The 57313-nt window shown below is 43.3% G+C and carries 63 protein-coding genes, 1 pseudogene and 2 riboswitches; of the genes and pseudogenes, 17 read left to right on the plus strand and 47 right to left on the minus strand.

Annotated features, from left to right (window positions below):
• Together BUB92_RS11985 and BUB92_RS00015 are read left to right on the plus strand one after the other, a co-directional pair.
• Positions 1 to 224, plus strand: a pseudogene (locus tag BUB92_RS11985) (transposase); the annotation flags it as partial.
• Between the two features lie 500 nt (positions 225 to 724).
• Positions 725 to 946: a transposase family protein gene (locus tag BUB92_RS00015; protein ID WP_278280482.1), complete on the plus strand. Its 222-nt coding sequence runs from the start codon at positions 725 to 727 to the stop codon at positions 944 to 946.
• Between the two features lie 266 nt (positions 947 to 1212).
• Here BUB92_RS00015 and BUB92_RS00020 read toward each other — a convergent pair whose 3' ends face one another.
• From BUB92_RS00020 to BUB92_RS00040, 5 genes are all read right to left on the minus strand, one after another.
• On the minus strand, positions 1213 to 3132 hold the full coding sequence (locus BUB92_RS00020) for an AMP-dependent synthetase/ligase (RefSeq protein WP_073088719.1): 1920 nt from the start codon (positions 3130 to 3132) through the stop codon (positions 1213 to 1215).
• A gap of 170 nt (positions 3133 to 3302) precedes the next feature.
• Positions 3303 to 4655, minus strand: a complete 1353-nt coding sequence (locus tag BUB92_RS00025; protein ID WP_073088721.1) for a putative manganese-dependent inorganic diphosphatase — start codon at positions 4653 to 4655, stop codon at positions 3303 to 3305.
• A gap of 31 nt (positions 4656 to 4686) precedes the next feature.
• Positions 4687 to 5361: a hypothetical protein gene (locus tag BUB92_RS00030; protein ID WP_073088722.1), complete on the minus strand. Its 675-nt coding sequence runs from the start codon at positions 5359 to 5361 to the stop codon at positions 4687 to 4689.
• Entirely contained in the window at positions 5327 to 6505 is a 1179-nt protein-coding gene (locus tag BUB92_RS00035; RefSeq protein ID WP_073088724.1) for an endonuclease Q family protein, read from the minus strand. The genes BUB92_RS00030 and BUB92_RS00035 overlap by 35 nt, the downstream gene beginning before the upstream one ends.
• A gap of 20 nt (positions 6506 to 6525) precedes the next feature.
• Positions 6526 to 7059: an NUDIX domain-containing protein gene (locus tag BUB92_RS00040; protein ID WP_073088726.1), complete on the minus strand. Its 534-nt coding sequence runs from the start codon at positions 7057 to 7059 to the stop codon at positions 6526 to 6528.
• A 65-nt stretch (positions 7060 to 7124) separates the two neighbouring features.
• Between BUB92_RS00040 and BUB92_RS11900 the strand changes: the two genes are divergently transcribed.
• Positions 7125 to 7256, plus strand: a complete 132-nt coding sequence (locus BUB92_RS11900; protein WP_278280478.1) for a hypothetical protein — start codon at positions 7125 to 7127, stop codon at positions 7254 to 7256.
• On the opposite strand, the gene BUB92_RS00045 is transcribed toward BUB92_RS11900, so the two are convergent.
• The 31 genes from BUB92_RS00045 to BUB92_RS00195 all read right to left on the minus strand — a co-directional run bounded on the left by BUB92_RS00045 (position 7248) and on the right by BUB92_RS00195 (position 35976).
• Positions 7248 to 8345 (minus strand): DUF3866 family protein, encoded by a 1098-nt coding sequence (locus tag BUB92_RS00045; protein ID WP_073088727.1) that lies wholly within the window; start codon positions 8343 to 8345, stop codon positions 7248 to 7250. The genes BUB92_RS11900 and BUB92_RS00045 overlap by 9 nt on opposite strands.
• Before the next feature lies 1 nt (position 8346).
• The gene (locus tag BUB92_RS00050; RefSeq protein ID WP_073088919.1) at positions 8347 to 9480 is read right to left on the minus strand and encodes a M20/M25/M40 family metallo-hydrolase; all 1134 of its coding nucleotides are present in this window, start codon (positions 9478 to 9480) and stop codon (positions 8347 to 8349) included.
• Between the two features lie 21 nt (positions 9481 to 9501).
• Positions 9502 to 10323 (minus strand): MraY family glycosyltransferase, encoded by an 822-nt coding sequence (locus tag BUB92_RS00055; protein WP_242938958.1) that lies wholly within the window; start codon positions 10321 to 10323, stop codon positions 9502 to 9504.
• A 2-nt stretch (positions 10324 to 10325) separates the two neighbouring features.
• Positions 10326 to 10997, minus strand: coding sequence for a glycosyltransferase family 2 protein (locus BUB92_RS00060; RefSeq protein WP_073088729.1), 672 nt, complete (start codon positions 10995 to 10997; stop codon positions 10326 to 10328).
• Entirely contained in the window at positions 10994 to 11896 is a 903-nt protein-coding gene (locus BUB92_RS00065; RefSeq protein WP_073088730.1) for a copper transporter, read from the minus strand. The genes BUB92_RS00060 and BUB92_RS00065 overlap by 4 nt, the downstream gene beginning before the upstream one ends.
• 18 nt (positions 11897 to 11914) lie before the next feature.
• The gene (steA, locus tag BUB92_RS00070; RefSeq protein ID WP_073088922.1) at positions 11915 to 13036 is read right to left on the minus strand and encodes a putative cytokinetic ring protein SteA; all 1122 of its coding nucleotides are present in this window, start codon (positions 13034 to 13036) and stop codon (positions 11915 to 11917) included.
• A gap of 254 nt (positions 13037 to 13290) precedes the next feature.
• On the minus strand, positions 13291 to 14100 hold the full coding sequence (gene spo0A / locus BUB92_RS00075; protein ID WP_073088732.1) for a sporulation transcription factor Spo0A: 810 nt from the start codon (positions 14098 to 14100) through the stop codon (positions 13291 to 13293).
• Positions 14101 to 14327: 227 nt separating this feature from the next.
• Positions 14328 to 15665 carry a SpoIVB peptidase gene (gene spoIVB / locus BUB92_RS00080; protein ID WP_073088924.1) on the minus strand — a complete coding sequence of 446 codons (1338 nt, stop codon included), beginning with the start codon at positions 15663 to 15665 and terminating at the stop codon, positions 14328 to 14330.
• Positions 15666 to 15806: 141 nt separating this feature from the next.
• Entirely contained in the window at positions 15807 to 16457 is a 651-nt protein-coding gene (gene hisIE / locus BUB92_RS00085; protein ID WP_073088733.1) for a bifunctional phosphoribosyl-AMP cyclohydrolase/phosphoribosyl-ATP diphosphatase HisIE, read from the minus strand.
• Positions 16451 to 17212, minus strand: a complete 762-nt coding sequence (gene hisF / locus BUB92_RS00090; RefSeq protein ID WP_073088734.1) for an imidazole glycerol phosphate synthase subunit HisF — start codon at positions 17210 to 17212, stop codon at positions 16451 to 16453. Before hisF ends, hisIE begins: the two co-directional genes overlap by 7 nt.
• Positions 17213 to 17223: 11 nt before the next feature.
• A complete protein-coding gene (gene hisA, locus BUB92_RS00095; RefSeq protein ID WP_073088735.1) occupies positions 17224 to 17964 on the minus strand; it encodes a 1-(5-phosphoribosyl)-5-[(5-phosphoribosylamino)methylideneamino]imidazole-4-carboxamide isomerase in 741 nt (246 codons plus the stop codon).
• Between the two features lies 1 nt (position 17965).
• Positions 17966 to 18571 (minus strand): imidazole glycerol phosphate synthase subunit HisH, encoded by a 606-nt coding sequence (hisH, locus tag BUB92_RS00100; RefSeq protein ID WP_073088736.1) that lies wholly within the window; start codon positions 18569 to 18571, stop codon positions 17966 to 17968.
• A 25-nt stretch (positions 18572 to 18596) separates the two neighbouring features.
• Positions 18597 to 19190: an imidazoleglycerol-phosphate dehydratase HisB gene (gene hisB / locus BUB92_RS00105; RefSeq protein ID WP_479725426.1), complete on the minus strand. Its 594-nt coding sequence runs from the start codon at positions 19188 to 19190 to the stop codon at positions 18597 to 18599.
• Positions 19186 to 20481 carry a histidinol dehydrogenase gene (gene hisD / locus BUB92_RS00110; RefSeq protein WP_084728228.1) on the minus strand — a complete coding sequence of 432 codons (1296 nt, stop codon included), beginning with the start codon at positions 20479 to 20481 and terminating at the stop codon, positions 19186 to 19188. Before hisD ends, hisB begins: the two co-directional genes overlap by 5 nt.
• Positions 20481 to 21137, minus strand: a complete 657-nt coding sequence (gene hisG, locus BUB92_RS00115; protein ID WP_073088739.1) for an ATP phosphoribosyltransferase — start codon at positions 21135 to 21137, stop codon at positions 20481 to 20483. Before hisG ends, hisD begins: the two co-directional genes overlap by 1 nt.
• 21 nt (positions 21138 to 21158) lie before the next feature.
• Positions 21159 to 22310 (minus strand): ATP phosphoribosyltransferase regulatory subunit, encoded by a 1152-nt coding sequence (hisZ, locus tag BUB92_RS00120; protein ID WP_073088741.1) that lies wholly within the window; start codon positions 22308 to 22310, stop codon positions 21159 to 21161.
• Complete coding sequence (locus tag BUB92_RS00125; protein WP_073088742.1) at positions 22300 to 22611, minus strand: YerC/YecD family TrpR-related protein; 312 nt, start codon at positions 22609 to 22611, stop codon at positions 22300 to 22302. Before BUB92_RS00125 ends, hisZ begins: the two co-directional genes overlap by 11 nt.
• A gap of 26 nt (positions 22612 to 22637) precedes the next feature.
• Entirely contained in the window at positions 22638 to 23300 is a 663-nt protein-coding gene (locus tag BUB92_RS00130; RefSeq protein ID WP_073088744.1) for an HD domain-containing protein, read from the minus strand.
• Positions 23301 to 23336: 36 nt separating this feature from the next.
• Positions 23337 to 23876 (minus strand): hypothetical protein, encoded by a 540-nt coding sequence (locus BUB92_RS00135; RefSeq protein WP_073088745.1) that lies wholly within the window; start codon positions 23874 to 23876, stop codon positions 23337 to 23339.
• The gene (gene purD, locus BUB92_RS00140; RefSeq protein ID WP_073088747.1) at positions 23873 to 25168 is read right to left on the minus strand and encodes a phosphoribosylamine--glycine ligase; all 1296 of its coding nucleotides are present in this window, start codon (positions 25166 to 25168) and stop codon (positions 23873 to 23875) included. Before purD ends, BUB92_RS00135 begins: the two co-directional genes overlap by 4 nt.
• 11 nt (positions 25169 to 25179) lie before the next feature.
• Entirely contained in the window at positions 25180 to 26700 is a 1521-nt protein-coding gene (gene purH, locus BUB92_RS00145) for a bifunctional phosphoribosylaminoimidazolecarboxamide formyltransferase/IMP cyclohydrolase (protein WP_073088749.1), read from the minus strand.
• 18 nt (positions 26701 to 26718) lie between these two features.
• Positions 26719 to 27345, minus strand: a complete 627-nt coding sequence (gene purN, locus BUB92_RS00150; protein WP_073088750.1) for a phosphoribosylglycinamide formyltransferase — start codon at positions 27343 to 27345, stop codon at positions 26719 to 26721.
• A complete protein-coding gene (gene purM / locus BUB92_RS00155; protein WP_073088752.1) occupies positions 27342 to 28382 on the minus strand; it encodes a phosphoribosylformylglycinamidine cyclo-ligase in 1041 nt (346 codons plus the stop codon). Before purM ends, purN begins: the two co-directional genes overlap by 4 nt.
• A gap of 18 nt (positions 28383 to 28400) precedes the next feature.
• Positions 28401 to 29783, minus strand: a complete 1383-nt coding sequence (gene purF / locus BUB92_RS00160) for an amidophosphoribosyltransferase (RefSeq protein ID WP_073088754.1) — start codon at positions 29781 to 29783, stop codon at positions 28401 to 28403.
• Complete coding sequence (gene purL, locus BUB92_RS00165) at positions 29768 to 31951, minus strand: phosphoribosylformylglycinamidine synthase subunit PurL (RefSeq protein WP_073088755.1); 2184 nt, start codon at positions 31949 to 31951, stop codon at positions 29768 to 29770. The genes purF and purL overlap by 16 nt, the downstream gene beginning before the upstream one ends.
• Positions 31948 to 32649 (minus strand): phosphoribosylformylglycinamidine synthase subunit PurQ, encoded by a 702-nt coding sequence (gene purQ, locus BUB92_RS00170; protein WP_073088757.1) that lies wholly within the window; start codon positions 32647 to 32649, stop codon positions 31948 to 31950. Before purQ ends, purL begins: the two co-directional genes overlap by 4 nt.
• A 5-nt stretch (positions 32650 to 32654) precedes the next feature.
• On the minus strand, positions 32655 to 32906 hold the full coding sequence (gene purS / locus BUB92_RS00175) for a phosphoribosylformylglycinamidine synthase subunit PurS (RefSeq protein ID WP_073088759.1): 252 nt from the start codon (positions 32904 to 32906) through the stop codon (positions 32655 to 32657).
• Between the two features lie 26 nt (positions 32907 to 32932).
• The gene (purC, locus tag BUB92_RS00180) at positions 32933 to 33658 is read right to left on the minus strand and encodes a phosphoribosylaminoimidazolesuccinocarboxamide synthase (protein WP_073088760.1); all 726 of its coding nucleotides are present in this window, start codon (positions 33656 to 33658) and stop codon (positions 32933 to 32935) included.
• Between the two features lie 23 nt (positions 33659 to 33681).
• Complete coding sequence (gene purB / locus BUB92_RS00185; protein WP_073088762.1) at positions 33682 to 34977, minus strand: adenylosuccinate lyase; 1296 nt, start codon at positions 34975 to 34977, stop codon at positions 33682 to 33684.
• On the minus strand, positions 34978 to 35499 hold the full coding sequence (purE, locus tag BUB92_RS00190; RefSeq protein ID WP_073088764.1) for a 5-(carboxyamino)imidazole ribonucleotide mutase: 522 nt from the start codon (positions 35497 to 35499) through the stop codon (positions 34978 to 34980).
• Positions 35500 to 35563: 64 nt separating this feature from the next.
• A riboswitch (guanidine-I (ykkC/yxkD leader) is annotated at positions 35564 to 35676 on the minus strand.
• Between the two features lie 84 nt (positions 35677 to 35760).
• Positions 35761 to 35976 carry a hypothetical protein gene (locus tag BUB92_RS00195; RefSeq protein ID WP_073088766.1) on the minus strand — a complete coding sequence of 72 codons (216 nt, stop codon included), beginning with the start codon at positions 35974 to 35976 and terminating at the stop codon, positions 35761 to 35763.
• 132 nt (positions 35977 to 36108) lie between these two features.
• On the opposite strand from BUB92_RS00195, the gene BUB92_RS00200 reads away from it, so the two are divergent.
• Complete coding sequence (locus tag BUB92_RS00200) at positions 36109 to 36636, plus strand: GerMN domain-containing protein (protein ID WP_073088767.1); 528 nt, start codon at positions 36109 to 36111, stop codon at positions 36634 to 36636.
• Positions 36637 to 36754: 118 nt separating this feature from the next.
• A complete protein-coding gene (locus BUB92_RS00205) occupies positions 36755 to 37681 on the plus strand; it encodes a hypothetical protein (protein WP_073088769.1) in 927 nt (308 codons plus the stop codon).
• Positions 37682 to 37708: 27 nt separating this feature from the next.
• On the opposite strand, the gene BUB92_RS00210 is transcribed toward BUB92_RS00205, so the two are convergent.
• Both BUB92_RS00210 and BUB92_RS00215 read right to left on the minus strand, forming a co-directional pair.
• On the minus strand, positions 37709 to 38164 hold the full coding sequence (locus tag BUB92_RS00210) for a TspO/MBR family protein (RefSeq protein ID WP_073088771.1): 456 nt from the start codon (positions 38162 to 38164) through the stop codon (positions 37709 to 37711).
• A 539-nt stretch (positions 38165 to 38703) separates the two neighbouring features.
• Positions 38704 to 38964 carry a hypothetical protein gene (locus BUB92_RS00215; protein ID WP_073088773.1) on the minus strand — a complete coding sequence of 87 codons (261 nt, stop codon included), beginning with the start codon at positions 38962 to 38964 and terminating at the stop codon, positions 38704 to 38706.
• A gap of 225 nt (positions 38965 to 39189) precedes the next feature.
• Between BUB92_RS00215 and thiD the strand changes: the two genes are divergently transcribed.
• On the plus strand, positions 39190 to 39981 hold the full coding sequence (gene thiD / locus BUB92_RS00220; RefSeq protein ID WP_073088774.1) for a bifunctional hydroxymethylpyrimidine kinase/phosphomethylpyrimidine kinase: 792 nt from the start codon (positions 39190 to 39192) through the stop codon (positions 39979 to 39981).
• 4 nt (positions 39982 to 39985) lie between these two features.
• Positions 39986 to 40615: a thiamine phosphate synthase gene (thiE, locus tag BUB92_RS00225; protein WP_073088776.1), complete on the plus strand. Its 630-nt coding sequence runs from the start codon at positions 39986 to 39988 to the stop codon at positions 40613 to 40615.
• Here thiE and thiC read toward each other — a convergent pair.
• From thiC to BUB92_RS11905, 3 genes are all read right to left on the minus strand, one after another.
• Positions 40593 to 41888, minus strand: a complete 1296-nt coding sequence (gene thiC, locus BUB92_RS00230) for a phosphomethylpyrimidine synthase ThiC (RefSeq protein WP_073088778.1) — start codon at positions 41886 to 41888, stop codon at positions 40593 to 40595. The genes thiE and thiC overlap by 23 nt on opposite strands.
• Positions 41885 to 42673: a sulfide-dependent adenosine diphosphate thiazole synthase gene (locus BUB92_RS00235; protein ID WP_073088780.1), complete on the minus strand. Its 789-nt coding sequence runs from the start codon at positions 42671 to 42673 to the stop codon at positions 41885 to 41887. Before BUB92_RS00235 ends, thiC begins: the two co-directional genes overlap by 4 nt.
• Positions 42673 to 42807: a hypothetical protein gene (locus BUB92_RS11905; protein WP_278280479.1), complete on the minus strand. Its 135-nt coding sequence runs from the start codon at positions 42805 to 42807 to the stop codon at positions 42673 to 42675. The genes BUB92_RS00235 and BUB92_RS11905 overlap by 1 nt, the downstream gene beginning before the upstream one ends.
• Positions 42795 to 42885: riboswitch (TPP riboswitch) on the minus strand. It overlaps the preceding gene by 13 nt.
• A 212-nt stretch (positions 42886 to 43097) precedes the next feature.
• On the opposite strand from BUB92_RS11905, the gene BUB92_RS00240 reads away from it, so the two are divergent.
• From BUB92_RS00240 to BUB92_RS11990, 5 genes are all read left to right on the plus strand, one after another.
• Complete coding sequence (locus BUB92_RS00240) at positions 43098 to 44345, plus strand: acyl-CoA dehydrogenase family protein (RefSeq protein WP_073088781.1); 1248 nt, start codon at positions 43098 to 43100, stop codon at positions 44343 to 44345.
• 161 nt (positions 44346 to 44506) lie between these two features.
• Positions 44507 to 44863 (plus strand): helix-turn-helix domain-containing protein, encoded by a 357-nt coding sequence (locus tag BUB92_RS00245; RefSeq protein WP_073088783.1) that lies wholly within the window; start codon positions 44507 to 44509, stop codon positions 44861 to 44863.
• Positions 44864 to 44865: 2 nt separating this feature from the next.
• A complete protein-coding gene (locus BUB92_RS00250; protein ID WP_073088785.1) occupies positions 44866 to 46005 on the plus strand; it encodes an acyl-CoA dehydrogenase family protein in 1140 nt (379 codons plus the stop codon).
• Between the two features lie 18 nt (positions 46006 to 46023).
• Positions 46024 to 46248, plus strand: a complete 225-nt coding sequence (locus BUB92_RS11770) for a DUF362 domain-containing protein (RefSeq protein WP_073088786.1) — start codon at positions 46024 to 46026, stop codon at positions 46246 to 46248.
• Between the two features lie 23 nt (positions 46249 to 46271).
• Positions 46272 to 46337 carry a hypothetical protein gene (locus tag BUB92_RS11990; RefSeq protein WP_423230189.1) on the plus strand — a complete coding sequence of 22 codons (66 nt, stop codon included), beginning with the start codon at positions 46272 to 46274 and terminating at the stop codon, positions 46335 to 46337.
• 250 nt (positions 46338 to 46587) lie between these two features.
• On the opposite strand, the gene BUB92_RS00270 is transcribed toward BUB92_RS11990, so the two are convergent.
• The 4 genes from BUB92_RS00270 to hpt form a co-directional block, all read right to left on the minus strand.
• Positions 46588 to 46896 carry a type II toxin-antitoxin system RelE/ParE family toxin gene (locus BUB92_RS00270; RefSeq protein WP_073088790.1) on the minus strand — a complete coding sequence of 103 codons (309 nt, stop codon included), beginning with the start codon at positions 46894 to 46896 and terminating at the stop codon, positions 46588 to 46590.
• The gene (locus tag BUB92_RS00275) at positions 46886 to 47173 is read right to left on the minus strand and encodes a type II toxin-antitoxin system Phd/YefM family antitoxin (protein ID WP_073088792.1); all 288 of its coding nucleotides are present in this window, start codon (positions 47171 to 47173) and stop codon (positions 46886 to 46888) included. Before BUB92_RS00275 ends, BUB92_RS00270 begins: the two co-directional genes overlap by 11 nt.
• 242 nt (positions 47174 to 47415) lie before the next feature.
• Complete coding sequence (gene guaA, locus BUB92_RS00280) at positions 47416 to 48948, minus strand: glutamine-hydrolyzing GMP synthase (protein ID WP_073088793.1); 1533 nt, start codon at positions 48946 to 48948, stop codon at positions 47416 to 47418.
• Positions 48949 to 48958: 10 nt separating this feature from the next.
• Entirely contained in the window at positions 48959 to 49498 is a 540-nt protein-coding gene (gene hpt / locus BUB92_RS00285) for a hypoxanthine phosphoribosyltransferase (protein WP_073088795.1), read from the minus strand.
• A gap of 126 nt (positions 49499 to 49624) precedes the next feature.
• On the opposite strand from hpt, the gene BUB92_RS00290 reads away from it, so the two are divergent.
• Genes BUB92_RS00290 through BUB92_RS00300 form a run of 3 tightly spaced genes read left to right on the plus strand, consistent with a single transcriptional unit; the run spans position 49625 to position 53889 of the window.
• A complete protein-coding gene (locus tag BUB92_RS00290; protein WP_073088796.1) occupies positions 49625 to 50332 on the plus strand; it encodes an ABC transporter ATP-binding protein in 708 nt (235 codons plus the stop codon).
• A complete protein-coding gene (locus BUB92_RS00295; RefSeq protein ID WP_073088798.1) occupies positions 50332 to 52710 on the plus strand; it encodes an FtsX-like permease family protein in 2379 nt (792 codons plus the stop codon). The genes BUB92_RS00290 and BUB92_RS00295 overlap by 1 nt, the downstream gene beginning before the upstream one ends.
• Before the next feature lie 15 nt (positions 52711 to 52725).
• Positions 52726 to 53889: an efflux RND transporter periplasmic adaptor subunit gene (locus BUB92_RS00300; RefSeq protein ID WP_073088800.1), complete on the plus strand. Its 1164-nt coding sequence runs from the start codon at positions 52726 to 52728 to the stop codon at positions 53887 to 53889.
• Between the two features lie 49 nt (positions 53890 to 53938).
• Here the strand turns inward: BUB92_RS00300 and BUB92_RS00305 are convergent, their stop codons facing one another.
• A complete protein-coding gene (locus tag BUB92_RS00305; RefSeq protein ID WP_073088802.1) occupies positions 53939 to 54601 on the minus strand; it encodes a hypothetical protein in 663 nt (220 codons plus the stop codon).
• A gap of 243 nt (positions 54602 to 54844) precedes the next feature.
• Here BUB92_RS00305 and glnA point away from each other — a divergent pair, with 243 nt between their 5' ends.
• Entirely contained in the window at positions 54845 to 56278 is a 1434-nt protein-coding gene (gene glnA, locus BUB92_RS00310) for a type I glutamate--ammonia ligase (RefSeq protein ID WP_341372059.1), read from the plus strand.
• 57 nt (positions 56279 to 56335) lie between these two features.
• Here glnA and BUB92_RS00315 read toward each other — a convergent pair whose 3' ends face one another.
• On the minus strand, positions 56336 to 57049 hold the full coding sequence (locus BUB92_RS00315) for a hypothetical protein (protein ID WP_073088803.1): 714 nt from the start codon (positions 57047 to 57049) through the stop codon (positions 56336 to 56338).
• Positions 57050 to 57157: 108 nt separating this feature from the next.
• Between BUB92_RS00315 and BUB92_RS11475 the strand changes: the two genes are divergently transcribed.
• On the plus strand, positions 57158 to 57307 hold the full coding sequence (locus tag BUB92_RS11475) for a hypothetical protein (RefSeq protein ID WP_159432285.1): 150 nt from the start codon (positions 57158 to 57160) through the stop codon (positions 57305 to 57307).
• Positions 57308 to 57313 lie beyond the last annotated feature (6 nt).

Consider the following 57313-nt stretch of genomic DNA (forward strand, 5'->3'; position numbering starts at 1 on the left):
TGAGGCATATATGGGAAGAATACGTGGAAATAGCAGAAGATGTAAGGCATACCGAATACGGTAAAGAATTATACCAAAAACGCGGAGAAACCATCGAACGGGTATTTGCGGATGCCAAAGAGAAACATGGCATGAGATATACAAATTTAAGAGGCTTGAGGAAAGTAGGAGATTACCTCACGCTTCTGTTTGCCTGCATGAATTTAAAGAAGTTAGCCACCTGGAAAAGAAAACAGAAAGAACTCCCCCCGGCAACACCAGTATACGGTGTTTTTTTATTTTCAAATTTTGGCTTTTGGTATATTTTACATATTATCTCGCATGTAAAAAAGGGTTCTATAATAAATGTTGGGGTAGGAGAAGGAAAATAAAAAGCATTGGGTCGAATACCTGTTAATAAAAACAACCAAAACCACTCATAAAGGAAGTATTCTTCCCAATGCAATTTCAGTTTAACAAAAATTTGCTTTTTTTAAAAGATCTGACACTCTGTGCGACTAAAGTCGACAGGTTCTTGTGTAGGTAGACTTCTGCTTCTAGCAACTGATCTACTTCCACAAGACTTTCGCTATCTATACAACTGACGTTGTATTTGCGATAGCTTTAGGCTCGTGTCTAAACCTTTTAAGCCTTTCATCCCAGCGACTAAAGTCGTGGGCTTTCAGGCTTTTATTTTGTAAACATCGATGATGTCAAGCAGTACGATAACTATTATGAGATAAGTATTTCTAAACCAGTAAGTCCTCATAAGTGCCCGGTGTGTAAAACAGAGACTAAAAAAATTCATGATTACCGGTATCAACGCATAAAAGATATTCCTTATTTAAATAAACCCTTACATTTGTTATACCGCAAACGCCGCTATAAATGCATCAAATGTGACAAAAAATTTTATGAAACAGCCGATTTTATCGGCAAATATCAAAGGTCATTGCACCGGTTTTAAGTGGGTTAAAGGTTTATTTGCCTGTTTCAAAACCAGGCCGCAAAAATATAGTATCCAAAAATATAGTATCTATTGCTTGCTTCCGGGAAAGCATTTTACAAAGTGTTCCCTAATTGTATTTACGACATGGTAGAAAGTACAAAAAAGGTAGCAGGTATTTGACCACTAACACCTGCTACCCCAACTATTGACAAAGAACCAAAATAAAAAGACGGCCCGGTATTTTTAACCAGGCCGTCTTAAAAAAATCTGCCCTGATAATAACATCATTTTTTCTGCTTGTACATATTCTCAATCACATCTGCATAATGCTGGAGGATAACGCGCTTTTTAGTTTTCTGAGTAGGAGTAAGTTCTCCGTTTTCTTCGGTAAAACGCCTCCTGATTATAGTATACTGCTTGATAACCTCGAATTCTTCCAGCTGGCTGTTAACCTGTTTAACGGTTTTGTCTATCATATCCTGCAACAGGGGCTGATTTATGAAATCTTCTCCTACTTCTACACAGATCTGCGCTCCATTGATTTCAGAAAACACCACTTTTTCTTTGTCATAGCTTATACCCTCACGGTCAAACAGTTCCATAAAGTAAGCAAAATTAGGAACAATCAAGGCAGTTATATAATTGCGCTCATCTCCGACTATGAAAACCTGTTCTACAGCTATGCTGGTAGCAAACAGTCCTTCAATTTTGAGCGGAGCTACATTTTTGCCGATAGCCAGACATATAATAGATTTCTTGCGGTCCACAATCCGGTAATAGCCGTTCTCATCAATTACCCCAATATCCCCAGTTTTAAACCAGCCATCTTCAGTAAACGCTTCTTTCGTCTCTTCCGGTTTATTAAGATAGCCTACAAAAACACCTGCTCCACTGACTTCTATCTCCCCGTCCGGAGCCAGCCTTATCCGCGAACCACAGGCTTCCGGACCTACGGTACCTGGTTTGGCTGCCCGCATAGGATTATAAGCAACAGCCGAAGTAGTCTCCGTAAGCCCATACCCTTCCATAACCGGTACTCCTACCGTATAGAAAAACTTCAAAAGGTCTGGTGCAATACCGGCACTGGCAGAAAAAGCAAAACGCATCCGATTGCCAAAAAGTGCCCTCACCTTGGCAAAAAGCTTATCTGCTATACTATACTTTATCCTTAAACCGAAAGGAAGCCGGGATTTTAAGTCAAACTCCCAGGTCATATTATAGCGCCCATATTCATCCATACGGTATTTCAGCGCTTCTTCTCCTACTTTTAAGGCCCAATCAAAAAGCTTTTTCTTCACAGGACTTGCTGCCAGCTGCTGCTGAAACTGCATATATATGCGTTCATAAAGGCGGGGAACACAGCTGAACCAGGTAGGATTATACTTTTTCATATCTTCCAGCAGAGTAGCCGGACTGTCCGCATAAGCAATGGTAGCGCCAACCCATATAGCCGTCCACTGGGAACATCCCCGGTCAAAAATGTGGGATAAAGGCAGGAACGATAATACCGTATCATTTTCATCCAGAGGATGTCCGCTTTTATTAAAATAATCGTAAGTGCCGTCCATACGGGAAGAAAAGCTCCAGTGGCTTAATATAGCTCCTTTTCCCTGTCCGGTCGTCCCTGAAGTATAAAGAATAGTAGCCCAGTCCTCCATCTTGTTATTCTGCCAGCGCTCATCATATTCTTTTTTCTTAGCCTTAAAATTTTTCCGTCCCAGTTCCACCAGCTCACCCAGACTCATTACCATGGGATGACTGCTCTTATAATTCATCTGGAGCATGATTATCTTCTGCAAGGTAGGCATGGAAAAAAGGCCGGGAAGAATACGGTTTAGTATGTTTTCATCACCTACAAAAAGATACCTGCTCTCCGAGTCATTTACGATATATTCCACTTCCTGCCGGGAAAGGGTAGGATAAACAGTAACCAGTACTGCTCCGCAGTTTATGACTGCTACATCGGCATGAGTCCAGTACGGACTGTTTCGAGCCATCAAAGCTACCCGTTCACCTTTAGCCAGCCCCAGGCTCAATAAGCCGCAGCCGATAAGCTCTACCCTTTCCGCCATTTCCTTCCAGGTAAATTTACCTCCATTATCCCCTCCATACAAATCAGGATTAAACACTTGCGCCGTACGCTCCGGAAAACTGTTCACCGTGTTGTAAAAAGCCTGACTCATGGTAAGATTTTTTCGGTACATCACATTGCCCTCCCTTTTTACTCTCTTTAAAAATTACGCATCATATTACGATGCATAATTTTGTTTTTTAAAATATTTATTTATATAAATATTTTACTATGTTATTTTCTATATAGCAATAAAAAATATAACAGCTGTTCGGAGTCCAGCTGTTATACCATAAAATCATCTTAAATTATATTGGCCTTGCGCAAAGCTTCATATAAAACGGGAACTACCTGTTTTTTACGCGACATTACCCCTTTCAGGAATATACTCCCATCCTCCCTTTTATTGCCAAAAGCCTGTTCGACCAGAAAACTTTTCTCTCCGCTTATTATGAGCTCTGTCGCCTCTTCCATAATATCGGTAACCATTAAACACATAAAAGCATAGTTGCGCTTATGGCATATCTCCTGCATAGCCTTTATTAAACCTTTTTTGCGCTCAGCCAGCTTTTCTAAATCCAGAGTTTCTACCTGGGATATAGCAAAAACTGTATTCCCGCTTTTATACTCCTTTAAATCTTCATTCAGCAGTTCTTCATCACTCAAACGTTCCAGATGATCGCTGTTGTTAAATATCTTTTTTCCCCACTCCAGAAGGTCAAGCCCGGAAAATTCTCCCAGCTTTCTGGCTACCTGCCGGTCTTTTTCCGTAGTAGTAGGAGACTTGAAAATCATGGTATCAGATAAAATTCCTGACAGCATAAGCGCAGCCAGTTTATTCGTTATATGCATCCGGCTTTCCAAAAACATACTGCCAATTAAAGTACAGGTCGAGCCTACCGGTTCATTGCGGAAATAGATAGGGGAAATCGTCTCCACATCGCCAATCCGGTGATGGTCAACTATTTCCAGAACTTCGGCTTCTTCAATGCCGTTTACCGCCTGTTTACGTTCATTGTGGTCAACCAGAATAAGCTTTTTCCTTTTCATGGCCAGCAGATTATGCCTGGATACCATGCCCAAAAAATAGTTATTTTCATCAACTACCGGATAATTGCGGTAGCGGGTAGAAAGCATCATTTTTCGCACTTCGCCTACCGGTTCATCTTTTTCAAAAAGCACCAGATCCCTGGTTTTCATAATATCCGCCACTTTATAATTAAATATTTCCCTCAAAATACGGGGACTTTCCTCTATATCCCGGCCTCCACCTAAATTGTCCATAAAAATCATCGCCAGATCGCCAATAGTCAAAAGTCCCAAAAACTTGCGGTCTTCATCTAAAACCGGCATAGTCTTTATATTATACCGGCGCATGATATTGCCGAGTTCAATTATACTCATATCAGCCGTAGCATATATAATATCTTTATCTTCCAGCAAATCTTCAGCCGTAGTATAAACATTTTCCAAAACTAGAGGCATTTCAAATTCCAGTTCATGCAGTAAAGAAACTATATCCTCACTTAATTCACCAGCTGCCGCTGCTACATATATCCCTTCATCAGTAGCCTGTTTATAAACTTTATAGCTTATGGCAGCAGCTACGGAGTCTATATCCGGATTTTTATGCCCTATTACATATACCGGCTTCATCGCATGTCCCCTCCTTCAAGATAGTTTCTCCTTATCTCCATCTTTCTACCCCGGTAAGCAGAAGATTGACTATAAACTGGGCAGCCAGAACATCCTCCAGCGAATTTCTGCTGGCAGCAACTACCGCAATCCCTGTATGGCTGGGACGCAGATTATCCACCGCCCTTTTTACTGCGGATAAAGCAGGTTCGATACCTTTTTTATAAAGAGTGCGGGCTACCGTACCTGTTATTACCTGCCTGGTTTCCAGAAAAGCTGCATCATAAGCTACTCCACCTGTATCCGTAACTGCTACTACCACTCTGTCCTTCATGTCTGCCAGTTTGGGAGTTTCCGCTCCTATATTGGGGATTACGGCTTCAATAACCCCTTTCTCGCTCTCTATCCCTTTGATAACCTTGCTGCAGCGGGCAATACGTTCCTGTTCCGTGCCGGTGCGCGGTTCGGCTACTATTATCACCCCCCGGCTTCTTTCCCGGGCTAATCTTCCCGCCTCTTGGCCAATTTTTTCGGGAGCTACCGTAACCGGCGCCCTGGTAAAATCAGGGCTGGCACCTAAAACAGCATAAGCCCCTGCATCCAGGGCACTTTCCAGGGTAGTTGACATATCAATCACATCCACGATCATAACCAGCATCCCTTCACGGGCTGCTTCTTTAGCCCCGCTAGCATCAGTCGTCATTATTATCCGGGGCGACTTTGCCATAATATCCTCCGCCTCCTGGTAAAATATTAAGCTTCCCTTCTCTCATCTTCCTTACTACCTCGGCAACTCTCTCTCCTGCCACTCTTGCTATATCATCAATAGAAGCCTTTTCCATTATCTCTATTTCACTCCCGTAAAAAGAGAGAAGTTTTTCCACCGTCTTTTTCCCTATGGCAGGTAGTTCCTTAAGCGGCACCCGGTATTTATAAGGAGGACGCCCTACCGGATGATGGGGTATATCATAATCTTTTATCTCCTGTATGCGATCCCATACCCCTTTAACTAAATTTTTCTCCCCTCCACAGGAAGGACACTTTAAAACCGGAGGAGGAGCATCAGCTATTTTTTTACAATCCGGGCAAAAACTGCGGTGATATTTTCCCAGCCGGGGATCCATGCCATAATTAGCCTTTATCCTTCGCCCTTCTTTCTCTTCCAGGCACATATAAAGTTCGCTAAAATTCAAACCCCGCATAGCAAAAAGATTATATTCTCTTCCTACATTGGCTGAAGAATGAGCATCGGAATTAGATAAAAAAACGAAACGATGCGTTTCCTCAATCATATCTGCCATTTCGGTATCGGCACTAAGCCCTAGCTCAAGAGCTTTTATCTGTTTTATATCTTCTCTAAGCAGATTATAAATCCTATCCGTAACCATACCGTATATCCCTTTATGGGGAGTAAAAGCATGAGCCGGACACAAAAATCCGGAAAGCAAAAGAGAAAGATCTATCAATTCCGCCAGATTAGCTGTACATTTCTGGGTAGAAAGATTTAAGTTCTTCATCCTGGTTTGCATATACTTCTGATAGTGATAGAGGCTTTCCCGATAAGGAAGATAGATCACCACATGGGCCCCTTCTTCGGTTTCCACTTCACAGCCGGTAATCAGCATGACTCCATTTTTCGCTATAAAACCTCCCCGGGAATGCTCCTCAAGTTCTCCCCGCGCCAGCATATCTTCTATCTCAGATAAAACCAGCGGGCTTCCGGCATCTACTATCCCTACTATATCCAGCCCCTTAATTTCAGCATCATGAAATATAATCTGGTGCAGAGTAAGCTTGCGGGAAGCAGTAATCTTAACTGGCCTTCCCCCGGCCCAGCCTATGTGTATATGTAAATCCCCAAAATAGAGCACAAAAAGCCCTCCCCAGCTATCTAGCCTATTTGCAACCTGGCCCACTGGATGCCTATAATGCTCTTGGCATCTTTTATTTCCCCTTTAAGCACCATTTCATAAGCCCGGGCCAAAGAAATAACTTCTACCTCCACAAACTCATCCTCATCCAGTCGCTGCGTACCCTGGCTAAGTCTGGTGGCTAAAAAAAGATGAATCTTTTCATCCGTAAAGCCTGGGGCAGTATAAAAAGAGGCAAGTTTTTCCCAGCTGGCAGCAATAAGTCCGGTTTCCTCCCTAAGTTCCCTCTTAGCAGCCTCCAGGGGCTCTTCATCCTCATCATTCAGTATTCCTGCCGGAATTTCCAGCAATACTTTTTCTACCGGCTTCCGGTACTGCCGCACCATATAAATATTCCCCTTTTCATCCAGGGCCACTACGGCTACTGCTTCTTTATGTTTTACAATCTCCCGGGTACTTTCCCTGCCATCAGGCAGGAGAACTGTATCCACATTTAACTGCACAATCCTTCCTTTAAATATAGTCTCCCTTTTTACTGTTTTTTCCTCCCACATAAAATCCCACTAACCTCCTGCATATTTTTGCCAGCCATGCATAAACTGATGATGAGGTGATGAAGGTGAATATAAATATAATCGTACAAAAAAAGGGAATAATCTATATGGGTAAAATCAAAGACCTGCCTTATTTGTTTGCCGGCTATCCACCCCATACTACTTTAGCAGAATTTATAAGGCTTCATCTAAACTAGCTGCACACGGTTTAAAGGCTGGCCTTTAAGTATTTTTATAACCGCAGCAGCCGAAGCTCCCAGGGCGAGGAAGAATTCTTTTTCTTCTTTTACTCCTCTTCCCATAGTAGTTATATTTATTTCGGCCTGCTCAAGGATTTCCAGTATATCATGACCATCTTCCAGACAAACCTGGTAGCGTTCCCACGACCCAGCATATCTCAGCTGTTCAAATACATAGGACATCTTATCTTCATCCATAACCGGCAGAGGAAGAAGAGCCCTTGCCCGGCAGACACGGCTTATAACGGTCAAGGTATGATGGCTTATCCCTTTATGCCGGCTACGGGGATCAGTAAAGCTTATGCGGGGTACACATACCGGCAGACCCTGAAGAACTTCTACCGCATTCAGGATATCTCCCTGCTCAATGCCGGTAAATCCCCATCTGGTGCCGGTCCCTACTATGCCTGGGCCCATGCTGACAACAATAACATCCGGCCTGAACACCTCTTTTGCCGCCAGGAGGCCGGAATATATATTGACTGCCTCTAAATCGCCGCCAAAAGCATGGCCTACCGTAACCGTACCTGATAGCAGCCTTTTTTCCTTAAGATAGCTTACCGTATGGCTGAAATATATAGGCAGGGCAGCACCATCAGTCATTACATAGGCAATTTTAAATCCTTCCCGCGCCAGCTGCAAACAAAGAGGTGCTAACATGGAATGCAGAGTAGCAACTAATACCGGGGTATTATCCAGGCTATCACCGTATTTAAGCTTTTCATGATAAGGGCTGGCTTCTTCTTCCACACTCAATACCTTAAGCTGCATAGGGGTATATCTTAATTTCATTATATGCCCCCCGGGACTTAGACTCTTTTCCGGGCGGCTTAAATTAGCCATAATGTAATGATATCCTCCAGTTCCCAGGTTTAGAGTAACTGCCGTAGTATTTAAAAGCACTTCATCTCCAATCCGCACTTCTCCTACCAGGTCAGGGTAAGCTATGCATTTTGCTTCTTTATCCCCTACCAGAACTTTGAATCCTTTAATGCCCGGACGGGCAAATAGTTCTTCCCTTATAACCCCTTTTTTTATTTCTATCATATTAATTCCCTGCTTTCCTAAGCTCTACATAAGTTTCAATAATAGAAAGGACAAGCCGCACATCAGTCAGCAGATCATCAATCTTAATATATTCTTCGGTAGTATGCACCTTTTTCATGCCAATACCCAGATTGGCACAAGGGATACCAGCTCCATTTATTATGGAAGCATCACTTCCTCCCCCTGTGCCGGTAAATACAGGCTCAATACCTATCCTGGCACACGCCCGGGCCGCTATCTTAACTACCTCGCTCTCCTTATCCAGCTTTACTCCCGGATAAAGAGCCTGAATTTTAACCTCACCCCGGGCTCCTTCCCTTTCCACTTCCCTTAAAAATATACTGGTAAGCTCCTCCGTAATCTTATGCAGCTTTTCCCGGCTGAGGCTCCTGGCCTCTCCTTTGATATGACAAAAATCAGCCACAATATTGCGGGCTTTGCCCCCTGCAATCAAGCCCAAATTGCAGGTAGTTTCCTCATCAACCCTTCCACAGGGCATCCTGCAAAGAGCAGCAGCTGCTGCTTTTATGGCATTGACTCCATTTTCCGGGTCTATTCCCGCATGGGCCGCCTTTCCATATACCATATATTCTATTTCATGATGCCAGGGAGACTTTATAACAATCGTTCCCGGCTCTCCCCCAGCATCAAGTACATAAGCTATCCTGGCCTGCACCCGGCTAAAATCAAAATTTTTAGCTCCTTTAAGCCCTTCTTCCTCCGCCACCGTAAACAACAACTCCAGGGGAGGATAAAGCCGGTTTTCCTCGCGCAAAATATCTATAACCTCAAAGAGTACGGCAATAGCTGCTTTATCATCAGAACCTAAAATAGTATCTCCCCGGCTGCGGATAATTTCTCCCTCCACCACCGCTTTTATGCCCTCTCCTGGTTTTACCGTATCCATATGGGCAGAAAAAAGAAGCGGCGGCAGATCTAAATTGCCAGGCACCCGAACCAGCAAATTACCTGCATTCCCTCCAATAATCTTCCCAGCTTCATCTTCTTCCACAGCTAAGCCCCGCTTCAAGCTCTCCCTTTTCAGAAATTCCTTAAACTCTCCCTCCTTAAGGGAAACCGAGCTGATACTGACCATTTCTATGAACTTCTCTACCAGCCTTTTCTGGTTAAGCACCATTATTTCCTCCTCAACCTTTTATCTTCCCAGATCATCCAGCCATTTTAAAACCTTGCTGTGCTCGATAGTCTCGGTAAGGGAATATTTTTCGGTATAAAGGTGTACTGCCAGCAGAAAAACCAGAATCCCCAGACGATAAGGGAAATCAAGACTTGTTACACATAAATAGCCTAAAACCAGCCCCAAAACATTGGAGCCGGCATCTCCCATCATAGCTCTGGCCTTAAGGTCAACCGGAAAATAAACTATAACTGCTCCAACTACCGGCAAAATGAGCAGAAAATTCAGCTGCCAGCGCGCTAAAGCAGCAATAATAAGTCCTAAAAACAAAAACCCTTTAACTGCACGGCCCGGCCTTAAATCCAAAAGATTTAGCAAATTGGTAAAAAGGGCAATTATTAAAGTATTTATAATTATATCATACCAGCCGTTCGATAAAGCCAGAGCTAAAAATAAGGATATAAATCCTCCTCCCAGAGCCTTTAACCCGCCCGTAGTAAGCCTTCCTTTAAAAAGAGCACTAAAATGGCCTTTAAACCCTAAAGTATCGCGCCCTCCCAGGCGATCATCAATAAAACCCAGAAAAGAAATAGCAACCACACCAAAAATAAATAGAAGGTACGCATCTTCGTACCATCCCCAAAGCTCATAAATTACCACTACTATGATAAGGGCCATAGGAAAAGATAAGCCTGCACTTACAGGTATATCAACCCCCTGAAAGTTTTTGGCCGTCGCCCCTGTTTCCCTCAACATATTAAGAAGTAAAAAAAGCACCGCCCCTTCGGCCAGAGCCCCTAAAAGCAAAGGTATTACCTGCATAAGGTAAAATGTAGTCAAAATCACTTCCTCCTCAGCTCATCTTTTATAACCTTCAGCACATCAATAAACTGTTTTCCTCTATGCATAAATCCTTTTATATCTCTTCCCGTTTCATTATGGCGCATAGAAGTAGGAACCTCCAGTACTCGAAACCCTTTGCGCAAAGCACTCAGGGTCATCCCCAGTTCTACCCCGTAAGCCTCTTTAAACGGAGTAACCGCCTCCAGGACTTCTCTGGTCATGGCCCTCTGCCCGCTTAAAGGAGCTACGGCTTCCAGATTCCCGGTTTTTTTTATAATCCAGGCTGCAGTCCCTTTTACCAACCCAAAACCTCCTTTTTTGCTCGGAGGGCCAAAAGCGGCAATACATAGATCAGCCTCCCCTTCCATAACCGGTTTTATAATTTTGGAGGCTTCAGCTGCTGTTTCACCTAAATCCCCATCTAAAAAAACTACTATATCCGCATCCTGCAAATAAGGTAAGGCAGCATTCATAGCCCCTCCTTTGCCCCGATTAACCTCTAGATCCAGAAGCTCTACCCCGGCCTTTTTGACTTTTTCTGCCGTATCATCAGTAGATCCATCATTCACTACCAGAATACGGTTTATCTCCCTTACCTTTTTTACCCCTTCCAGGGTTGCGCCGATGCGTTCCCCTTCATTATAAGCAGGAATAACCGCAGTTATTCTCATCTTTTTTCACCTCCCAGGGCATCAACCGGGAGAGAAGGCATAAATTTTTCGGCCGTTTCTTTAATCCCATAATGTCCAGCTTCTCCTTCTAAAGCAAAAACCAGGGCTATCTGTCCTGTACTTAAATCTATATTATCCACCGTACTTATATTATTCTTCTGATAATCAGGCATATAAGAATACTCTACATCAGAAACCTCAACCCCCAGCACCTTTACTCCTTCGGCCAGCAGACCCTCAATAAGCCTCTGGTCAAAAACAGGGGCCAGATAATTTTCTACACTGTTGCATCCTCCTACCAGAATTACGCCATTCACCTGTTTAGTATAATCCCCATTAAACTTTACCAGCTCATTTTCCTGCAAAAACTTTATTTCCTCAGGAGTCGCCTTATTTACTACGGCCTGAGCCACACTTTCGGCTATATACTGCCTTAAAACATCTGGTGAAGTATCAGCTGGAAGATGATAAAAATCGATTACCTTTTTAATGATTTTTGCATTGCCCATTTTTATATTGGCCAAAACTACCGTTTTGGAACTTACTTCCGCCCCGGCTAAATTAAGTGCATTTATCATACCTGCCGGTATATCACCAGTACCTGTAACTACCACCGCCAGTTTATAGTCTTTTAGATGGTCTTTTACCAGAAAAGGCATAACTGTCCGGCTGTAATTCTCATAGTTTTCAATGATGCGGTTTTTATTCTCATTCTGCTTAAGCAATACATTTTCTCTTTCCCTTAATACTTTAAATTCATTTTCCAGCCGGTCGATAATCTTTTGCTGCTGGTCAACTAAAATGCCATCTCCTTTAATGGTGCTGCCAATAAGTATACCTAATCCCAGAGCTAAAAAAACAGCGATAATCGTTGCAATATGATATCTTATATCTACCATAAAACCTTACTCCTTAGACTAAATATTGAAAAGCAGCTTAAGCTGAAGCCAAAGCAAACGAAAAAAAGGCTTGGTAGCCGGAGAAACCCATAATATTATGGTTATGGGGACCATTGCTGCCATCAAAAGCTGCATCAAATACTTGGAAGAAAGGCTCTGTTTATAAAGCTGGCTTACCCCTCTCGCATCTACCAGGATAGACCCAACTTTCAAGCGCACCAAAAAAGTGCTTCCCATCCCTTTGCGCCCCTTTTCCAGAAAGTCAATCATATTGGAATGGGTACCTACAGCTACAATAAGGCTGGCTCCATATTCCCAGGCCAGTATCATGGCCACATCCTCACTGGTCCCCGGCATAGCCATTATTTTAGCATCAATTCCCATTTTTTTTACCCTTTCCAGCCCGGGAGCCCTGCCATCAGCATAAGCGTGTACAACTATTTCGGCTCCGCTTTTTAAAGCTTCATCGGAAACACTATCCATATCACCTACAATTATATCAGGCTTAAGACCAAATTCCAGAAGAGCGTCTGCTCCCCCATCCACCCCAATCAAAACCGGCCTTTCTTCCTGAATGTAAAAACTTATCGTGCGCAGGTCTTCTTTATAACTGCTTCCTCTAACTACTATAAGCACATGTTTGCCCAGCATATCCGTATTAAGGGCAGGAACCTCGATATTTCCCAGCAGGATATCTTTTTCCTTTTTGGCATATTCCAGGGTATTATCCACAAAATTGTCCAGTTCAATTTTGATATTCTGATTAGCTTCTCTTATTTTCTCTTCCACATCTTTTAAAGTGAGGATTTTACCCCGGGCAACCATCCTGTCTCCCACGAAAACCATATCATCTTTTATTATTACGGTAGAGCCTTCCTTTATTTCTTCAAAAACCGCTTCTCCGACTTCATCTATTATAGGTATCCCGGCTTTTAAAATCTTATAAGCCCCTCGTGCCGGATAACGGCCGGTTATAGAAGGCAAGGCATTAATGATAGCCTGCGGCTTTATATCAATCAGAGCATTGGCTGCTACCTCATCTATATCATCATGATTTATAATCGCAATCTCATTTTTTCTCAGCCTTTTCACCAGATTTTTCGTACGCCTATCCAATCTGGCTTTTCCTTTTATAAGCATAGGCCACCCCATAGATAAATAAAATCTTATACCTGGACATTTACTATTATTGGCATTATTATCCTTCAAATTAGTATTATAACATATCCCTATAAGCAGGACCAAAAAATATTCTCCGCCCGGGAAAGCTACAGCAATTTTTTCTTCCTGGTGATTATTCTTTCCCTTTACCTGCCCAAAAATTTAAAACCGCCAAAAAGGCAGGCGGTTTTAACAATTTTATCAGCAAGTTAAATTTTATGCACCCGATGGGCTTAACTAACCTTATTTTCTAAGCGAAGGCGATCAGCAATGATGGCTATAAATTCAGAATTAGTCGGTTTACCTTTTTCGCCATTTATAGTATAGCCAAAAAACTTATTTATTTTTTCAATATCGCCCCGGTCCCAGGCCAGTTCAATAGCATGTCTTATAGCTCTCTCCACCCGGCTGGGAGTAGTATCATATTTTTGCGCAATAGCAGGATATAATTCCTTGGTTACTGCTCCCAGATAATTTATCTCTTCCACTACCATCATAATCGCTTCCCGCAAATATTGATAGCCTTTCACATGGGCAGGAACTCCAATCTCATGTATAACCTTGGTAACTTCCACTTCCAAATCCTTCTGGGTAGAAACCGGCTTAAAATAAGTTTCCACCGCCATATTTCTCCGTGCTTCATGCTTCGGTCCTGTATTGCGTACTATTTCCTTTACCCTTTCCCCCAGGAGCTGTAAATTAAAAGGTTTAAGAATATAATAATCTGCCCCCAGCTGTACCGCCTTCTGGGTTATATTTTCCTGGCCAAAGGCAGTGAGGACTATTATTTTGGGAGGATTTGACAGTTTTAAATTCCCTATCTGTTCCAAAACACCGATACCATCAACATAAGGCATAATGAGATCCAGTATTAAGACTTCTACTTCTTCCTGACGCAAGGTTTCCAAAACTTCCATCCCGTTATTGCATATACCGACCAGCTCAAAATCCTCCTCATTGGTAAAATATTCCCTCAAAATACCGCAAAACTCCCGATTGTCATCGGCTAACAAAACTCTTATGGGCTTATTTTCGCTAAACATAAGACACAATTCCCCCTCATCCCGCTTTATAAAATTCCTTTTTAATTTATTTAATTTTTTCGACTATACACCAACTATTTCCTGCTTTTTTTTTCTATCAAATTAATTGATAATCCTGCAGACAATAACATAAATATACAAACCCTTCCCCTATCCTTATATATAAAAAATTATTTATTTTCCTTGTTTCTCCATATAACCATATATTGGTAGCTAAAATAAACTGGTCAATTTGTCGAAACTTTATTGTTCTCCTTCCTGCAATCCTCCAGCTCAGCCAGCATATTATCCATAAATACCCCATATCCGCGAGTAGGATCATTCAGAAAAACATGAGTTACTGCCCCGATTATTTTTCCATCCTGGACAATAGGACTTCCACTCATGCCCTGAATTATGCCTCCGGTTAAACTTAAAAGCCGGGGATCCGTAACCCTGATAATCATACCTTTACCATTTTGTCTCTCCGGATAAACCTTTTCTATCTCAATCGCAAATTTTTCAATACTGTCCCCATTTACCACTGTATACATTTCTGCTGGTCCCTTCTTTACCTGATGAGCATACCCTACCTCTATAGCATAATCATATAGAGGATTTCTTACTTCTCCTTCAGTTTGTCCATAAATTCCAAAAAGGGTATTTTTTATAATGTTGCCCGCAATTTCTCCTTCACTAGCAAAAACCCCAATTTTTTCCCCCGGCCTTCCCGGTCTTCCCGGCTTTATAGTCTGCACGGAAGCACTCATAATCTTTCCTTTTAATACATCTATCCCCTGTTTCGTATCAGCATCAATTATTATATGTCCCAGAGCGGCATAGACTTTAGATTCGGGATCCCAGAAGCTTAAGGTGCCTACTCCTATTACTCCATCTCGTACATAAAGCCCTATCCTGTATCTACCAGTTTCCCGACAAAAATACCCCTTTACCGGTAGGCTGATAATCTTGTCCTCTCTTTTTATCCTTAAACTGAAGGTTTCGTCTTTTTTGCTATCTATAATGCGAGCCAGATCATTTTCGGTTTTTACTTCATATCCATCCACTGCCATAATAAGATCACCTATCTCCACTCCCTGTTCCCGAGCCGGTGATATCTTCTCTCCTTCATCGGTGATGATAGGAGCAAAACCTACCACCATGATACCGTTAGACTGAAGTAAAACCCCTATGGAATGTCCCCCTAAAACTACCCTTTTAACCGGAACTGACTCTACCTCAATCGTCTTTACAGGAACATAGCCTAAAACCTTAAGGGTAACTTCCGCCCTGCCCGGTTTTAAAGCTAAAATTTCATAACCAGTCGCACTTTTTCTAACCATCACGGGAGCATCTTGAGGCTCAGCAAAAACACTTGCATAATCTTCTTTTATTAACATTTCCAGCCGGTTGCTGATTTTTGCAGGAAGCTCAACTTTTATGCTCCTTTTTTCGCCTACCACCAATTTGGTGCTGTCAGGCAAAGTCAAAATACTCCGCATCTGCGGAGTAAAACATAAAGCCAAAAATAAGATAGCTATTATAAAACCTAAAACTGGACGCCAGCGATTATATCCGCCGCTCAAAGCTTTCACTCCCCTGTAAAATCGCACTGCACTACATATTTTTTCCTCCCCTTGGGGAAAGTATACACAGACTAAGAGCACAAGGGGATGGTTCCTTTGTGTCATTTTAAAATCACACAAATTAACCATCCCCTTGATTTTTTACCTCCTTTTTCTCAGCTCGGCAAATATATCACTGAGCTCAACCTCTTTTTCTACCATCAAAACCATAAGGTGATAAATAAGATCAGCTATTTCGTAAACAGTTTCTCCTTTATCTGGATTCTTGGCGGCAATTATAACTTCCGCCGTTTCTTCCCCCACTTTTTTAAGTATTTTATCGATTCCCTGGTTGAAAAGATAAGCCGTATAAGAGCCTTCCGGCCTATTCTCCTTCCTGCTCTTTATTATCTCGTAAAGTTCAAACAGAATAGCAGGCCCTTCTTTGCCTGGCGCATAGATAACTTCTTCGTCAAAAACTTTTTCCTCTACTTCCCTTCCTTCTATATCCCGGTAAAAACAGGAGTAATGCCCGGTATGGCAGGCTACACCGGTTTGCTCCACTTTTATTAATAAAGTATCGGCATCACAGTCATAACTTATCTCTTTTACCTCCTGGATATGGCCTGACTCTTCCCCTTTCATCCACAGTTTCTGCCGGCTGCGGGAATAAAACCAGGTTTTACCGGTTTCTATAGTTTTTTTTAAGGCTTCCTCATTCATATAAGCCATCATCAAAACCTGTCCTGTTTTATAATCCTGTATTATAGCAGGAATAAGTCCCTTCTGGTCAAATTGCAAATTATCTAGCATAATCTTATCGGCACTCCTTTAGCTTTTAAATAATCTTTAGCCTCTTTTATGGTATATTCCCGGTAGTGAAAAATAGAAGCACACAAAACCGCATCGGCTCTGCCTTCTATCAATCCTTCATACAGATGCTCTAGATTGCCTGCTCCTCCCGAAGCAATCACCGGAATACCTACACTATCGCTCACGGCCCGGGTAAGTTCAAGGTCATACCCATCCTTAGTTCCATCTTTATCCATGCTGGTAAGAAGGATCTCGCCTGCCCCCAGCTTTTCTGCCTTTTTGGCCCATTCTACCGCATCCAGGCCGGCAGGTATCCTGCCCCCGTTTATATATACTTCCCATCTTTCTTCTCCGGTTTTGCGGGCATCTATGGCTACCACTATACACTGGCTGCCGAATTTTCTGGCTCCTTCCGTAATAATACCCGGTTCCCTTACCGCGGCAGAATTTATTGATACCTTGTCGGCACCAGCCTTTAACATTTCCCTTATATCATCAATATTCCTTATCCCACCACCTACGGCAAAAGGAATAAAAACCTCCCGGGCGGTGCGCATAACTACATCTACCATCGTTTTTCTCCCTTCATGGGAGGCAGTTATATCCAGGAATACCAGTTCATCAGCCCCTTCCCTATCATAAAAAGAGGCTAATTCCACCGGGTCACCGGCATCCCTTAAGTTTACAAAATTTACCCCTTTTACTACCCTTCCCGCATGTACATCCAGACACGGAATTATCCTTTTGGCCAGCATATAAAAATCCCTCAGCTTTCCTCAGTATCTTCTGCTTCTTTTAAAGCTGCTTCCAAACTTATCCTGCCTTCATACAAGGCTTTCCCTATTACTGCTCCCTTTACCCCTAAAGGCGCAAGCGCCTTTATAGCCCTTATATCCTCCAGGCTGGAAACCCCACCTGAAGCTATGATATTAAGCCCGGTCTTCTCTGCCATCTCTTTTATAAAAGCGAGATTAGGCCCTTTCAGCATACCATCGCGTGATATATCAGTTACTATCGCTGTCTTTACCCCTAAATCCCGCATCCTGATTCCCAGCTGCACCGCCTCTATAGTTGCGGTTTCTAGCCAGCCGGCCACCGCTACCATGCCATCACGGGCATCAATGCCCAGTACAATCTTTTCCGCTCCAAACCTGTCTAAAAGCCGCTTCACAAAATCAGGGCTGCTGACAGCTTTGGTGCCTATAATAACCCGGTCAGCCCCCAGGCTTAAAATATTTTCAATATCTTCTTCGGTTCTAAGCCCGCCTCCTATCTGAAAAGGGATAGCTACCGCTTCTGCGATCTCCCTTATTATTCTCTGGTTTTGAGGTCTTCCCGCAAAAGCACCATCTAAATCTACTATATGCAGATATTTAGCCCCTTTTCTCGCAAAATCCCGGGCTACTTCTGCTGGATTTAAGGCATAAACCTTTTTTTCTTCTGCCTTTCCCTGCACCAGGCGGACACATTTACCTTCTTTAATATCTATTGCCGGATATATAATCATCTCACATCTCTCCAAAATTACGCAAAATTTTTAAACCTGTTTCCCCTGATTTTTCCGGGTGGAACTGGGTAGCAAAGACATTATCCTTTTCCAGAGCCGAAACAAAAGTTATACCATATTCCGTTCTTCCTGCCACCCAGGACTCATCTTCCGGGATAGCATGATAGGAATGAACAAAATAAAAATAACTGTTATCAGCAATTCCTTTAAAAAGCCGGCTTTGCTGACTTTTCTTAACAGCATTCCATCCCATATGCGGAACTTTATAGGAAGGAGGCAAGGTGAACTTTATCACCTTGCCTTTAACTATATTAAGGCCTTCATTTAAACCATCTTCATAGCTTGCACTCAGCAAAAGCTGCATTCCCAAACATATACCTAAAAAAGGGACTCCTTTAGCTATAACTTCTTTTATAGCCTTATCTAAACCTAGTTTTTGCAGATTAGAAACGGCATCAGCAAAAGCTCCTACTCCCGGCAGCACTACCTTTTCTGCCTTTAAAACCTCATCGGCCTTATCCGTTATTAATACCTTATAGCCTAATTTATTAAAACCGTTTTTAACACTGGCCAGATTGCCCATACCATAATCGATTACCGTTATCAAACCCGACTCCTCCACCACCAGATTATTACAGGTTGCCTTTGGATGACCATACCCCTTCGATACGGGGTTCATAATCTATCGCTATCTTTAAAGCCCTGGCAAAAGCCTTAAAAACAGCTTCAGCAATATGATGGTCATTCTCACCCCGGATAAGGTCAATATGCAGATTCATACCTGCATTACTGGCAAGAGCCCGGAAAAATTCCTTTATATTCTCCAGGGCAAAATTGCCGATACTGTCCCTTTTAAATTCTACATTATAAACAAGATAAGAGCGTCCGGAAAGATCAATCACTACCCTTACCAGAGCCTCATCCATAGGTACCGTAGCTTCTCCATAACGGTTTATACCTCTCTTATCTCCCAGAGCCCTGCGCAGAGCTTCTCCCAGGCATATGCCTATGTCTTCCACCGAATGGTGGTCATCAACCTCAATATCGCCCCTGGCCATGACTTTGAGATTGCAGAGGCTGTGTACCGAAAAAAGGGTTAATAAATGGCTTAAAAAAGGTATTTCCGTATCAATCTGGTGATTGCCGGTACCGTCCAGATCCAGCTGTACCAGAACCTCAGTTTCCGCCGTCTTGCGCTGTACTTCTGCTACCCGGCTATCTTTAATCATTTAATCTCTCCTTTCTTACCCTTACCGCATTAGCATGGGCAGTAAGCCCTTCTACTTCTGCTAATTTTATTATGTCATCAGCACTAGCTTTAATTCCGGCACGGGAATAATAAATTATACTGGAACTTTTCATAAAAGTATCTACGGTTACGGGAGAATAAAACCTCGCCGTCCCTCCCGTAGGCAGGATGTGGTTAGGCCCGGCATAATAATCCCCCACCGGTTCCGGAGTATACTGTCCCATAAATATCGCTCCGGCATTTTTAATCTTGCTTAAATAGTCAAAAGGATTCTCAACCATGAGCTCTAAATGTTCAGGAGCTACTTCATTGGCCACTTCACAGGCTTCATCCATACTGGAAGCCAGGATCAGGGCTCCATAACTGCTTAAAGCTTTTTCTATAATTTCCTTACGGGAAAGAAGCTTTATCTGCCGCTTAAGCTCTTCTTCTACCTTATCAATAAGTTCACTGCTGTCAGTTACCAGGATGCTGCGGGCTAAAATATCATGTTCCGCCTGGGACATCATGTCAGCTGCCAGATAGACCGGATCAGCCTTGCTGTCAGCTACAATAAGGATCTCACTGGGACCAGCCAGCATGTCTATATCAACATCGCCATAAACCATCTTCTTAGCCAGGGTTACATATATATTGCCAGGGCCGCTTATAAGATCTACCTTTCTTACGGTTTCTGTTCCCCAGGCCAGGGCAAAAACAGCATGAGCTCCTCCCATTTTGTATATTTCATCCAGCCCCAGCTCAGCAGCTGCTACCAGAGTATAAGGATTCATCTTCCCCTTAGCATCGGGAGGACTTACCATGACAATCTCTTTCACCCCTGCTACCAGGGCAGGAATCGCATTCATAAGCACGGAAGAAGGATAAGCAGCTGTTCCTCCGGGAACATATATACCTACCCTCTCCAGAGGACGATATATCTGTCCGGTTATATTACCTCTTTCATCCGTAGCCCACCAGGAATTTTTAAGCTGTTTTTCATGAAAAGCCGTTATGTTTTCAATAGCAGCTTCTAAAGCATATATATATTCCTCATCTACCAGGCTGTAAGCTTCTTCGATTTCTTCCGGGCTTACGCGGAAATTTTCCCGGGTAATATGGGCTTTGTCAAATTTTAGGGTAAAATCAAATACCGCCTGATCGCCCCTCTCTTTTACCTCCTGTCCTATTTGCGCTACCCCTGCTTCATATTTTTTCAAATCTTCCAGATTCGATTGCAGGAAATTTTTAAGTTCCTCACTTCCCGCCTTAAATCTTCTTACTTCCATCACTTATTACCACCTTTCTCTATTATTTTGGCAAAAGACTCCAGAAGGGGCCTAATCTGGTCATATTTGGTGCGATAACTTACCCGGTTGCATATCAAGCGGGTAGTTGAATCCATTATCTTTACCAGTTCCACCAGGTTGTTTTCCCGCAAGGTTCTCCCGGTAGAAACTATATCTACTATCATGTCAGCAATCCCCATGATAGGTGCCAGCTCTACATTGCCGTGCAGTTTTATTATCTCCACCTGCAAGCCCTGGCTGCGGAAAAAATTCTCCGCCACCACCGGAAACTTGGTAGCTGCCCGCTTATAATTGAGTTCCCGCAAATTTACCTTATCCTTTTCCCGGGGAACAGCCACCACAAAACGGCAGTAGCCATAGCCTAAATCTAAAAGCTCATACACATCTTTTCCCTGTTCTACAATCACATCTTTACCTACTATCCCGAGGTCGGCTGCTCCCTGTTCCACATAAGTGGGAACATCGGTAGGCCGGCACATTATGTATCTTATCTTTTCTTCCTCAAAATTAAAAACCATAGCCCGGCTGTCCTCCGTCACCCCTTCCACCGGCATACCGGCCTCTTCTAAAAGCTTCAGGGTCGGCTTTAAAAGCGTTCCTTTGGACAAGGCAATAGTTAGGTAATCCTGCATCATAGCTGCTTCCTCCATACCTATTTAATCTATATAAACCACCTGACATCCGGGAACAGTTCCTGCTTTTTCTTCCAGTTCATTCCGGCTTCTCCTCTCCACATCCATTTCTACTACATAGCCCATCAGGCGGAGCTCTTCACACTTTTTCATTACCTGGCCTATATCCCTCCCCCCTACCAGGTAAACAGGAGAGGTGGGACAGGGCTCGTCGACAATAAGGGCCAAACGGTCTATCCCTATAGCAAAACCAGTAGCCGGACGGTCCAGGCCAAACTTGCCCAGAAGGTTGTCATAACGTCCGCCTCCTAACAAACCATAACCCAGATCAGGGGAATATCCTTCAAAAACAATCCCGGTATAATAATCAAGCCCTCTTAAAACCCCTGTATCTACCACGATATTTTCTATTACTCCGCACAGCTTGAGGGCCTCATATATTTCTATAAGATCTAAAGCAGCCGCCGAAGCCCTGGCATTTCTTTCTATATAGGGAAGCTGGTCCAGTATTTCCAGCCCTCCGTGTAAAACCGGCATCTTAACCAGGGTTTCTTTAAGCCCTTCGTCAATATCCATGCTTTCCAATAAGCGGGTAAGCTCTACCAGATCTTTTTTCTCGATAAGTTCCCTTATCCTTACCCGATCCTCATAATCTAAACTGCCATCTTCGAGTAAGCTGTTAAAAATGCCTATCTGATTTATGCTTACCTTAAAATCCTTAACTCCTATGGCCTTTAAAGCCTTAACCGCAAGACTTATGACTTCAACATCTGCCCATACGCCGGAAGCGCCTAAAAGTTCAATGCCTGCCTGCCAGAACTCCCGGTACCTGGCCAGCTGAGGCTGCACATGCCGGAACACATTGGCTATATAACAAAGGCGCTGGGGAAACTTTTCTTCTGCCAGATGAATCGAAGCCAGCCTGGCAATAGATACAGTCATCTCCGGACGCAGGGATAAGATCCCTCCTTCCCGGTCCAGGAAAAGAAATAGCTCCTCCCTTATATTCCCGGTTCCCGCTTCTATAACCTCCAGATATTCAAAAGTTGGGGTTATAACCTCTTTATAGCCATAGCTGGCAAAAAGGCTTATAAGCCTGGCTTCGATTATTCTTTTTTTCCGTACTTCCTCCGGTAGGAGATCTCTTAGCCCTTTAGGTATTTTCTTATTCTTCATGTTTTATCTCCTCTTTCAGCCTTTTTAGTACCCTTCTGTAGCCATCAGCTCCATAATCAAGACATCTCTTAACCCGGCTTATGGTAGCCGTACTGGCCCCGGTTTCCCTGGCAATCATATTGTAAGTGGTGTTTTCCATAAGCATCTGGGCCACTTCCAGCCTTTGCGCCATCGCCTTGATTTCACTTATCGTACATAAGTCTTCCAAAAAGCGATAAACATCTTCTTCATCCTTAAGGCATAAAAAAGCCTTCACCAGCAAATCCGTCTTTTCATCTCGCCAATTTGGGAAATAAACCAAGCTTACTCCTCCCAACCTTGAAAAATTTACAAAAGCTGATGGTCATTTATGATAAGGGCAAATGCATATCCTAAATAAGCAGCAGCCCGGCGGCACATGAGCATTTTGGTTAAGAATATCTCAAAATATTCTATTACTGAACAAACCCTGGTGTCTATGCGCATAAGCAAAAGAATGCGTCGGTTTTCCTTATCCACTTTTATTGTAGATCTGGTTACCGCATAATTTACCCGGTCACGGGCCGTAAACAGAGATTTATCTCTCTTTCTTACCCGGGAACGGTGTACATCAGACTTATCAGCCAGAATGAGCGCAGCTGCCACCCGGTTTACACTGCTTCCTTTGGCCTTTTCTTCATGATTGCCTATAGCTCCCATAATAGTAGCTATCTCTTCATAGTCCATGCCTAAATCTAAAAGTACATAAAAAGCAATCATGGCTCCGGATAAACCATGTCCATAGCGGTTCACCAGATTGCCGGCATCATGAAGATAGCCAGCAATAGCTCCTAATTCAGCTTCTCTTTCCGTTGCTCCCACCTGGAGTAAAATATCCCGGCAAAGCTCCGCCGTCCACTCAGCATGTTTCATATTATGCTCAATAGCTCCTATATTGCCGATATATTCATTGCCGCTTAACATATACTGTTTTAAGACCTGGCTTTTCTTTACATCTTCCAGCGTTACCATCCCCGCCCTGTTGCCCTCCTTTAAGTCGACTTTTTCCTATCCGGAAGAATCATCCTGGTACTCCCGTTTCATCCTCTGGGCTTCATGATAGGCACGGGTCCCTTCCGGTATGCTGTCTAAAAGACACAAGCCCTCCTCTTTTTGTCCTTCTTTTATAAGCTCTTTCGCCTTTTGCAAAATAAGATAAGCTTTTTTCTCTTTTTCCGCCTGGCTTATTTTTTCTTCCATCTTGGCTTTTTTACCTAACCTGCCCAGTTCTTTATACCTGGCAATAGCCTGATCATATTTTCCTTCAGCTTCCAGATTAGCCCCTTCGATTATTATTTTCCTTACCTCTATTTTTTCCGGCAGATTAACCAGCATATAGCCATATAAACCTGCAATTAAAACTAGACCTGTCAGAGATAAAAACCAGGCTGCCGAATATTTAGGCCTTTTAAACCAGAATCCCAGTAAAAATATAAAAGGCATGCCCAGTATAAAAGTAATCTTTAAAAATTCCCGCAAAGCCACGGAAAAAAACATAAGGACTATCGCTAAAAGCAAAATTAATGGGCCATAAACTCTAAGCCTCATGATTTCATACCTTTCCTTTTTAAGGCTTTATATCCTATATCGCGCCGGTAATGCATGCCGGCAAAAGAAACCTTGGCTACTTCTTTATAAACTTTATCTATACATTCCTCTATATTCTGCCCCCGGCACACCACATTTAACACCCTGCCTCCATTGGTAACCAGTTTCCCATCCTTTAAAGCCGTCCCGGCATGAAAGAGGAGGGTATCCGGAGAAATATTATTAAGTCCAGTTATCTCCTTCCCTTTTTCATAAGGGCCTGGATAACCGCCGGAAGCCAGAACTACACATATACAGCTTCCTTCTTCCATCTGTGGAACATAGCCGTCAAGTTCACCCCGGGCCACTTTTTCCAGCAGGGTATAAATATCATCTTTGATCATAGGGAGCAAAACCTGAGCTTCCGGATCGCCAAAGCGGGCATTAAATTCCAGCACCTTAGGTTCGCCATCCCTCACCATCAGCCCGGCATAAAGCACGCCGGCATAAGGGGTTCCTTCTTCCTTCATGGCCGCAATCACCGGAGCAATAATCTTTTCCCTGACCTTAACTGCCAGTTTTTCATCATAAAGCGGTGGGTTCACATAAGCCCCCATACCTCCTGTATTAGGGCCTTTATCCCCGTCAAAAACCTGTTTATGGTCCTGGGCTGCCCCCAAAATAACAAAATCCTCTCCGTCACTCAAAGCAAAAACGCTAACCTCTTCTCCCTCTAAAAACTCTTCTATTACTACTTTATCCCCTGCACTTCCTAAGGTCTTTTTAATCATAATATCTTCTATCGCTTCCCGGGCCTGGGCAAAAGTTTCGGCAATTACTACCCCTTTGCCCGCTGCCAGCCCATCAGCCTTTATGACAACTTTTTTCCCCTGGTTAGTATAGTGTTCTGCCCAATCCAATGCCTGCTCGGCATCGGTAAAAACCTCATAAGAAGCCGTCGGGATACCATATTTTTTAAGCAGGTTTTTGGTAAAAGCCTTGCTTCCCTCCAGCCTGGCAGCAGCCCGGGAGGGGCCAAACAGCAAAAGCCCTTTCTCTTTAAAAATATCTGCTATTCCTTGCATTAAAGGGGCTTCCGGTCCTACCACCGTTAAGTCTATCCCCTTTTCCCGGGCAAAAGCAGCCAGCTTATCTATATCCTCAGCTCCTATATCTACACATTCCGCTATCTGTCCTATTCCCGGATTGCCGGGAGCAGCATATATCTTCTCTACCTGCGGACTCAATGAAAGCTTCCAAACCAGGGCATGTTCCCTTCCCCCCTGGCCTACTACCAGCACTTTTTTACCCACCCGATTCCCTCCTAATGTTTAAAATGCCTGATACCTGTAAATATCATGCTTATACCATGTTCACGGCAGGCAGCTATGCTCTCCTCATCCCGCATAGAACCGCCCGGCTGAATTATAGCCTTAATGCCATAAAAAGCGGCCAACTCCACCGTATCTTTAAAGGGGAAGAAAGCATCAGAGGCCATAACTGCTCCCCGGCATTTCTCCTTACCCTGTTCTAAAGCCAGGCGGGCTGCCCCCACCCGGTTCATCTGCCCGGCTCCAATGCCTACCGTCGCCCTGTCTTTAGCCACCACAATGGCATTCGACTTTACATGTTTAACTACCTTCCAGGCAAAAATAAGATCCTCCATTTCCTCTGCTTTCGGTTTTTCCCCGGCTACTACCTGCAAACTATCCGGGGTGAGCTCTTCATTATCACTCTCCTGGAGGAGAAAGCCTCCCATAATTGTTCTTAAAGCAAGTTTCGGCTTTAACCCGTTTTCCAGTCGCAGTATGCGCAAATTCTTCTTGCTGCGCAGAAAAGCAAGGGCCTCTTCTTCATAACCGGGGGCTATTATTACCTCCATAAAAAGCTCGGCTGCTTTTTGCGCCGTTTCCCTATCTACTACCCGGTTAAAAGCTACAATACCTCCAAAGGCCGATACCGGGTCGGCCGCCAGGGCCTTGGCAAAAGCTTCCCCCACATTTTCTCCCAGGGCTACTCCGCAGGGATTAGTATGTTTTATGATAGCACAGGCCGGTTCAGCAAATTCCTGCACCAGGAGATAAGCAGCCTCCGCATCAATTATATTGTTATAGGAAAGCTCTTTCCCATGCAGCTTTTCCGCATCAGCCAGCCCTCTTACCGGCATTATATCCCGGTAAAAAGCTGCCTTCTGGTGGGGATTTTCTCCATAGCGCAAATCATATACCTTTTCTCCCGCCCAGGCCAGACTATCAGGCATAACTTCCCCCTGCAGCCCTGCCAGATAGCGGCTTATCATGCTATCATAAGCAGCAGTATGGCTGAAGGCTTCCACCGCCAGCTTGAACCTGGTTTCCTGATCCACATCACCTTTTTCCCGCAGGAAAGCTAAAACCTGCTCATAATAAACCGGTTTGACAATAACAATAACCCCCTGATAATTCTTGGCGGCTGCCCTTATCATAGCCGGTCCGCCTATATCGATATTTTCTATGGCCTCTTGTAAACTTACCCCCGGTCTGGCAATAGTTTCACGAAAAGGATAAAGATTGACAGCTACTATATCAATCGTTCCTATCCTGTTAGCCTTAAGCTGGCTCAAATGCTCCTCATTGCGTAAAGCCAGAATACCTCCGTGAATAGCTGGATGCAGCGTTTTCACCCTGCCATCAAGTATTTCGGGAAAGCCGGTAATTTCCGACACTTTAGTAACCTTTATCCCGGCTTCTGCAAGCAGTTTGTGCGTTCCTCCCGTCGATATGATTTCATAGCCCAGCTCCTCAAGCCCTCTGGCAAAAGGTACTACCCCGCTTTTATCTGCAACACTGATAAGTGCGCGCTTCATCTTTACTCCCTCTCCTTTTCACCTGATAATCACCCGGCGGCCCTCCAGATAAAGCCTTCCCTCAGCTAGAAGCTGCAAGGCCTGCCAGTAAATCTGGTGTTCTTTTTCCAGAATACGTAGAGATAAGGTTTCTACCGTATCTTCCTGATAAACAGGAACTACTTCCTGCAGAACAATCGGCCCGGTATCCATACCTTCATCTACAATATGTACTGTACACCCGCTGTATCTTACTCCATATTCCAGAGCCTGCTTTTGCGCATCAAGCCCGGTAAAAGAAGGCAGAAGTGCAGGATGGATATTAAAAACCCGCAAGGGAAACTCCTTTAAGAAATCCCTCCCCAGAAGACGCATATAGCCAGCCAGAACTACTACATCCACCCCATATGCTCGCAAAATCCTGGTCATCTCTTCTTCAAACTTTTCCCGGCAGGGATAAGATAAAGGATCGACAAAAAAAGCATCTATTCCCCGCTCCCGGGCTTTTAAAAGCGCCGGGGCCTCTTTTTTATCACTCAGCAAAACTTTTATCTCGGCATCAAGCCGTCCTTCCTTTACCGCTTCATATATGGCCAGGAAGTTGCTTCCCCGCCCGGAAGCCAGAATACCAAGTTTAAGCCTTCCCGGCTCTTTTATCCTTATCATATTATCCTTACCCTTTCTGCTCCTTTTTTTATCTTTCCTATTACTATAGGCTTTTCTCCTTTAATATGCAAATGCTTTAAAGCTTTATCAAGATGATGTGAGGGGGTTATAATAAGAAATCCTGCCCCTAAGTTAAAAGTTCTGAGCATTTCTTCTTTTTTCACCTTTCCCCATTTTTGAATAAGCTTAAAAATCGGATAAAAAGGAAGTTTATCCCCCTCTATCTCTCCGGTCAATCCTTCCGGCATTATGCGGGCTAAATTTTCCGGAATGCCTCCCCCGGTAATATGAGCCATCCCCCTTACCTCTACTTCATCCAGCAGGGAAAGCACCGGTTTTACATAAATGCGGGTAGGGGTTAACAACTCTTCCGCCAGGTTTTTTCCCAGTTCTTCCACCTCATCCTCCAGCCGGTAGCCGGCTTCTTCCATAAGCACCCTGCGAGCCAGGGAATAACCGTTGGCATGAAGACCGGAAGAAGGCAGGGCGATTATGATATCTCCTTCTTCGATGCGGCTGCCGTCAATAAGCTTTTTCTTCTCTACTACCCCTACAGCAAAACCGGCCAGATCATACTCATCTTCTTTGTAAAATCCGGGAAGTTCTGCCGTTTCTCCCCCTATCAGGGCACATCCGGCCTCCTTGCACCCTAAACTTATACCCTTAACCAGTTCTTCTATCATCTCCGGCTTTAATCTGCCTACGGCAATATAGTCTAAAAAAAAGAGGGGTTCAGCACCGTGTACCAGTATATCATTCACACACATGGCTACCAGATCTATCCCCACCGTATCATGCCTGCCGGTCAGCTGAGCAATCCTGAGTTTAGTTCCTACTCCATCCGTGCCGGAAACTAAAACGGGCTCCCGGTATTTATCTACATCCAGGGCAAAAAAACCGCCAAAAGCTCCTATGCTGGAGAGCACCTCTTTTCTCCGGGTCATCTCCGTCCATTTTTTTATCATTTCTACTGCCCTACCCGCTGCCTCAATATCTACTCCGGCTTCTTTATAAGTAAGCCCTTTTTCTTCCACCAGTTTCCCTCCTCCTGCCTTCTATATTTTTACCGGATAATCACCGCTAAAACAGGCCGTGCAGAAAAACTTGTCATCCCTCTTTAAGGCCGCAAACATTCCTTCCATGCTTATATAGTACAGGCTATCTGCTCCAATAAACTCCCTTATCGCTTCTTTATCCATCTTGTTCGCTATAAGCTCTTCCCGCCTTGAGGTATCTATACCATAAAAACAGGGGAAACGGGTCGGAGGGGAAGCTATGAGCATGTGTATCTCTACCGCTCCTGCATCTCTTAACATCTGGATTATTTTTTTACTGGTAGTTCCCCTTACAATCGAATCATCGATCATGATGATCCTTTTTCCCTTTACCACTTCCTCAATAGCATTGAGCTTAAGCTTAACTCCCAGCTCTCTCATCTGCTGGGTAGGCTGGATAAAAGTCCTGCCTACATAGCGGTTTTTCATAAGTCCTTCTTCAAAAGGAAGCCCGGCCTCATCGGCATAGCCTAAAGCTGAAGCGGTACCGGAATCGGGAACTGATATGACCAGATCGGCAGCGATAAGGTTTTCCCGGGCCAGCTGCCTTCCCAGTTCCCTTCTTGCTTTATAAACATTAATTCCATCCAGGGTACTGTCCGGACGGGCAAAATAGATGTATTCAAAAACACAGTGGGCACGATAAGGCAGATTAGAAGCTTTTAAGGAACGCAAACCCTTATCATCAATAACTACTATCTCCCCCGGTTCTACATCCCTTATAAAAGTTGCTCCCACCGTGTCCAGAGCTGCCGATTCCGAAGCCAGCACATAAGCATCATCAAGGCTTCCCAGACACAAAGGCCTTATGCCTAAAGGATCGCGCACCCCGATAAGTTTATCCTCCGTCATGATAAGAAGGGCATAAGCTCCCTTCATATCAATCATGCACTTGGCCAGGGCATCTTCCAGCTTATCCTGGGAATAGCGGGCTAAAAGGTTGGCTACTACTTCGGTATCGGTGGTGGTCTGAAAAACCGAACCATAAGTGGCCAGGCGTTTTCTCAGTTCTTCAGCATTAACCAGGTTTCCATTATGGGCCAGGGCTACCATACCATTAAGGTAATGAAAAACCAGAGGCTGGGCATTTACCGCAATGCTGGCCCCGGTAGTAGAATAACGGACATGGCCTATGGCCATATAGCCATCAAGGTCTTTTATATTCTCACTGCGGATCACCTCGGTAACTAGTCCCATGCCTTTTAAAAGCTTTATTCCCCTGCCATCAGAAACAGCAATACCTGCACTTTCCTGTCCCCGGTGCTGCAGGGCATAAAGGCCGTAAAAAGCTGTACGCGCCACATCTATATCATCCCGCCCCCGGGCAAAAATACCAAAAACCCCGCACTCATGCCTTAATTCCTTTTCTATTTCATCAAACACGCAATCGCCTCCCCCCAGAGTTTTTTACCCTCTTTAAGCAGCAATGCCGTTTGGTTTCCCTTTCGGTCACAGAAAATCATTTCTTTTCCTTTCACCCTTCCTATAACCTGGCAGGGGATAGAGGCTTTAGCACAGGCTTCCTCAAGCAAGGCAAGTTTTTCCTCCCTCAAGCTTACCACCACCCGGCCGGGGGCTTCGGAAAACATAAAGCCTCTTTTTAATTCCGGCATTTCGGCCTCAAAACCGATATCCCCGGTTATAGCACATTCGGCCAGGGCCACAGCCAGCCCTCCTTCACTCACATCATGGCAGGAAGCTAGGAGCTTTTGCCCGGTAAGATAGAGGATAAGTTCTATAAGCCTTTTAAGCTCTTCTAAGTCTATATCCGGAACTTTTCCTTTTTCGATGCCATGGCATACCGCCAGATATTCGGAACCGCCCAGCTCTTCCCGCATCCTGCCCAAAAGGCAAATTACATCCCCTTCCCTCTTAAAAGCCATATCACATCGTTTATCAATATCATAAAGCATTCCCACCATGCCTACTACGGGGGTAGGATATACCGCCCGTTCGGTACTTTCATTATAGAGGCTTACATTACCGCTAACTACCGGTGTGCCGAGAACCACAGCCGCTTCGCTCATACCTTTTACCGCTTCTTGGAGCTGCCAGTAGATTTCCGGCTTTTCCGGGTTGCCAAAATTAAGGCAGTTGGTAAAAGCTAAAGGTTTGGCCCCCACACAGGCCAGGTTCAAAGCCGCCTCGGCTATGGCCATCATCCCTCCCCGATAAGGATCAAGATAGACCATGCGGCTGTTGCAGTCCACCGTAGCAGCCAGCCCTTTCCTCGTACCCTTTATCCTGAGCACAGCCGCATCGCCATGTCCCGGCAGGATTACCGTGTTGGTCATCACCTGATAATCATATTGCGCATAAACCCATTTCTTGCTGGCAATATTAGGGGAAGACAAAAGCCTAATCCATGCTTCTTTGAGGTCAACTTCCGGCAGCTTTTCCGGGCTAAAATCCTGCGCTTCCTTATAATAATCAGGTACCCTGCCTTCCCTTACATAAACCGGACACCCTTCGGTAAGGGCCTTTACCGGAACTTCCGCCACCTTTCTTTCTCCTTCCTGCACCCGGAAAACCCCGTCATCAGTTACTTCGCCGATAACCGCAGCATCAAGTCCCCATCTGTCAAAAATTTCCGCAATCCTTTTTTCACAACCACTTTTGGGAATAATAAGCATCCTTTCCTGGGATTCCGACAGCATAACTTCATAAGGGGTCATGCCTTCTTCCCGGCGGGGAACCTTCAGCACATCTATGACTGCCCCCTTGCCTTTTTTGCTTACCGTTTCCGCCACCGAGCTTACCAGCCCAGCTGCTCCCAGATCCTGCATTCCATCTACCAGATCTTCCTTGATAAGCTCCAGACATGCTTCAATAAGGAGCTTTTCCATAAAAGGGTCTCCCACCTGTACTGCCGGCCTTTTCGCCGCCGACTCTTCGGAAAGCTCTTCCGAAGCGAAAGTAGCTCCATGAATCCCATCTCTTCCTGTTTTAGCCCCTACCAGCATAATAGGGCTGCCGGCGCGTCCCGCTACCGCCTTCTTTATCTCTTCCTGTTTTACCAGTCCTATACACATAGCATTAACCAGGGGATTTTCCTTATAGCAGTCATTAAAATACACTTCCCCTCCTACCGTAGGTATGCCCAAACAATTGCCATAATCCCCTATCCCGGCTACTACCCCGGCAAAAAGCTCCTTTACCCGCTCATCATCAAGCTTCCCAAAGCGCAGAGAATTCAAGAGAGCAATAGGCCTTGCCCCCATAGTAAATATATCCCGCACAATGCCCCCTACACCGGTAGCTGCTCCTTGATAAGGCTCAATAGCCGAAGGATGGTTGTGGCTCTCAATCTTAAAAACCAGCGCATCTCCATCTCCTATATCGATTATGCCGGCATTTTCCCCCGGTCCCTGAATTACACATGCTCCGCGGGTGGGAAAAAGCTTTAAAAGCGGGCGCGAATTTTTATACCCGCAGTGTTCAGACCACATAACGGAAAACATGCCTAATTCCAGTTCATTAGGCTCGCGTCCCATAAAATCCAAAATCAACTTATATTCATCATCCGTTAAACCCAGATCCCGGTAATTCATCTTGATGCCTCCTTTGCCCATTTAATCATCGATGCAAAAATCTTAAACCCGTCTGTGCCGCCTAAAATCTCTTCACTGCACCTTTCCGGATGAGGCATCATCCCCAGGACATTTCCTTCCTTATTTATAATCCCGGCAATATTAGCCAGAGACCCATTAGGATTATATTCATCACTTACTTCCCCCTGCGGGCTGCAGTAGGTAAAAAGTATCTGCCGGTTGGCCTTAAGTTCTTCTAATATTTCCGGTGGACAGTAGTAATTGCCTTCTCCATGCGCGATAGGAATCTTTACGACTTCTCCTGGAGCAAACAGATGGGAAAATGGCGTGTCAGTGCGGTTTACTTTGAGGTGTACCTGGTCACATATAAACTTAAGGCTGCGGTTGCGCAGCATGGCGCCGGGAAGAAGCCCTGCTTCCAGAAGGATCTGAAATCCATTGCATATACCTATGACCAGCCCTCCCCGGGCGGCAAACTCCTTAACCGCAGACATTACCGGGGAAAAGCGGGCAATCGCCCCTGCTCGCAGGTAATCACCATAAGAAAAACCTCCGGGCAGGATAACGGCATCTACCCCCTGTAAATCAGTTTCTTTATGCCATATATAACAGGCTTCTTCCTGCATAACATCCTTTATAACATGATAACAGTCAGCATCACAGTTAGAACCCGGGAAAACGACAATCCCAAAACGCATAGTTTTTACTCTCCCCCCACTATTTCTACCCGGTAGTCTTCAATCACCGGATTGGCTAAAAGCTCGGCACTCATCTTTTCTACTTTTCTTAACGCTTCTTCCCTGCTTTCTGCCTCCAGCCATACTTCAATAAATTTGCCTATGCGGACTTCATTAACCCCTTTATAGCCCATAACATGCAATGATTTCTTTACCGCATCACCTTTGGGATCCAGCACTCCCGGCTTTAATACCACATAAACATGTGCCTTATACAAAACCTAACCCTCCCCGCTGTAAACATCTAGCGCAAGCCTGCCAGCTTGCCTTCAATCCTTCTTACCACTTCCATATAGGCTTCTTCTTCCTTGCCCAAATCCCTGCGGAAACGGTCCTTGTCCAGTTTTTCCAGACTTACCTTATCCCATAAACGGCAGGTATCAGGAGATATTTCATCCCCCAGAACTATCCGGCCATCTAGCCTTCCAAACTCCAGCTTGTAGTCAACCAGTATAATACCTATACTGTCAAAAAAGGGAAGTAAAACCTCATTTATCTCCAAGGCCTTTTCCTGCATAGCCTTAAGCTCTTCCCGGGTAGCCCAGCCCATGACTTCGGCATGGTATTCATTTATCATAGGATCACCCAGTTCATCATTCTTGTAGTAAAATTCGAGAATCGTTCCCTTAAGTTCAGTACCTTCTTCCAGCCCCAGCCTTTTAGCAAGGCTTCCCGCTACCCGGTTGCGCACCACTATTTCTACCGGTATCATATCCAGCTTTTTGACCAGCACATTCCTCTCATCTATTTCTTCCAGCAGGTGGGTTTCAATTCCGTTCTTTTCCAAAAGACGGAAAAGAAGGTTGGTCACCCGATTATTCATTATCCCTTTATGGGGAATGACCCCCTTTTTGGCTCCATCAAAAGCTGTGGCATCATCTTTGTAATACATCCACAGCACCCCGGGGTCATCAGTAGCATAAATCTTCTTGGCCTTCCCTTCATATAAAAATTCTCCTCTCTTTGGCATCCTCTTTCCTCCCCGTTTTTTATTTACTCCAGTCCACAGCGTTTAAAAATATAATCTACATTCGCAGTATATATAGACAGGTCAAAAACCTTTTCCAGTTCCTCCGGGCTAATAACTTTCATAATATCTTCATCAGCGGTTACCAGTTCCTTGAAATCAAGCTTTTCTTCCCAGCTTTTCATGGCATTTCTCTGTACCAGCCGGTAAGCTTCCTCCCGCAACATACCTTTTTTGACCAGAGCCAGCATCAATTCCTGGGAAAATACCAGTCCCCGGGTGCGGTTTATATTTTCCCGCATATTATCTTCATAAACTACCAGTCCTTCCATAATCCCGGTAAACTTAGCCAGCATATAATCAACCAGGATACAGCTGTCAGGAATAATAACCCTTTCGACGGAAGAATGGGTCAAATCCCTTTCATGCCAGAGAGCTACATTTTCCAGAGCAGCCAGAGCATTAGCCCTTACTACCCGGGAAAGGCCGGCTACCCTTTCACTCATCATCGGATTGCGTTTGTGCGGCATAGCAGAAGACCCTTTCTGCCCTTTGCGGAAAGGTTCCTCTACCTCGAGAATATCTGTGCGCTGCAGATTTCTGATTTCCGTAGCCATCTTTTCCAGGGAGCTGGCAATAACTGCCAGGGTGCACATAAACTGGGCATGGCGATCCCTTTGTATAATCTGGGTAGACACGGGACACGGTTTTAAGCCTAGTTTGGCACAAACATACTCTTCTACCCGGGGGTCCAGGTGGGCAAAATTGCCTACCGCTCCGGAAATAGCCCCATAAGCTATGTTTTCCCGGGCCTGTCTTAGCCTTTCTATATTTCTTTCCATTTCCGCATACCATAAAGCCATCTTAAGCCCAAAAGTCGTAGGCTCTCCATGTATGCCGTGGGTGCGGCCTATTATCAGGGTGTACTTATACCTTCTAGCCTTTTCCCCGATAACTTCTTTAAGCCTTACCATTTTGTCCATTATAAGATCAGAAGCATCCCGCATCTGCATAGCCAAACCGGTATCCAGAATATCCGAGGAAGTCATGCCCAGATGTATATACTTGGATTCTTCTCCTACATACTCCGCTACATTGGTAAGAAAAGCAATTACATCATGGTGGACCTCAGCTTCAATTTCCCTTATACGTTCGATATTAAAAGCCGCCTTCCTCTTAATAGCTTCTACTGCTTCCTGAGGAATTTTCCCCAGCTCTGCCCAGGCCTCACAGGCAGCGATCTCAATTTTAAGCCAGTTATTAAGCTTATTCTCTTCACTCCAGATAGCTCCCATTTCCGGCAGGGTATATCTCGCAATCATCTATTTTCCTCCTTTTTGCTCCAGATAAGCTTCTGCTCCCAGCTCTTTAAGTTTTCTATCCTTGTTCCTTACCTCTTCTGCCATCTGGCGGCGGTATTCCTTAATATTTTGTCTTACTTTTGCGTCTTTTACCCCGATTATTTCCGCGGCCAGAATAGCAGCATTAGCACTGCCGTTAATGGCTACCGTTGCTACGGGAATACCTTTAGGCATCTGGACAATAGAATAAAGCGAATCTACTCCGGATAAGGTAGAAGTCTTTATCGGCACCCCAATAACCGGAACTACGGTAGAGGCAGCAATTACTCCCGGCAGGTGAGCTGCTCCGCCTGCTCCGGCTATAATCACATCCAAACCTCTCTCTTCTGCCTTTTCTGCATACTCTGCCGTTTCCCTGGGCAAACGGTGAGCCGAACAGACGGTAAACTCGTAATCTATCCCCAGCTTTTCCAGCATATCCCCGGCTTCCTTCATAACCGGCAGATCAGAATCACTCCCCATAATAATGCCGACTTTAGGCATAGTATCCCTCCCATTCTGGTTTTTAAATTAAAAAGCCCAAGAGGCAGGTTCGAAACGAAACCTGTCCGCCTGGGCTTTTATCCCTATACGGTGTAGTGCCTCTCTTAAACTAAAGGCACCTGTGCCACTTGGACCAGTCCATGCCTTGCTGCATGCGGAACCCTAGGCACACTTTCGCATTTCCGTATTCACTTTTACATCTTGATACTAACAAAGGTTTAAAGGTATGTCAATGTGCTACCCAATCTTTTTACAAAAGCTTTACAAATCTTTAATCAGCCTTTGCAAAGCCGACAAATCCTTTTTGAGCTGCCAGGCCTCTTTTCTTATCTCCTCATCGCCTGCATTTAATATATTACCCCAGTCCACCCCATCTTCTATCTCCTGCAGGCGTTTAACAATGCCGGCTATAACTATTTTTATAAAATCCTTTTCCTCACCTTCTTCAGGTTCATTTTTAAAGAATTCTCTTCCCACCTTGCCCTGCCCACCTTTTCCTTTTTACCCGCATTTTCCCCTTTTAATCTGCAAGTTATACCATATAATATGCATATAAGTTATAATAGAAAAAACTACACTTATATTTTTATCAGAAAGGAAGGAAGAAAATTGCGCCATAAAAAACTAGTCTATATTTTGCTTCTTTTATTCATAATATCTATTCCCGGCACCGGCGGCTGCCTGCCTAACAAAAAATCATCCCAACCTGTTAACAAAAAAATCACCCTTTACTTTGCCGATCAGCAGGCCATGTATCTACTTCCAGAAACTAGAACCGTCTCGGTTTCTGACCAGGCTTCGAAGGAAGAAATTGTCAAAAAAGCATTGGAGGAGCTCATAAAAGGCCCGCAAAAAGAAGGTCATTATCCGACTATCCCGGAACAAACCGAAATTCTGGAAGTGAAAAAAGAAAAAGACATCCTCTACCTTGACTTCTCTGAGGAATTGCAAACCAGGCATCCCGGGGGGAGTGCAGGCGAAATCCTTACCATCATGTCCATTGTAAATACAACTGCCCCCCTGGCAGGAGTAGAAAAAGTACAGATTCTCATCACCGGAGAAAAACAGGAAACCTTAGCCGGACATATAGATATAAGCGAACCGATAAAACAGGATACAGCGATAATAAAAAAATAACCACCGCAGTCATCTTCCCGGGTAAGCCATCCTTACCCGGGTAAACTAATCAATATACCGGGATAAAAGCCGCCCTCAAATTATCCTGTTTAATTTTTTAAAGAAAGGGGTATCGTAATTGCATCAGCAACATCCCAAAGGGAAAGATTTTAAAAATTTTACTAAAATCGAGCTGCCGGCAGCTTCCCTGGATATAGAGTTAGATGAACTTGACATAATGGGTAATCTGGGTAATGTAAAAAATTTTTCCAGTTTTTCTAAGTTATTTCTTAACCGCTTCACCGAAGAGGAATTATATGCGATGCTGAAAGCAATAGGAATGATCAAACATCTAGGGGAAATGGGCTTCTCTGATATTCAGATGGTCATCGATAGAGATGAAAACGATATACACTATCTAAATCTTTACTGGAAAGAACCTCTTCCGGAAAACCAGCTCCTTGATTTGCGGGTAAGCGAAAGCCTATTTATGCCGGCTAAAGAATTTTTCGCAGCTAACGAAGAAGTGCTGCCTTACGACATGATTGTTATCGAATGGTTATCTTCCCGCAACCCTTTAGGCACTTTTACCGCAGAAAGACCCCAGCTGCCGGGACAGAAAAGTCCCGGACTTGGTATTCTCAAATATTGTTTTAAACTTCTTTACAATGTATCAAGCCAGATCTTTAAGGATGGTTATTTTGATATTCCCACCCATATGCACGGAGCCATCATGTATTCTAAACAGTTCAAATTCTTTGATCCGGTACAGGAAGCCATGGTAAGAGCCATAACCAGAGACCTTAAAGAATACTCCCTGGCTGACATCTCCTGGGGGATAATCACCGGCACCATCATAGATATTGCCGAAAATAAGCCTGCTGTATATGAACCAAGCGAACAGGTGCACTATATTTCCGAACGTATGGCAAAATATTTCCATTCTCCCCAATACATAAACACTTTCCAGGAACACTACCATAAAAAGAAGTACCGGCTCCTTTATGAAGAAATGGTGCGCAAACGGGAAGAAATCCTCTCCCATACCCGGATTGAAGATCTGTAAAAAAAATAGAGGCCCAGCCTCGCTTTTTTATTTATTCAGCTGATACAGAGCATAAGTCAATACTGTAGCAAACGATACCCATAAAATATACGGAATAAATAAAATTCCCGCCAGTTTATCCACCTTATAAAAATTAAAAGCAGTAAGCAGTATAACTACTAAAAGAATTAATATTATCACTAAAGCCAGAAACCTCATCTCCCAGACAAAGAATACAGGTGACCATATAAAATTCAGCAATAACTGTATGGCAAACAAAATAAGGGCAGTTTTAATATCCTTCCCTGATTGCACAACCCGGTACAGAGCAATCCCCATAAGTAAATAAAGAACAGTCCAAACCGGGCCAAAAACTGATGGTGGAGGAGCAAAAGCCGGCTTATGCAAAGCTGCAAATACCTCTTTCGCATTCCGGGTAAAAAAGCCTGATATGCTTCCTACCAGAAGAGGTATAATTATTAGCAGCAAATTTCTATAACCCATGCTGTCATCTCCCTGTAAAATAGTATTTCTTATATTTTACACCAGATAAAGAATTATTTCCCTTATTTTCGTTAATAGCTTTTCGCTTCATCAGTAACCTGCAGTGTCTAAGACTAGCCTTATTCAAGTAGTTAAGAGCCTACTCTCCATACAAGGCTTTAAGCCCTTAATGTTCCCCTGCCTCATAGCCAGGTAATATTTTTCCTATACTATCCCTGCCTTCATAGTGTAATCCCTTCCGGGTTAAAGCCCTTATTACAGCAAATAAGATTCCACTACCCGGTCTCTAGTTCTTTTATCATGAACAGTAGAGGAAGAGTTAAACCTTAAAGAAGATAAACCATAACTATGGAGAAGATAAAAACAACTCGGAGATACAGGTAGTGGAATCAAACCTTTTAAAACTTACCCCCAGGCCAGCCATGAAAAACTCACTTTTTAATCCTGGAAATATTTAAGGCAGTATAAACTATTCTTTAATCGTGGTGGATAAGAAAAAGCAGCATTAAGGTGCAGCAAAAAGGCAGGATACAGAAAGGCTATCTTTCACATTTTACATAGGCTTCTTCCAACTTTTCTCTATCTACCATACTCCTTCTTATATTTTTGATATCAATGACAATCCTTTCTTTGGGTAAGGCTTCGACAACTACCGGCTTCAGCTTATTAACCAGATCCCGGAAAAAACCCCCAAAATCAAATTCAGTATAATCTTCATCTTCAAACTCCATCCTCACGGTATCGATGTAATCTCTCCCATTAGAAGTTACCGTAACCGTAACATCTGCCATCAGCCTCATAATAACACCTCCCCTTTTATTCTTCTTAAACAATAATATTTATTTTTCTTAATATTTATTTTATTACGAAAATTAAAATTATTCAATATTGTTTTATTTTTTCATTTGGGGACGGTTCTTAATTTAAAAACTATTACTATTCGAAATAATTTATCCAGTTTAAATACTATAGAACAAAATGGTAAAATATATCCCAAAAAAGTTGCTTGCAAAAAGGAGAATCTCATGCTAAACATCCTGACCATCGCTGGTTTTGACCCTTCTGGAGGAGCAGGAATAATAGCTGATCTCAAAACTATATCTTCCCTGGGAGGTTACGGCATAAGTGTGGTAACCGCCATCACCGCCCAGAATACTTCCCGGATAACTGCCATAGAAAAGGTAAGTCCTCTTATGGTGCAAAAACAGCTGGAAGCTATAGTTCAGGATTTTCACCTGGATGGCATAAAAATCGGCATGTTGTATGACCGGGAAATTATAAAAACCGTAGCTGCCTTTTTACAAACCCTTAAATCCTCTACCCCGGTAGTTCTGGACCCGGTGCTTTTATCAACCAGCGGCTCTCCTCTCCTTAAAGAGGAAGCAATAGCCGTTATGAAAGCAGAACTTTTTCCCTGCTGCACAGCCATAACTCCTAATCTGCCGGAAGCCGAATCCCTATCGGGCATAACCATAAAAAACATAGCAGATATGGAAAAAGCCGCTTTAGAATTGCTTAAATACCATCCTCGCTGGGTAATTGTCAAAGGAGGCCATCTGGAGGGCGAACCGGTCGATATAGCCGTAAATGGAAAAGAATTCTACCATTTTTCCGGCCAGCGCCTCACCCGGAAAGAAATAAGAGGTACAGGCTGCACTTTTTCTTCTGCACTTACTTTTTATCTGGCCCGGGGATTGGCTATGAAAGAAGCAGTATCCCGAACCAAAGCCTACATGGAAAAGGCAATAATAAAAAGTTTTCGTCCCGGTCAGGGCCATCACGTCCTTAACCATTTTACCAGCTTAGCGGGAGGTTAAATAGATGAAAAAGCCAATCGATTATTCGCTCTATCTTATAGCCGATGTTCAGTTTTTACCCCCCTTTAATCCAGTTGAAAAAATACTGCAAGCCGTGGCCGGCGGAGTTACTATCGTCCAGTTGCGGGCGAAAAAATTGCCTGACCGGGATTTTTATCAGCTGGCACAAAAAATAAAAGAAGTGCTTTCCCCTCTTGCCATACCTTTTATAGTCGATGACCGGATAGATATAGCCCTGGCCGTAGATGCAGACGGGGTTCATCTGGGACAGAAAGATCTGCCTGTAAAGGTAGCCCGCCATCTGCTTGGTTCGCAAAAAATCATAGGCCTTACCGCCAACCGCCGGGAAGAAGCTCTAAGCGGAGAAAAAGAAGGAGCCGATTACCTGGGCATAGGACCGGTTTTCCCTACCAGTACCAAAGAAAATCCAGCCCCGGTAATCGGCCCTGACCGGTTTAAGGCTCTTATATCTCAGCTTGTCCTGCCGGTGGTAGCCATAGGCGGCATAAATCCGGAGCGGGCTTTAGAACTGAAAACAAGCGGAGCCGCAGGCATAGCTGTTTCTTCTTTTATCCTGCAAAACCCGGACCCGGAAAAGGCAGCCTGCCTGCTCATGAAGGCCTGGAAAAACTGACTTTATCCATCCTGACTGCACAGTAATCCCCGCACATGCTGCAGGGCTCTCCCTCTCTGGCATCCGGATTTTTCTCCCGGTACATAAAGCGGGCTTTTTCCGGATACAGGGAAAGCGCAATCTGTTTTTCCCAGTCTAATTCACGTCTGGCCCGGGAGAGGGCTTCATCTCTGGCCCAGGCATATTCCTTACCCCGCGCCAGGTCAGCAGCATGGGCAGCCAGCCGAGAAACCGCCACTCCCTCTATTATATCTTCTACCCCGGGAAGTCCTAAATGTTCGGCAGGAGTTACACAGCAGAGAAAATCAGCCCCAAAGAAAGCAGCCAGAGCTCCTCCTATAGCCCCTGCTACATGGTCATAACCCATGGCAATATCAGTAACCAGAGGGCCCAGGATATAAAAAGGTGCATTATGGCAAAGGGTTTTCTCCAGTTCTACACAGGCTTTTATTGCATTTAAAGGCATATGCCCCGGCCCTTCGACCATCACCTGCACCCCTTTATCCCTGGCCCTTTTTACCAGCTCTCCCAAAACGATCATTTCTTCTATCTGAGCTGCATCATTGGCATCAGCAACTGCTCCCGGCCGCAAACCATCACCCAGGCTCAAAGTAGTATCATATTTAAGGCATAATTCTAAAAGATAGTCAAAGTTCTGGTAAAAAGGATTTTCCCTGCGGTGCTTGCGCATCCAGGCTGCCGTTATCGAACCGCCCCGGCTAACTATTCCCATAAGCCTTGGATTCCTTTCCAGAACATTAAGCGAAGCCTGGTTTATTCCGCAATGGACAGTTATAAAATCAATGCCATCAGCAATATGTTTTTCTACGGCTTTAAACATGTCCTCTTCGGTCATAGCCAGTATATCTCCCTTTTTCTCCTCGGCCTCAGCTGCAGCCTGATAAATCGGCACACTTCCTACCGGAAGGGGAGACAGCTTTATAAATTCTTTTCTTATCACATCCCGTTCCCGTCCCGTACTCAGATCCATGACCGTATCTGCCCCGCTTTTTATAGCTGCTTTAAGCTTTTCTACCTCCTTTTCCAGACAGGAGGCTTTATCCGAAACCCCCAGATTGGCATTTACCTTTACCCGCAAACCTCTGCCTATCCCACACGCTTTAAGCCCTGCATGCTTTACATTGCAAGGTATAACTATAACCCCTTTAGCTACCCCGCAGCGGATCTCTTCAGGAGCTACACCTTCTTTTTCCGCCACCTCCAGCATCTGGGGAGTAATTTGGCCCTGTCTTGCCTGCAAAAGCTGGGTCATGCTTTCACCTTCCTTATATAATCCAGAGCCAGCTCGGCTGCTTTACGCCCGGAAAAAAGCATACCTCCGAAAATCGGGCCCATACGGGGGGTATTAAAGAGGGAACTTACACTCATCCCGCAGGCGATAAGCCCTTCCGTTATAAAACGGGTATATTCCACCACCATTTCTTCTCCTTTGGCCGCCCACATAGAGGAAGTCCTTATCCTTTCCTCCTCATCTTCCGGCAGGCTGCCGCCTGACTTGTCCAGATAAGTCCTGACTATTCCTGCATCATGGCCGGTAGCATCGATTACCACTTTACCTCCTATACATAAAGGATCAACATGCATCCCCAGCTTAACGGCTGCCGTCCAGTTTATGACTACCCCGCAAACCCGGTTTTCCCTTACCATAATATCTTCAGCAGTTATCCCGTTTAAAATCCGGGCTCCTGCCCTGTCCGCAGCCAGAATAAGGCTGGCTACCGCCCGATAAGAAGGTACCACCAGATACCCTTCCCGGTTTGCAGTATAACTTATTCCCAGTTCCTGTAAAATCTCTCCGGCCTCGGGCTGGAAAACTATCTGGTTAAAAAACATACCTCCTCCCCACATACCGCCACCAGGAGAAAGTCGGCTTTCCAGGACTACTGTCCTTAATCCCTGTTGGGCAGTATAATAGGCTGCCGTCATTCCCGCCGGTCCTCCACCTACGATAACTACATCACAATCCAGAAAATCTCGGGTAAAAGCATAATATTCTTCGATAATAGAGCGGGTTATTTTTATATCATTTATAACCATCAATCTTCCTCCTTTTTTCTTTGGGCTAAACTGCCGGGCAAGCGAAGGGGAACAAGCTTTTCATCCCCCCTTTCCATAAAAAAACCTGATGCAACCAGAAAAAGGTATGCATCAGGTACACTAATCCCTATCATGCGCTCCCTCCGCTGGTATTACCCAGTTCAGGTTCAAAGGGTATAATCTCAGCCTTTACGGCACCCCTGCGCATACCCTTTATGCAGTTTGGCAAATTTATACCATAAAATGCTTATAAAGGCAAGCAGGAACCATAAATTTTTCCTGTTATTTTGTGTAAAATCATCTCTGCGGTTTTTCTATCTGTTCCTGATTAAATTTCATTGACATATTTTTATCACAAATGTAATAATAAAATTACAAATCGTAATAGAAAATTTTTTATTGCTAATAAAGGGGGAGAAGGATAATGTTTGACTTTCTTATGACACCTGAACAACTCAAGCTGCGGGACGAGGTAAGAGAATTTGTCAGGTCAATTCCGCGTGAATATATCCTGGATATGGATGCTGACAAGATTAAATACCCTAAAGACTTTATCCGGGAATGCGGCAGAAGAAACTTAATCGGCATAAGAGTACCCAAAGAATACGGGGGGCGAGGTTTAAAATGGGTAGATGATGTCATCGTCGCCGAAGAAATATGCGTACCCGGGTATATTTTCGGCTGTACCTGGGGAGTTACCGGAGATGTAGTAACCGAAGCTATTGTTCACTTTGGCACTGAAGAACAGAAAAAAAGATTTTTGCCTCCTATATGTAAAGGGGAAAAATTTGCTGCCGAATGCTTAACCGAGCCGCGGGGAGGCTCTGATTTCTTCGGAGCAACTACATTTGCCCGCCGTGATGGAGATGATTTTATACTTAACGGACAAAAGCGTTTCATCGTAGGCGGTGAAGGCGCCGATTACTTCCTGGTTTATGCCAAAACCGATTTAGAAGCCCCTCCCCACAAAGGCATGACCTGTTTTATGGTAGAAAGGGAAATGGGAGTTAAAACCGAATATCTTTACGGACTTATGGGCTGCCGGGGAGGCGGAACAGCCCGGGTAGTATTTGAAAATGTACGGGTCCCTAAAGAAAATGTCATTGGTGAAGTTAATGGAGCTGCCCCTATATTTTATCAAATGATGGTTCCGGAAAGATTAGGCACTGCTGCTATGACTATTGGAGCAGCCAGGCCAGCAGTTGAAATAGCTACCGACTATACCACCAAACGCAAAGCCTTTGGTACCCAGATTAAAAACTTTCAGGCCGTAAGCTTTAAAGTAGCCGATGCTGTGCTTAAGCTGGATACCTGTCGCAGTGTAATATACACTACCGCAGTAGCTGCTGATGACCCCAATGTAAAAGCTTCCCGCTTGCGAAGACTAGTATCTCAATCCAAAAAATTTGTTACTGAACAATGCTGGGATGCAGTAAACCTGGCTATGCAGGTTATGGGAGGTATAGCCTATACCGATGTTTATCCGCTTGAAAAAATAGTACGCGACTTGCGGCTTTCTATGATTTGGGTCGGAACTAATGAAATCATGACCCTTATCAGCCAGCATGAATGGTATAAAGAGCGGGCCGAAGAACTAAAAAATAGCAATAAAAGAGATAGTGAAGCTGATGCCCTTAATGCTTTTGCCGCAGGGGAAAAAATTTATGAATAATCGGGCAACCACTTAAATAGGCTCACATTTGAAGCTAAATTATATTTAAAAAGGGGAAAGAAAAGCCCCTTTTTTTTATTAAGCCTAAATTCATTCCACCTAAACAGTAGGCTTATAACAAACAATAAGCTATTATATTGTCAAAGGGGGCTTGAAGATAGATGAGCTTTAAAGATATTGGGCGCAAAATTCAAATGGCCAGGGAAGAAAAAGGACTTACTCAAGAACAGCTGGCCAAAGCCCTGGGCTGTTCCCAGTCTGCTCTTTCCAACTACGAAAAAGGCAAAAGACGTCTTTATCTTTCGCACATGGAAAAACTATCCGAAATTCTAGAAAAACCACTAGAATACTTTCTCGAATCATCTCCTTCCAACAAAGATTGGTCAAGCTCATCTGCAAATAATGCCGAACTTATTGATAAAATAACCTTTCTGCTTAAGGATTTGGATACAGAAGATCTCAAAGAAATATCTTCTTATATTGAATATCTAAAATGGCGCAAAAAGGAGAGGCGATAAAGATGGATTTCAGTATTTCCCCCTTCCAGATGGAATTAATCAGGATGGTGCGTGAAGAATTAGGCAGCAAGCTAAAAAAAATCCGGGAAAAACATCTAAACCGGCCAGGTTTTAAAAGAGAGATATTATCAACCCTTGCCGAATATAATTTGGTCTGTCCTACTATCCCTAAAGAATATGGAGGATTGGGACTTAATCGTTCCACTACCGTTTTAGTGGTGGAAGAGATAGCGGCACTTTTTCCTGCTGCGGCCGCTATGCTGGTAGCTACTCTCCACGCTGTTGAACCTATCATGCTGGCTGGTAATGAAAAGCAAAAAGAATATTTCCTTCCCTGGTTTACCGGCAAAAAAGCTGAACTAGCTTCTTTTGCCTTAACTGAACCGGAAGGAGGTTCCGACCTGGCCCAAATGCATACTATTGCTACCAGAACTGATGAAGGTTTCATAATTAACGGGACCAAAGACTTTATTATAAATGCAGGAGTATCCAAACTGGTAACGCTGGCTGCTTTTACGCAAAAACCGGTAGATAAAATATGGCTTAGAATATTCCTGGTCCCTTCCAGTACCGCAGGACTTAAAATAGGCCGTAAATATGATACTTCCGGTTTGGAACATCTGAGCATATGCCAGTTAATTTTTGAAGATGCCCTTCTGCCCCATGAATATGTAATTGAGGAAAGCAAACCAGGAAGCGGCTATTTTCTTCTTACCCAAACTTTTGATTTAGGAAGAGTAATGGTAGCCGCAGCTTCTTTAGGCATTGCCCGTGCCGCCTACGAAGAAGCCCTTTTATTTGCTGAAAACCGAATACAGTTTGGTTCTAAAATCCGCAGCCACCAGGCCATAGCCTTTGACTTGGCTGAAATGGCTACCAAGCTGGAAATGGCCCGCCTTATAACCTGGAAAGCCTCCTGGCTTATGGATCAGGGTGGCGATTTTTCCATGCATTCTTCCATGGCTAAACTGGCTGCCAGCACTACAGCCCAGGAAATCACCCTCAAAGCTGCTGATATCATAGGAGCCAGAAGCTATGATAAAAACTCTTATATCGAACACCTGGTACGGGATGCCAGATCTTTATCTACCCTGGAAGGCACCAATAACATACAGAAAATGCTCATAGCTTCCCAGCTATAAAAATAAGGAGAAACAGCCATGGCTTTCATAATAGATGAAAATAAATGCTCTTCCTGTGGATTATGTGCTGATATATGCCCATGCGGGGCTATTAGCCCTATCGGCGTATATAAAATTGATCCGGAGAAATGTACAGCATGTGGCGAATGTAAGGACAGCTGCCCTTCTTATGCTATCATGGAAACAGACCTTGTATCGAAGGTTATGGGTAAGCTATATCCGCTGACCAGGGAGGTAAAATAAAAGGCAACCGTATCGACTTGTTTATGGATTCTAAAACAGAAGCTTATAACTGGGGTATGAGAACAGTAAAAGTTATTATATTAGATTAAGATCAAAAGGGGGATAGTTTTTATGCTATCCCCCTCTTTTTGGCTTAAGAGACATAAGACTGTCCCTGCAGTCGTTTACTCCCACTCCGTGATTAAGTCTTTTTCAGTATTTTCCACCCTTGATTTTACTGCATTTCACGTCATTATTATTTCTATTTTCATTAAAAATTTACCGCTTCAAAAAATTTTAGTACGTTTTTAGTACGGTCATTTTCATTCATTGTTTTTATTTTCTATAGTGTCAATAATATCATTTTATGACTTTGCTTAAATCCATTTTAGCATATATAACCCTGTGAATCTCAACAACCTGTTCTTTAACCACATAGAACACTAAATAGTTTTTTACAGGTAATACTCTATATTCATTTTCAAGGGATTTTTCAGGATAATATATCCTGCATGAATACGGAAACTGTGCAAGCCTTGATATAGAAGTATCCAATGCATCAATTAAATCCATTGCTGCCTTTGGTGCTTTTAGCTCATCTGCAATATAAGACACAATATTATATAAATCTTTACTTGCCAAAGGCAGGTATCTAATTTCATACTTCATCAGATTCCACCTTATCCGTTAACCTTGCCCTTAATTCATTAAACACTTCTTTATGGGAATAACGTTTATCAGTTGATTTTGCTTCCAGTTCCGCTTCCTTCAACTTAAAGTAAATTTCACTTGCAAACAGTTTGCGTTCATAAGCTTCCATACTCATAACAACCATATCACCATAACCATTCTTGGTCAAAAATACTGGTTCCCCTGTTTCGTGAACAATCCTTGATATCTCTGCAAAATTATTTCGCAAATCAGATACAGGTCTGATATGTGGCATATAGTCACCACCTTCGGTCTATTTTATCGTAATTTTATCATAATTATGCTAATTAAATCAATGAATCAGTAAAAAATTACAACTTTTTTATATATAGTTATTTGCCATCAATAATCTCCGGGCCCAAATTTATTACGATTCGAAATACTTTTTAATTTTAGAACCGTCCCCAAATTAAAAACTGTTTCGATTCGAAAGTATTAAAGGGGGATTATTTATCCCCCAAACGCACCTTAGCTATTTTACTCCCACTCGATAGTGCCGGGTGGTTTGCTGGTTATATCATATACTACCCGGTTTACTCCTTTTACTTCATTTACAATTCTTCTTGCCATTACATCCAGAAGTTCATAAGGCAAGCGGGCAAATTCGGCTGTCATGGCGTCATCACTTACTACCGCCCGGATAATTATAGGATAGGCATAGGTACGGGCATCACCCATTACCCCTACGCTTTTGATAGGTGGAAGTACGGCAAAAGCCTGCCATAATTCCTGTTCCAAACCTGCTTTTTTGATTTCTTCCCGGACGATAGCATCTGCTTCTCTTAAGATTTCCAGTTTTTCTTTGGTAACTTCTTCTAAAACCCTTACTCCCAGACCAGGTCCCGGGAAAGGCTGCCGCCATACTATTTCTTTAGGCAAGCCCAGTTTTTCCCCAATCAGCCTTACCTCATCCTTAAAAAGAAGCCTTAAGGGTTCTAAAAGCTCAAAATCCATATCTTCAGGAAGTCCGCCTACATTATGGTGGCTCTTTATGGTGTGGGCTGTCTTGGTACCACTTTCAATGATGTCAGGATATACCGTACCCTGGACCAGATAATCTATTTCCCCTAATTTAGCCTTTTCTTCTTCGAAAACGCGGATAAATTCTTCGCCTATAATCTTGCGTTTTTTCTCCGGGTCAGTTACCCCGGCCAATTTCTTTAAAAATCTCTCTTCAGCCTGCACAAATATAAGGTTCATGCCCATTTTATCCTTAAAGGTTTCTACTACCTGCTCGGCTTCCCCTTTGCGTAAAAGGCCGTTATCAACAAACACACATACCAGCTGGTCTCCCACGGCCTTATGCACCAGGGCGGCAGCTACCGAAGAATCGACTCCACCGCTTAAAGCACATAAGACTTTTTTATTGCCGACTTTGTTCCTTATTTCTTCGATGCTCTCGGCTATAAAATCACTTAAATCCCAGTCGCCTTTAAGCCCGGCTACCTCAAACAGGAAATTTTTAAGTATTTCCATGCCGTAAACCGTATGTTTTACTTCGGGATGAAACTGTACTCCGTAAAGCTTTCTTTCCGGACAGCTCATAGCTGCTACCGGACAATGGTCCGTACTGGCTGTAATCCGAAATCCTTCCGGCAACTGGTTTACAGAATCCCCGTGGCTCATCCAAACCTGCATCTTTCGCTCCAGCCCCTTAAAAAGGGGATCCTCTTCTTTTACTTCTAGATAACTGCGGCCATACTCCCTTATTGTACTCTCCCCTACTACTCCTCCCAGCTTGTAGGCCATAAGCTGCATGCCATAACATATGCCTAAGACAGGAATCCCCAGCTCAAAAATACGGGGATCACAGGAAGGAGCATCTTTTTCATGTACGCTGGAAGGTCCTCCGGTTAAAATTATCGCATCAGGTGCTTTAGCCTTAATCTCTTCCAGGGATATATCATAGGGAACCATCTCACTATATACAGATAATTCTCTCACCCGGCGAGCAATAAGCTGATTATACTGTCCGCCAAAATCCAGAACTAATACTAACTCTTTTTTCATTCGTCCACCTCTATTTCTGATAGACTGAAGGTTTCAAAATACATATTTCAGGGATATTGCGGTATTTTTCAGCATAATCTATGCCATAGCCTACAATAAACTCATCCGGGATAACAAAACCTACATAATCAGCATTAATATCTACTTTCCGCCTCTCTGGCTTGTCCAGAAGGCAGCAGGTCTTAACACTTCTCGGCTCTCTCTTTAAAAGCAGTTCTTTTATATATTTAAGAGTAAGCCCGGTATCAATTATGTCCTCTACCACTAAAACATCCCTGTCTTTTATGGAATAATCCAGATCTTTTAAAATACGCACTTCACCCGAAGAAACGGTAGACATACCATAGCTGGAAACATCCATGAAATCAAGTTCTACCGGTATATCAATCTCTCTTATCAAATCGGCCATAAAAACAAAAGCACCCTTCAGTATCCCCACCAGCAGAAGATCCTTGCCTTCATAATCCCGGCTTATCTGCTCAGCCAATTCTTTTACTTTACTTCTTATGGTTTCCTTATCATATAATATTTCTACATCATTACGGTTCAATTTTATCCCTCCTCTATATGAAGGATTATATCAACAACTTTCCTCCGGTGCAAATAATATTAACAAATTGAATTATGGTCAGCATAGTTTGCTATAATAATGGCATAGGCAGGAGGAACACAGCATATGAGTAAAATCTTGTTAAAACTAATAGGGGTAAATAAGTTTTATCATATGGGAGAAGTAACAGTTGAAGCATTAAAAGATATCAGCCTGGAAATAAACGAACACGAGATCACGGTTATTTTAGGACCTAGCGGATCAGGCAAAAGTACCTTGCTGAATATGATAGGAGGAATGGATAGACCTTCTGCAGGCAGTATATTTTTTTATGACCGTGATCTAACCAGGCTGGATGATCAGGAACTCACCCTGTACAGACGCCGGGAAATCGGATTTGTTTTTCAGTTTTACAATCTGATTGCTGATCTTACAGCTCTGGAAAATGTAGAACTAGCTGCTAATTTAGTAAAAAACCCCTTGTCCAGCAGGAAAGTCTTAGAAAAAGTCGGCCTTGCGGCAAGAAAAAACCACTTTCCCTCTCAATTAAGCGGCGGTGAACAACAAAGAGTGGCCATTGCCAGAGCCCTGGTAAAAAACCCGCGTCTGCTCTTATGTGATGAACCTACTGGTGCTCTTGACCTGGCTACTGGCCAAAAGATCCTGTCTCTACTTAAAAAGATAAATGAAGAATTAGGTACTACTATAATTATTGTTACCCATAACTCGGCTATCAGCACTATGGCTCATAACATAATACGCATGGGTAGTGGAAAAATACTGGAAATAATAGCTAACCCCCACCCTGTTCCGCCCGAAAGGATTGCATGGTGATGATTATACTCTTAAGAAAACTCAGGCGTACCATCTGGAAAACCCGGGGCCAATTCCTGGCTATGGTTGCCGTTATAGCCATCGGCATTTCTATATATATTTCCATAAATACGGCATTTCACAATCTCACCCGTGCCCGGGACATTTTTTACCAGGACAACAACTTTGCTGATTATTATTTTCAGGTAATCAGAGCCCCGGAAGAAATCAGCCAAAAAATCGAAGCCCTGCCGGAAGTAAAAAAGGCTACGGGGAGAATTCAGCAGGATGTAGCCATTATAAAAAGGGATAAAAGCAGAGCTACGGCAAGGCTAACCAGCTATAACCTGCCTCTTGATAATGAATTAAACCGCATTCAATTACTCCAGGGGCGTTTTTTCGAGGCTGCTCCCCGAGACAGCCATATCGAAGCGATGATCGACTCGCAGTATTACACAGCCAACCATCTGACATTACCTGCTAACATAACTATAATAGCCCAGGAAAAAAAGATTCCTTTGACAGTAGTAGGCACAGCTACCGGACCTGAGTTTACATACATTATAAAAGATGCGGGACATCTTTTTCCCCAGCCCCAAACTTTTGCCATCTTGATGCTGCCTACCCGTCAGGCCCAAAAAATATTAGGCCTAGACAGGCAGATTAATCAAGTGCTGGTTCAGTTCCATCCCGGTATTGACGAAAAAAAAGCGGTAAGCAAAATCGAAAAAATTCTCGAACCTTATGGCTATCTGACCAGCTTTCCGCGTAGCCAGCAGTTAAGCCATGCTGCCCTGCAGGGAGAACTGGACGGGCTTTTAACTACCTCCCGTTTTTTGCCCCTTCTGTTTTTGCTGGTAGCAGCAGCCATCCAGTTTGTCCTGCTCCGACGAATGATAACCAGACAGCGCAGAGAAATAGGAATTTTAAAAGCTTTGGGATACAGCAACCGCAAACTGATAATCTATTTTACCGGCTATGCTCTGGCCGTAAGCGTACTAGGAGTAATCCTGGGCATAATGCTGGGCCTTTTATTCGCAGCATCCATCTCCGACCTCTATGCCCAGTTTTTTAATCTTCCTGCCGCTATAGGCGGTATCAATCTAAAAGTAATAATATACAGTATCCTGTTAAGCCTGGGGGTAGGAATAGCAGCAGGATTTTCCGCCACCCGTTCCCTGGTAAAAATCAATCCGGCAGAAGCAATGCGTCCTAAGCCGCCAGGCCAGGGTTATCATACCCCGCTTGAAAAATGGAGATGGTTATGGCAGCATCTAAGTACAGCCTGGAAAATCAGCATAAGAACCGCTTTTCGCAATCGTATGCGTTCTTTAGTAACCTTTTTCGGCGTAACTATCGCTGTAGCCCTCCTGGTAGTTTCCTTTTTCATGAATGATGCTATAGATTACATGCTGGATAAGCATTTTAACCAGGAAATTAAATATGATCTTCTAGTAAGATTTTCTTCCCCGGTAGGACCAAAGGAAATCATCTATCTTGAAAGCTTAGACGGCATAAGCAGGGTAGAACCCTTCATGGAAATACCGGTAAAAATCACTTTCCATCATAAAAGTGCAGATGATATCATTTCCGGAATTATTCCGGAAAGCAGGTTAAAAACCCCTGTTGATAATCAAGGCCATCAATTAACCATCCCCCAGGAAGGTATCTTATTAAGCGAAAAAACAGCCCAAAAACTGGGAGTCAAAGCAGGAGATAAGGTCACCGTGGAAATCCTCATCCCATCAATAAAAGTGGAAAAAAAAGAATTAACAGTCATAGATTTAAATTACCAATTAATGGGCCAGAATTCCTTTGTATCCCTTTCCCAGGCTCAAAAGCTGCTTGATGAAAACCATGCTGTAAATGGTGCCCTGCTCCAGGTAGAAGAGGCCAAAATAAAGAGCGTTGAACAGGAACTGAGCGATATAACAGGAATAACTTCGATTATCAGCCGTCAGGAGGAAAAAGATAACATTATGTCCATGCTGGACAGCGTAATATACTTTGTGGGAATAATGCTGACATTCGCCATCGTTTTAGGTTTTGCTATAATATATAATTCTTCGGTTATAAGCTTTACCGAACGCAGAACAGAACTGGCTTCTCTTAAAGCTATGGGTTTTTCCGATCGTGAAATTGCTAGCCTGATACTCAAAGAAACTATACTGCCAGCCTTTCCTGGAATAGTTTCAGGACTTCCTCTCGGTTACATCATGGCCCATTTATACGTAAAAACCGTAAGTACCGATTTATATTCGATACCAGTAGTTATTTACCCGGCAACATATTTGTTCTCTATAGGAGGAGGCATAATATTCACACTTATCGGTCATTATCTGGGAATACGCCGCTTAAAAGAATTAACACCTGCGGAAATCTTGAAAAATATCGATTAAAAAGGGGAGAGATGAGTGGATAAAAAAGCTAAATATTATTCTATTCCCGCCGTGGTTCTGGGAATAATCATCCTTATTCTGGTTTTTAAGCCCAGGCCAGTAGAAGTAGAGGTTTTGGCCGTTAAAAAAAGCCATATTACAAGCGAAATAAAAGATACCGGCATTGTAAAGCCAGCTCGGGAATGTAATATCTATGCCACCCAAAACAGCATAGTAAAAGATATAGCAGTAGAAATTGGACAGGAGGTTAAAAAAGGCGATTTATTAATAACTCTGGGAAATCCAGATTTAACCCTTAAGCTTGCCGAAACGAGATCTGCTCTTTTACAGGTCGAAGCCAATTTGTCCTTAACTCAAACAGCAGTAAAACAAACTGAGTTGGAACTGGAGGAAGCTAAAAACCATCTTGAACGCATGAGATCACTTTTTCAGGCCGGTGCCGTAAGCCAAACCGGGCTGGAAGAAGCGCAAAAAGCGGTAAAACAACTGGAAGTTGACCTTTCCAAAAACCTGGCCTATGTAGATAACCTGTTATTGCAGATTAATGAACTGCAAAAAATCATTAAAGAGCTGGAAGAGAAAAAGAACGATTTAGTAATAAAAAGTCCTATAAGCGGTACTATAATGGATTTAAACATAAAAAAAGGTCAGCCTGTAAGTGCCGGAACATTGTTGGCCGTCCTGGCAGATATGGATAATCTGGAGATAAAGGCTGATATTGCCAGTGATAATATGGCAGAAATAAAGCCTGGCCAGGGGGTAATTATTACCTCCCCGGTACTAGGAAATGATAAGCTTACAGGCAAAGTAGAAAAAATCTACCCTAAAGCCGAAGAAAAAAAATCAGCTTTAGGAGTATTGGAATACCGGGTTCCGGTTATAATCAGCATCGACCAAAAATCCAGCCTCAAACCTGGATATGAAGTAAATATAAGTATAATAACCAGGCAACATAAAAATGTATTAATTATCCCGCGTGAAGCACTCCGAACTACGGACAAATCTACAGAGGTGCTAAAGATAGTTGAGGGAAAAATTAAATATCAAAAGATAAAAACCGGTTTTATAAGCGGAGAAAATATTGAAGTAAAAAGCGGACTAAAAGAAGGCGACTTGATTGTCAAAAACGGTAGCCTGGAATTAAAGGAAAATACCCCGGTAAAAACCCGCCTGCCATAACAAAAGCGAAGGGGTAAACAGGCTTTCCGCCGTTTCCCCCTTATCATCGTTATTTCTTTTTAGCCGTTATATCCGGAGGAGTTATCTTTATTTCCTTATCCAGATCCTTGAACTTTACCTCTATCTTCAGCTTCGTATTATTAGCCTGCTTGTTCTCAGCTTGCAGAACTGCTTTTCTTATCACATTTTGCTTATAATCTATCCATATAGTATAAGTGAAATCATGCCATAAGGTTTCTAATAGCTTATTTTCTACTGCCGGCCTGCACATCACCACCAGACATTCCCGCCCATCCACCTTTTCAAATCCATTTTTAGTAATATTGCTTATATCATGAAATCTAAAATTAGACAGCGGGTGTAGTTCGCTTATCATCAAATCCTCAAAATTAGTCTGGTCACTTTCAATTACCAGCCACTTATCGGCAAAACAGTCATAGTTATAAATCGTCTGGTCGATATAATAAATATCAACCGGTGTGTTAACCATCTCCCCCTTTATATGCGTATTCTCACCATTTTTTTCCCCTTCTATCCTGCTTATCACCTCCCCCCTTCCATTAACGGTAAATCCTGAATACAGGCTATAGCGAAAACTTTTAATCCCTGCCATGCGCTTTAAAGCTTTATCTAATTCTATTCCCGGGTCAAGCTTAGATTTCACATAATAGTTGTGGGCATAAGGGGCAAGCAGGAAGAAGCATCCGGCCAATATAAGGAGAAATGCGATTACAACCCATCTCTTATTTTTAATAATTTCTCACCTCAAGCTTTTAAAAATCTTTTATCAATAGCTGCTACATAGATATTAAGCTCGAGGTAAATATATGCTTCCCTTTTCAAAAGAATATTATGGCAAAAATAATAATTGAATTTATGCAAGGTCATAAGTTATACTTATTCCGTAATGTAATTTTATACGCATAAACTTTATAAAACCAAAGGGGGTTCACATGTGTTTAAAACTTATGATGAAGTAATGGATTTCTGTAAACGCGAAAACATTCAGATGATTGACTTTAAGATGATTGACCTCATCGGAAGGTGGAGGCATCTAAGTATTCCGGTTGGCCGTTTTAAACCTGATACCTTAAAATACGGCATAGGCTTTGACGGCTCCAATTACGGCTTTGCACCGGTCGAAAAAAGCGATATGGTATTTATCCCCGACATATCTACCGCCGTATATGACCCTTTCACTGAAGTCCCTACCTTAAGCATGATAGGAGATGTCTATGTTATTGCTCAACCGGAAAACTACCGTTTTGACCAGGATCCCCGGGCAGTAGCTTTCAAAGCTGAAGAATACATGAAATCTACCGGAATAGCTGATGAAATGCGCATAGGTCCTGAATACGAATTTTATGTATTTGATCATGTAAGCTATGAAGCTCTTCCTAACAAAACGGGATTCCGCATCGATGCCGAACAGGCTATCTGGAACAGCGGCAGCAACGAATATCAAAACCTGGGCTATAAAATCCCTTTAAAAGGCGGCTACCATATAACAGCACCTCAGGACGTTCTTTATGATCTGCGCTCCCGTATGAGCATGTTGTTAGAACAAAACGGTATTCCGGTAAAATACCATCACCATGAAGTAGGCGGCCCCGGACAGATTGAAATCGAAGTTGAATTTGGCCCCATGCGGGAAATGGCAGATAAAACTATGCTGGCCAAGTATCTTATTAAAAATCTTGCCTTTAAGGAAGGAAAAACCGTCACTTTTATGCCCAAGCCTCTCTATGGAGAAGCCGGCAGCGGCTTACATGTACATATGCACCTTTTTAAAGAAGGAAAGCCTATATTCTATGATGAAAACGGTTATGCCGGCTTAAGCCAGGAAGCTATGTATTTTATCGGCGGACTCTTAAAACATGCCCCAGCTGTACTTGCTTTTACCAATCCCAGCACCAATTCCTACAAGCGTTTAGTCCCCGGATATGAAGCACCAGTAAGCATATGTTTTGCTACCGCCAACCGCAGTGCGGTAATAAGGGTCCCGGCCTATGCCAAATCACCGGAACAAAAACGGTTTGAATTCCGCTCATCTGATGCTACCTGCAATCCTTATCTGGCATTTTCGGCTATATTAATGGCGGGATTAGACGGCATACAGCAAAAAATTGATCCCGTAGCCGAAGGCTTTGGCCCTTATGATGTAAATCTTTATAATCTGCCACCTGAAGAACAGGCTAAAATAAAATCTCTTCCCCAATCACTGGATGAAGCTTTAGATGCTCTGGAAAAAGACCATGATTTCCTGCTCAAAGGCGGAGTATTCCCGAAACGCCTTATTGAAATCTGGATTGAGGCTAAAAGAAAAGAAGCCCGCAGGGTTAATGATATCCCTCATCCTATGGAATTTGAAATGTATTACGACCTGTAAAAGCCAAAACAGGCTAATGCCTGCACTTCAAAAAGCATTAGCCTGTTTTTGGTTAATTTATATCTGTAATTTATACTGTATAAACCTCGCTAATCTTTTAAGCCAATTTTCTTGCTGAATACTTCTTTCTCCCTCTATTAACATTAGACCTATATATTCCTGCATATTTTCTCCTTTATTACTTATAAATTCCTGCAATTCTTTTGCTTCCTGTTTAAAAACATCCACCTGATTTTTATAACTTTTATCATTTTCGGTAATCTTTACAGCAACTTCTTCCTGGTTCGAATTAAAAACCAGATATTTGCTGGTACCTAAAAACACAATATTTACTTCGTCAGGTTGTATATCATTAGCTGCAGCTATTTCATAAAGAACTTTAGATATATTACCTCCTATCATTATAGTTTCCCATTTTCCAGACGACAACCCGGTATGAATCTCGTTTACAACTTTACCTTCAACCTGAATAGGAAAGACATAACGATAAGCCTCCCTGGTCTGGGGGATTATCTCTTTTGCGACTACAAACTCCTTTATATCTACCATTTTTATCGGAAAAGGTTTACCGATTTGCGCCTTTTTAACTTCTTCCGGGCTATTAAAACCAAAATCCTGCCATTTTTCCAGGCACAGATACTTCCAGTCTTTATTCCATTCTTCCTGCGTAGCTATTGTAGCCTGTTGAGCAGGAGAAATCGCATAACTTATCCCTTTAAATAATAAAAAGAAACCTAAAATTAAAAACAGTACCAAAAATAACCGCTTCATAATTACCCCTCCTAATTGCTATAACTGAAACCTATTTAGCTCCCAAAACCTTTAGAGAAAATCTGTCTAATGTGATAACCTTTAATAAGGAAATGGGGGTAGATGTTAATGAGCAGCAAAAACCAGTACAGTGATGAGTTTAAAGAGCAAATTATCAAAAAATGTCAGGAAACAGGTAATGTAGCTACCCAAGCCCAGCGTTATAATATTTCAACTAATACTATTCATACGCAGTTTGGGATATCTTACTCCTGCTGAATATTA

The organism is Thermosyntropha lipolytica DSM 11003 (assembly GCF_900129805.1).
Taxonomy (GTDB): Bacteria; Bacillota; Syntrophomonadia; order Syntrophomonadales; family Syntrophomonadaceae; genus Thermosyntropha; species Thermosyntropha lipolytica.

Bases quoted from the DNA above. Each gene is read 5' to 3' on its own strand.
- BUB92_RS00295 (WP_073088798.1), top strand. From the start codon at position 50,332: ATGATTATACTCTTAAGAAAACTCAGGCGTACCATCTGGAAAACCCGG.
- hisZ (WP_073088741.1), bottom strand. From the start codon at position 22,310: ATGAAGAATAAGAAAATACCTAAAGGGCTAAGAGATCTCCTACCGGAG.
- purB (WP_073088762.1), bottom strand. From the start codon at position 34,977: ATGATTGCGAGATATACCCTGCCGGAAATGGGAGCTATCTGGAGTGAA.
- BUB92_RS00135 (WP_073088745.1), bottom strand. From the start codon at position 23,876: ATGAGGCTTAGAGTTTATGGCCCATTAATTTTGCTTTTAGCGATAGTC.
- hisIE (WP_073088733.1), bottom strand. From the start codon at position 16,457: ATGCTAGATAATTTGCAATTTGACCAGAAGGGACTTATTCCTGCTATA.
- purL (WP_073088755.1), bottom strand. From the start codon at position 31,951: ATGAATTACCGGGATCTGGGTTTAACGGATGATGAATATAAGTTGATT.
- hisG (WP_073088739.1), bottom strand. From the start codon at position 21,137: ATGATGCAGGATTACCTAACTATTGCCTTGTCCAAAGGAACGCTTTTA.
- BUB92_RS00250 (WP_073088785.1), top strand. From the start codon at position 44,866: ATGGATTTCAGTATTTCCCCCTTCCAGATGGAATTAATCAGGATGGTG.
- BUB92_RS00290 (WP_073088796.1), top strand. From the start codon at position 49,625: ATGAGTAAAATCTTGTTAAAACTAATAGGGGTAAATAAGTTTTATCAT.
- BUB92_RS00275 (WP_073088792.1), bottom strand. From the start codon at position 47,173: ATGCCACATATCAGACCTGTATCTGATTTGCGAAATAATTTTGCAGAG.
- BUB92_RS11475 (WP_159432285.1), top strand. From the start codon at position 57,158: ATGAGCAGCAAAAACCAGTACAGTGATGAGTTTAAAGAGCAAATTATC.
- purQ (WP_073088757.1), bottom strand. From the start codon at position 32,649: ATGCGTTTTGGGATTGTCGTTTTCCCGGGTTCTAACTGTGATGCTGAC.
- hisF (WP_073088734.1), bottom strand. From the start codon at position 17,212: ATGCTGGCCAAAAGGATAATTCCGTGTCTGGATGTACATGCGGGAAGG.
- purH (WP_073088749.1), bottom strand. From the start codon at position 26,700: ATGAAGCGCGCACTTATCAGTGTTGCAGATAAAAGCGGGGTAGTACCT.
- BUB92_RS00030 (WP_073088722.1), bottom strand. From the start codon at position 5,361: ATGGCAAAGTCGCCCCGGATAATAATGACGACTGATGCTAGCGGGGCT.
- BUB92_RS00245 (WP_073088783.1), top strand. From the start codon at position 44,507: ATGAGCTTTAAAGATATTGGGCGCAAAATTCAAATGGCCAGGGAAGAA.
- steA (WP_073088922.1), bottom strand. From the start codon at position 13,036: ATGCTTATAAAAGGAAAAGCCAGATTGGATAGGCGTACGAAAAATCTG.
- BUB92_RS00040 (WP_073088726.1), bottom strand. From the start codon at position 7,059: ATGTGGGAGGAAAAAACAGTAAAAAGGGAGACTATATTTAAAGGAAGG.
- BUB92_RS11770 (WP_073088786.1), top strand. From the start codon at position 46,024: ATGGCTTTCATAATAGATGAAAATAAATGCTCTTCCTGTGGATTATGT.
- hisD (WP_084728228.1), bottom strand. From the start codon at position 20,481: ATGGAAGTAAGAAGATTTAAGGCGGGAAGTGAGGAACTTAAAAATTTC.
- BUB92_RS00215 (WP_073088773.1), bottom strand. From the start codon at position 38,964: ATGAGGCTGATGGCAGATGTTACGGTTACGGTAACTTCTAATGGGAGA.
- BUB92_RS00020 (WP_073088719.1), bottom strand. From the start codon at position 3,132: ATGTACCGAAAAAATCTTACCATGAGTCAGGCTTTTTACAACACGGTG.
- BUB92_RS00240 (WP_073088781.1), top strand. From the start codon at position 43,098: ATGTTTGACTTTCTTATGACACCTGAACAACTCAAGCTGCGGGACGAG.
- BUB92_RS11905 (WP_278280479.1), bottom strand. From the start codon at position 42,807: ATGATAGGGATTAGTGTACCTGATGCATACCTTTTTCTGGTTGCATCA.
- BUB92_RS00235 (WP_073088780.1), bottom strand. From the start codon at position 42,673: ATGGTTATAAATGATATAAAAATAACCCGCTCTATTATCGAAGAATAT.
- hisA (WP_073088735.1), bottom strand. From the start codon at position 17,964: ATGATTATATATCCGGCAATAGATATTAAAGAAGGTAAATGTGTCCGC.
- guaA (WP_073088793.1), bottom strand. From the start codon at position 48,948: ATGAAAAAAGAGTTAGTATTAGTTCTGGATTTTGGCGGACAGTATAAT.
- purC (WP_073088760.1), bottom strand. From the start codon at position 33,658: ATGCCAAAGAGAGGAGAATTTTTATATGAAGGGAAGGCCAAGAAGATT.
- thiC (WP_073088778.1), bottom strand. From the start codon at position 41,888: ATGACCCAGCTTTTGCAGGCAAGACAGGGCCAAATTACTCCCCAGATG.
- spo0A (WP_073088732.1), bottom strand. From the start codon at position 14,100: ATGTTTAGCGAAAATAAGCCCATAAGAGTTTTGTTAGCCGATGACAAT.
- thiE (WP_073088776.1), top strand. From the start codon at position 39,986: ATGAAAAAGCCAATCGATTATTCGCTCTATCTTATAGCCGATGTTCAG.
- BUB92_RS00065 (WP_073088730.1), bottom strand. From the start codon at position 11,896: ATGGTAGATATAAGATATCATATTGCAACGATTATCGCTGTTTTTTTA.
- BUB92_RS00045 (WP_073088727.1), bottom strand. From the start codon at position 8,345: ATGATAGAAATAAAAAAAGGGGTTATAAGGGAAGAACTATTTGCCCGT.
- thiD (WP_073088774.1), top strand. From the start codon at position 39,190: ATGCTAAACATCCTGACCATCGCTGGTTTTGACCCTTCTGGAGGAGCA.
- purE (WP_073088764.1), bottom strand. From the start codon at position 35,499: ATGCCTAAAGTCGGCATTATTATGGGGAGTGATTCTGATCTGCCGGTT.
- BUB92_RS00210 (WP_073088771.1), bottom strand. From the start codon at position 38,164: ATGGGTTATAGAAATTTGCTGCTAATAATTATACCTCTTCTGGTAGGA.
- BUB92_RS00060 (WP_073088729.1), bottom strand. From the start codon at position 10,997: ATGAGAATAACTGCGGTTATTCCTGCTTATAATGAAGGGGAACGCATC.
- BUB92_RS00025 (WP_073088721.1), bottom strand. From the start codon at position 4,655: ATGAAGCCGGTATATGTAATAGGGCATAAAAATCCGGATATAGACTCC.
- BUB92_RS00270 (WP_073088790.1), bottom strand. From the start codon at position 46,896: ATGAAGTATGAAATTAGATACCTGCCTTTGGCAAGTAAAGATTTATAT.
- purN (WP_073088750.1), bottom strand. From the start codon at position 27,345: ATGATAAGGATAAAAGAGCCGGGAAGGCTTAAACTTGGTATTCTGGCT.
- BUB92_RS00315 (WP_073088803.1), bottom strand. From the start codon at position 57,049: ATGAAGCGGTTATTTTTGGTACTGTTTTTAATTTTAGGTTTCTTTTTA.
- BUB92_RS00130 (WP_073088744.1), bottom strand. From the start codon at position 23,300: ATGGTAACGCTGGAAGATGTAAAGAAAAGCCAGGTCTTAAAACAGTAT.